Here is a 57,671-nt window from a genome sequence, read left to right as displayed (position 1 = left end):
CCAATTATTAGCATTGGAAGGGCAAGAAAAATTGAGTAGGTTTTATGACATTTGGACTTTGAAGGAAAGCTACATAAAAGCTATGGGAAAAGGACTAAGTATTCCATTAGATTCGTTTTTTATTCAAATACTACCCGAAAAAATTAAATTATTTTTGTTTTTAAGTGAGATGCAAGAGTTCATAGAGGATCAATCATGGTATTTTCAGCAGTATTCTCTTGATAAAGCATATAGATTTTCGGTCTGTGCTGCTCACAACAATTTTGCAGATACAGTAATGATTAGATCTGTTGAAGAGTTCTTAAATGGTTTAATGAAGTAGTTTAACAAGCCTTGCACATTGTGCTTTTTTTGTGGGATGGAGATGCGGCCTCGTTTTGCTTTGTCATTGTTCATCCTCGATTTGACTGGATCGGCCGAAATGTTCGCTGTCTTGCTGGCTGTCTCCACGATACCGACCATACTTCTTTCTGTAAATTCTCGTATGTAAGGTCAAAAGCGTTGGTAAAACGTACTCACCATAGCCAGTATCGTCATGACAACTCCTATGACCCCAATGACGTGATTTTCGCCCATATAGAGAAACGCAAGCTGCCTGCAGATAACGACAAAGCTGATATCATCGAATGACACAATCAAATTTTTACGATTCGCGCGGTCTGCGATAACGCCTCCGATGTAAAAATCAATTTCGTACAACAAATGAAATTTAAGTCAACACTTTCGAAGAGTCCCTGGTGATCTATTATCGCCTCTATTGAACGCATATTTTTCAACAATTCGTCCTCTCCCCGTACCAATAAAAAAATAAATTGCAAATAGCTCTTTATCGGAGAGATTAGCCTTTTTTCCGTCGTAGTGATATAATGAGTCTTCTCTGGCTCCGGATCAAGGAAATAGCGGATGGCGGGCGTTTCGACTGCCCTGCGGTTGACCGGCGGAGTACATCAATCTTAGGAGGTAACTGAAAGTGGAACATTTTCAAAGTGCCTATCAAGAAGAAAAGGCGCGGCTCGATCGCACCCTGGAAGAGATCGAAAGGCAGCTGAAAGAGCTGCGCAGCATCCCGGTGTACACGGGGCATGATTTTACGGAGCAATTGCTTGAGGCAAACCGTGAGTCGCAAAGAAAGCAGCTGGAGCAGTCGGTGCACGAACCGTATTTCGGCCGGCTCGATTTTGCGGAACGGGGCAGGAGCCGAACACCGATCTATATCGGCAAAGTAGGCGTCGGCGATCCGGAAGTGGGGCATCCGCTCGTCATCGATTGGCGCGCGCCGATCGCCAGTTTGTTTTATTCTTTTACCGGCGGGGATGAGGCTTCATATATCGCTCCCGAAGGTTTGATTGACGGACTGGTGTACTTAAAACGCAACATTGTGATTCGCAAAGGCATTCTCGACCGGGTGGTGGATACGTACGACAAGGACAGTGACGGGCCGGCCGTAAGCGACGAGTTTCTCGTGTACCGCCTCGGCGAAAACAAGGATAACCGGCTTCGCGACATCGTGTCGACGATTCAAGCTGAGCAGGATCAAATTATCCGCGCGGCCAAAAATACGGCATTGATCATCCAGGGGGTCGCCGGCAGCGGGAAAACGACCGTGGCGCTGCATCGGCTGGCCTTTTTGCTGTACCAGTACAAAGAGCAGATTTCTGCGGAACGGCTGGTGATTTTTGCGCCCAATCATATGTTTATCGACTACATTTCCGAAGTGTTGCCCGAACTGGGGGTCGGGGATATCCAGCAAAACACGTTCAGCGATTGGGCGGCTCGAGTGCTTGATTTGAATGAAGTGCCGTCCGACGGTACGGAAGCGCTGTCGCGCTGGTTCGACGGAGGCTCGCCGGGACAGACGGTAGGACAGGCGCAGGAGCAAAGGTTGGGACGGAAGCAGGGGCAGGTGCAGGATCAGGCGGAAGAGCAGGTGTTGGCGCAAGGTCTGGGACGGAAGCGGATGCAAGGGATAGCGCAGATTCAGGGCTGCCCGGACGATACCAGGCTGTCCGACCGCTTTAAAGGCTCAATGCATTTTAAAACGTTAATTGACGTCTATCTGGAAAATTTGGAGTCCGTCTGCGTGCCTGAAGGGGATTTTGAGCCCTGGGACGGAGCGCGCTTATCCCGGAAGGAGATCATCGGCTGGTTTGAAGGCGAATACCGCCATTATCCGGTCGCCCGGCGCAAGGAACGGGTGCTGGCGCGGATTCATCGCTGGATCGAAATGGAACTGAAAAAGTCGCCTTCTACAGCGGCGCTGAAGGAACGCAAGAAGAAGGCGCAGCAGCGGGAAAAAGCGTACGCCAAAAAGTGGCCCGAGCTCGCCCCACTTAGCCTGTACCGGGAGCTGTTTGGCATTCGGAGGAGCGGCGGAGCCGCAGGCCTTGCGGATATGTCGGCGCGGATTCCGCGGGAGATTTGGCGGGAAACGCAGGGCTATTTGAAGAAAAACGCCCTCAAAGAAGAGGATCTGCCCGCACTGTTGTATCTGTACTCCGTGGTCAATGAAATCGACGGAAAAATGACCTTCGACCATGTGGTGATCGACGAGGCGCAGGATTTTTCGCCATTTCAGGTGTATGTGCTGGACCGGTTCGTCAAAGGACATTCGTTTACGATCCTCGGTGACTTGTCGCAGGGCATCCACTATTACAAGGGCGTACGAAGCTGGGAGGAAATGCAAAGCCTGTTCCGGCCCGAGGAAACGGCTTATTTTGCGCTGACCCGAAGCTACCGCTCGACGATGGAGATCATTGAGTTCGCCAACGAAATTTTGCAGCGGGGCGTGGGTACGGATTTGCTTGCTGTGCCGGTGTTCCGCAGCGGGGAGCCGGTGCGGCTGCTGCCGGCGGCCGGAGAGCGGCGCTTTGGCGCAATCCGGCACGCCTTGGACAAGGCGCTGTCGGGCTCGTACCGGACGGCGGCGATTTTAACGCGGACGATGCGGGAAGCGGAAGAGCTTCATGAGGAGCTGACGAAGGCGGGCGCCGATATTCACCTGATCAACGGGGAACTCAAGGAGTATGCCGGCGGGGTGTCGGTACTGCCCGTTTATTTGTCCAAAGGGCTGGAATTTGACGCGGTGATCGTGACGGACGTCGACCCGCTTCACTACGGGCCGGAGGACGCCAAGCTGCTGTACGTCGGCTGCACCCGCGCGCTGCATGAGCTGTGGCTGCTGCATGGCGACGAGCTGCCGGACTACGTACCCGAAGAAAACTCCGAGTTCGCCGCCCGCGCGTCTGTGGAGGGATAACGTCCGGTGGTTGCGGAGGGATAACGATCTGCGGCTGCGTAGGTTTCGAGACCCGAGGTTAGCGATCAGCGGCCAGGGCGATTAAATGATTGGGCGAGTTGATTAGGCAGTCTACATCCAGCGTGTGGTGCGTAACGGACCGTAGAGACATCTACCAATCGCCGCCCCCAAAATTGTAACGGACCGAGATGACCTTATTTGCATGAAGTCACCCAAAGTAGCCTCATTTGGAGCCGAATAGCTCCTACTGAGTCCGTTACGTTAGGAAAATACCCGGGAAATGTACGGATAACGTCATTCAGGTCCGTTACACTTTACCGATCGAACTCTTGTCTCCGCATCCCTATGTGGAGGAACAACCGCTAAACCGGATGAAATGCAAAAGTGCATCTGTTTTGCGGCCATTCGATCAAAAAGTATCTATTGACCGGATATGAACTGCACTTTTGCATTTGAACCGCCTATTTCGAGGAATTTCTACGAAAATCGCATGCACTTTTACATTTCGTGCGGTAGATGGCCTCTGATTGGGCACCTTGTGACCAAGTGCAGGTGTATAAATACGGACCTGGCCGCTGGTCAGGATTTTTCATCGGGCTCGGCCCTCGATAAAATCCTCCAGGTCTTGGTCCGCTTTGCTTTGATTGCACAAATTGCAGGCGCAAACGCAATTCACCGGAGTGGTATGGCCGCCTTTCGCTTTGGGCAGCAGATGATCGATCGTGTCTCCGTATTCCCCGCAAAAAAAGCAGGTATGATTGTCGCGGGTGAGAATATAATTGCGGAACGCTTTGTTGGTGTAAAGTCGCCGGATCGTGTACGGATTAACGACCACGGCGGCATGCTCGCGGACGAGCGTCACGGCCAGCTCGAGGTCGACCTCCTGCTGCCAGCGGCGGCCTTTGTCGGTGCGCCCGCGCATGCGGATCATGCCGTTGCGGTTCGGGCGCAATGTCCGCACGTCCAGGCCCTCCGCCCGCGGCGGAGGTGCGGGCAGCGCCCGCTTGATCCGGCGCTTTGGCGTCGCTTCGTGAGGCGGCAGGGAGGAAGCAGCTTTGGCGTCCAGCCTAGCCGAAGAGGCTCCCGCAACGTCTCCGCCTGCTTTGGCAACGATTGCATCCTCCTTGCGGCTCTGCCTGGCAGCTTTGTTCATGGCAGACCTTCCTCTGCGCCGTCCAGTCTTGCTTGCCTCAGGATTACCGCTTTGCCATGCGGCCTTGCCTGCCTCAGGATTACCGCTTTGCCGTGCGGCCTTGCCTGCCTCAGGATTACCGCTTTGCCATGCAGTCTTGTCTGCCTCAGGTTTATCGGTCTGCCGTGCAGCCTTGCTTGCCTCAGGTTTTCCACTCTGCCGTACAGTCCTGTTTACATCAGGCTTCCTGCTTTCTCCGCCCGCCTTGACCGTATCCGCCTTGCCGTTTCGCCCGGCAGGTTTGCCGGCAACCGGGTGAGCAACCGGCTGACCGCCCGGCTCGGCCAATTTGCCTGCATCGGCCGTACCGCTCTGCCGCGTAGCCTGGGCAGCGCCGGCGTCCACCGTCCCGGCAAGTCCTACAGCGGGGAATTCCGCGTTCCCCGGCTCTTGGACCCTGCGGGCCTGCTGCTTCCGAAGCGCCCGGCAGCTTCGGCAGGCCCCGCGGCGCGAGCCTTTGCCGGAGCGCTTGCCGGTGCGCCGGAGGAACTCGGAAACCGGTTTTGCCTCACCGCAGTGGGCGCAGGTTTTCGTCGCCGGATTCGGCGCGTCCCGGCGTATATCTGGTTTTTGCTCTTCCATGTTGTCCCGGCGGAAAGACGGGGCGTGCTGCTGCGTCAAAGATGTCACCTCGGTTTCGGATAAGCGGCGTATTCTGCGTTAGTTATATTTTCTATTATACCTGATCAAATATATAAATATAGCCAAGACCGCGGGTCTTGGCTTCGCATATGGTTGATTTATCGTAGAACCAAGCTGCCGGCCTTTCCGCCTCGGCTGCGGGGCGGACTTGTGTGCCCGCGTTTACTCCGTTACCGCTGCCTGGGGTCTGAGCGCCCGCATTTTGGTCAAAATTTTTCGGATGCTTTCATCGGATAAATGGTATTTGGCGGCTAAATCCCGTACGGAACACCCTGTACGGTGAAGCAGGAAAATCTCTTCGTTTCGTTTGGCGATGGACGTTCGCGATCCGCTCAATTCGCCCCATAACGCTCTCGCCCGTTCCGGTTTCGGGATGTACAGCAGCTCGCCCTGAATATAGTTCTGGAGCTCCTGCAGCAGCCTAGGGGGAAGAACATCCTTCCCATTTTTGTAGTTCACGATCATGTACCTCCTTATTTCGTGGTCCGTTTTCCATAGTTGTTACGATATAAGTCAACATGGCCGTAAATCCCCCTTTCGGCTTGGAATAATATGCAAATATAGCTTAAGATCTATCATAACACAGTCATCATCTAAACGGAAATAAGGGGAGCTGTTCCCAGCCCCCCGTTTTTTTGCGGATTCCGCTTACGCGGAAGCCACCTCACTCACTGAAATCACTTCGATCAGCCCCCTTTCCCGTGATTCGTCGGCCCGACATCTATATTAACTCATATTTTGCGGCGCGGGAAAAGTGAAAGAACAACTATAAGTGTTTTTTACGTATAAGCGCTTTTTTCCGCATCGGCTGCGGGTGTGCTAGAATAGAGTAGACAATGCCTACGATCAAGGAAGTGAGCATATGGATTTGTTCTCCTACCAACAGGAGCAAAACCCGGCGGGGCGGCTTTTAGCCGATCGGATGCGGCCCGTCATGCTGGATGAATATATCGGACAGGAGCATATCGTCGGCCCAGGAAAGCTGCTGCGGCGGGCGATCGAAGCGGACCAGGTGTCCTCGATTTTGCTGTACGGCCCTCCCGGATGCGGCAAAACGACGTTGGCCCACATTATTTCCAACCATACGAAAGCCGAATTTGTCCGGCTGAACGCGGTCGACGCTTCGGTCAAAGACGTTCGGGAAGTGATTGAAAAGGCGCAAAACGACAAATCTTTTTACGGGACTAAAACGATTCTGTTCCTGGACGAGGTGCACCGCTTCAACAGCTCGCGTCAGGATGCGCTGCTGCCGGCGGTGGAGAAAGGAACGATTATTTTTATCGGCGCGACGACGGAAAACCCGTTTCATTACGTCAACGGCGCTTTGATGAGCCGCTCCACCCTGTTTCAGCTTGAGCCGCTGACGAAGGAGCATTCGCTCATCGCCATGCGCCGGGCGTTGGGCGATAAGGAAAAAGGGCTCGGCTTCATGAAGCTGAATGCCGATGAGAAGGCGCTCCTGCACATCGCCTCCATGGCGAACGGCGACATCCGCCGCGCGCTGAACGCGCTGGAGCTGGCCGCGATGACCACGCCGCCGCAGCAGGACGGCACGGTGCATCTGACGCTCGAAGTCGCCGAGGAGTCGATCCGCCGCCCGCTGGTCAAGGCGGACGAATCGACGCAATATGACGTGCTGTCGGCGTTCCACAAGTGTGTTCGCGGCTCCAGCGACGCCGCCGTGTTCTGGTTTCTGTATGCGGTGGAAAAGCTGGGGATGGACCCGATGACGTTCATCCGGCGTTTGATCGCCGCCAGCAGCGAGGACATCGGGCTGGCCAATCCGCAGGCGATGGTGCAGGCGGTCAGCGCTCTGGAGGCCTACCGCAACAACGGCTGGCCGGAAGCCAAGCTCAATGTCGTCCAGGCGATTTTGTTCGCGGTGGAAAGCCCGAAATCGAACGGGGTGGTTGAGGCGATCGGGAACGCCATGGCGGCGATCGATGAGGTCGTCTCGGCCGAGGTGCCGCTGCATCTGCGGGATACTCATTACAAGGGTGCCGTGAAGCTGGGGCATGAAGGGTACAAATATCCTCACAATTATCCGGGGCATTATGTGGAGCAGGAGTATTTACCGCCGAGGTTGTCCGGCCGCACATTCTACAATGCGACGGAGCAGGGCAACGAGGCAAAAATCAAGCACAACCAGGAGCTTCGGCGCAGGGGGAAACGGTAGGGGCGGGCATCCGGGTGTGTACGCCTGCCCTTTTTTTACTGGATCCTTATCGGTCACTACCGGATAAACACCTGAAATATTGGTATTTATGAGTCTGCGGCTCCGGAGTCGGGACAATAGGAAGTTATTTGGACTCAACCTTAAAATCGGCGCTCGACAGCCGGCCCAATGGAACGACCTTTTGTCTTTATTTTTTTCGCTGGAGTTTCTCAGGCTGCCTGGTTCTAGCTTGGTTTTCTTGGCACACCATAAAAGAGCCCTGCCGGCTTATCGGCGGGCTCCTGTTTTGATGTTCAGCGGCGTCCCGCTCCCCTAAGGCACTGGTCTAAGTACCATCACATTGGAAGGCTGAGCCCTTTTGTTCCTTTATTTCGATTAGAGGACCGCGAGAAGGAGAAGGGAAGGGGAACTCATCGCCCCGCTTTACCCCAGCGCACTCTCCGCCTCACGCGCCTCTAGCTTCACCGGCGACTCGATCGTGCCGCCGCCAAGGCATTCATCGCCTTGGTAAAATACGACAGCCTGCCCTGGCGTGATCGCTTTTTGCGGCTCGTCAAACTCTACATACACCGTGCCATCCGGCTGCTTCGTCAAGGTTACCCCTTGATCCGCCTGGCGGTAACGGAACTTCGCCGTGCAGTGGAACGGTCCCTCCGGCAGCTTGTCCGCGCCGGCGATCCAATTGACGCCCGAAGCGGTCAGCGCCGTCGAATACAGGCGCGGATGCTTGTCGCCCTGAACGACATATAAAATGTTGCGTTCCAGGTCTTTATCCGCGACGAACCACGGTTCGCCGGTGCCCGATCCGCCGATGCCCAAGCCCTGCCGCTGGCCCAGCGTATAATACATCAGCCCGTCATGGCGGCCCTTGACTTCGCCGGTTACGATGTCGACCATATCGCCGGACTGGGCCGGCAAATAATTGCTTAGAAACTCCTTGAAATTGCGTTCCCCGATAAAGCAAACGCCGGTGCTGTCTTTTTTCTTCGCCGTATACAGGCCGGCTTCTTCCGCGATGCGGCGGACTTCCGGCTTCGGAAGGTGGCCGATCGGGAACATCGCCTTGGACAACTGCTCCTGATTCAAGGCATTCAGGAAATACGTTTGATCTTTGTTGCCGTCAACGCCGCGCAGCAGCTTGTACACACCGTCTTCTTCGACAACGCGGGCATAATGGCCAGTGGCGACGTAATCCGCGCCAAGATCAAGCGCTTTGTTCAAAAATTCGCCGAATTTGATCTCGCGATTGCACATCACGTCGGGATTGGGTGTCCGGCCGCGCTTATATTCATCGAGAAAATAGGCAAAAACTTTATCGTAATACTGTTTCTCGAAATTGACGGTATAGTACGGGATATCGATTTGCTCGCACACGCGGCGGACATCCTCGGCATCCGCTTCGGCGGTGCAGTAGCCGAATTCGTCGGTATCGTCCCAGTTTTTCATAAATATGCCGATAACGTCGTATCCTTGCTGTTTCAGCAGGAGCGCCGTTACCGAAGAATCGACGCCGCCGGACATGCCGACGACAACGCGGGTTTCGTTATTCGGTTTCTTCATTTCTATCACTCCTTTGGGCGCTATAGCCCTACCGTTATTTTACCATAGGCATGCAACCCTATACGATGGGTATTCCCTATATTAAAGTAAGTAAAACAAATTGCAACCCAAAAAGGTTGATTTATTTTTCAAAACACATATGATATGTTACGATAAGCAGAGGTTAAAGATAGGAATAGGGAGGTATTCTTTAAATAACTGGACTTCATCGGCGGTTTTGGGCCGTAGGCGCCGTCAATCGCCATTTAATGGATCGGAGTCCAATTGTATAAAGTTTGCCTGAAAATTGAAAGAGGTGGCTTCTTTGAAGATTTCTACAAAAGGGCGCTATGGATTGACGATTATGATGGAGTTGGCCGCAAAATTCGGCGAGGGCCCGACTTCCCTGAAAAGCATCGCCGAAAAAAACCAGCTGTCCGAGCATTATCTGGAGCAGCTCATTGCACCGCTCCGCAACGCCGGTCTGGTTAAAAGCGTACGCGGCGCTTACGGCGGGTACATCCTGTCGCGCGACGCGAGCGAAATTACCGCGGGGGACATTATCCGCGTCCTGGAAGGCCCGATTTCTCCGGTCGATTTTACCGAGGAAGACGATCCGGCCAAACGCGATTTGTGGCTGCGCATTCGCGACAGCATTGCGGAGGTGCTCGATTTGACAACGCTGGAAAATTTAGTTAACTATGAAGAGCATGGCGCGAAAGAGAACTACATGTTTTACATTTGACAGGGATTGAGAAATCCGCATGTTCAAAGGGATTGAAGGCTGTTTTAACAAAATCCTTTACCCGCACACTACCCGCATTAGTTATTGATGACCCATTCGAAGTCATCTCCCAATTGCTGTAGCGGCTTTGGGTGACCTGTAGATAAATGAATATTTACAACAGTGTATATCAGCAAACAAAAAGCCTGCGAATTCGCAGGCTTTTTGTTTGGCACATCATAGAAATCGGCGCTTGACGGCCGGTGGCTGGAACAACGAAAAGGCGTCTACTGAAACCGCTAATCGTTGGCCTTCAAAATAGCGGAACTTTATGTTCTTAATATCCGGAGCCCGGCCTGTTCATCCCCGTTAGCGGCATTTTTTGTCCTTATTTCCCCAGGAATGACCCAGAACGCGGGTATCTCCTTGCGATTCGAGTAAATAGCGACATAAATCGCCTCTATTTCTCTCAAGGAGACGGACATCGCTTGAATAACGCCCTTTTTTGCCCTTATGTTTTCGCTGGAGTTTCTCAGGCTGCCTCCTCAAGTACAAAGCCACTGCTTGTCATGTCGGATCCTGTTGATCTTGAAACCGCAGGTGACCTTCCTAAATCTAAACCAGCCCTTTATCCATGGCTTTGCAGATCAATGTGGCAAACAGGCTGTTGGACCAGGCGAACCATTCCCGCGAGAAATCGGCCGGGTTGTCCGGGTGAAAGCCTTCGTGCATATACCCTGTGTCCGCGTCCGTAGCGATCAGCGTGTCGATCAGCGCTTTGACTTCCTCGTCGTCCGTGGCCGTCAGCGCCTGCATCGACAGCGCCATATGCCATACGTAACCGCCCGGCGTGTGCGGACTGCCGATGCCTTTGGCGAATTTGCCTTCGAAATAAAACGGGTTGTCGAAGCTCAAGGCAAAACGCCGGGTATTTTGGTAAACCGGATCCTCCGCCGATACGTAGCCGATATAAGGAATCGACAGCAGTCCGGGCGTGCCGGCGTCATCCATCAGGCAGTAGTTGCCGAACCCGTCGGTTTCGTAAGCGTAGATTTTGCCGTAGACCGGGTGATTGACGATCCCGTAGGCGCGGATGCCGAAGTCAATCTCTTTGCGCAGCTTTTCCGCTCTGTCGGCCAGCCGCTCATCGCGGTAAATCTCCAGCGCAATATCGCGGATATGCCCCAGGATGACGACGGCGAACATGTTGGACGGAATGTTGTAGCCGAACAGGCAGGCGTCGTCGCTCGGCCGGAAACCCGACCAGGTCATCCCCGTATAGTTGACCGGCAGCCCGAGTCCGCCGTTTTGCAGCGTTTCCGTTTCCTGCTTGGTTTGGCGGACAAAACGGTACGGGGATTGCTCCATATGCCGTTGTTCCGTTTTCAGCACTTGAACGATGGTGCTCAGCGCCCGGTAACAGGCGTCGTCGAAAATCGAATCAACGCCGGTCTCCCGCCAGTAGGAATAGGCGAGCTGGACGGGGAAACACAAGGAGTCGAGCTCGTATTTCCGCTCCCACATCCACGGGTTTAAGCCGCATTCGTCGGTAGCCCGGTAGTGCTTGTCGCTGGCCGTTTCGTTGAACGCGTTGGTGTAGGGATCAATGTTGATATAGAACATTTGCCGGGCGATTAGACCGCCGATGATACCCTGCAATTCCTGATCTTCCTTGGCGAAAGGGATGTAATGGCGGACCTGCTCGGTGGAATCGCGCAGCCACATGGCCGGGATGTCGCCGGTAAACACGAAGGTTGTGCCGTCGTCCAGCAGCTTGGTCGTCGTTTCCAGCGTATTCGGAAAACAGTTGCGGAACAACTGCTTCAGCTTCGGATTATCGGCGAGGCGAGCGTCGGCTTCGTCCAGAAATCGTTCGATGGATGCGGGTAATTTCATAATCGGTTCCTCCCAAGATTAGGTTCATATCGGTTTCATTTGGCCTGGGCTAAACGGAAATGGCAACGGTCACGATTTCGGCCTTGCCGGCCTCGATCCGAAGGTTACCGTCCTCAAGCTCCAGTCCGGCATGCCTGCGCTCCAGAATATCGCTTCGGTACGCGGCCCGGGCCGGGAAGTGCAGCTCGACACCGAGTTCGGCAGCGTGGCGGCGGTCCAGATTGTACCAGCGGAGCACCAGATCGCCTTGCTCGGACAGCTTGCAGGCCGACAGCGCCAGCGTTTGTCCTTCCCAGGTGATCGGCGCGTACGTCGTCGGCAAGGTGCCGTGCCGCAACTCCGTCTGCACATGGAACCAGGGAACCTGGAAGGCGTAGGCCTCGGCATATGCCCCGGATTCGATGGCATCCCCGGCATGCGGGAAAACCGCGTACTCCACGGTATGCTCCCCAAGGCACTGCGCCTCCGGCGTCGGAAATACGCCCCAGTCCCCAAGCTCGCCCACGGAACGAAGCAGCGTGACCGCGATTGTATTCCTGCCGTCGCGCAGCACCTCGTACTCGTTTAATCCTTTATTGGCCACGGTCATCCCGGCATGTCCGTCCGATACGCTGACGAAAGCTTGCTGATGCTGGGCGTTGCTCGGATTGATCCACTCCGGAGCGGGCTCGGTGTCGCGTTCCGCCGCTTCGAATACGGAGTCCGCCAGATGCTTGCCGGCTTGAAGGCCGGTCGGAAACAGGACGCGCAGACGATGGTCCTTGGCAAGGTTTTCGAACGAGGTCGATGCAAGCAGCCCTTTTCCGGACTTCTCCAGGCTAACCCTAGACGTGAGGCGAAGCGGGACCGTCTGCTCGCTCCGCCCTGCTTGCCGCCGGCGGAAAGGCGCCATTTTGCGCCGTTCTTCCTCAAGCGTTTCGTCCGCTCCCGCAGGGATGACCCAATCATGGACAATCTCGTAAGTGATCCGGTAAGGCTCCGCTTCAACCAGCGTAAGCGTTGCCGGAACTCCCCGGGTGGTCAAGGCAACATCGCCGTCCGGCTGCCTGAACACGTATTCGTTGCCGATATCCCCGCAATCCTCAAATACGCCCAGTCCCCGAAACGTGCGGCCGGTTCTCCGGTCGGTCAGGTCGTAAGAGCCGTCTTCCCGGAACTGCACGGCGAGAAATTCGTTGGCCATTCCGTTCTCCAACGTGACCAGCGGCGAATCCGCCGGCGGCCGTACGGGATTGTCAGCGCCCGGATGCCAAGCGAAACTTTTGAAGCCAAGGGCTGGTACCGCTTCCGCTTCAAAAGTCAGGCGGATCTTGCGCGCCATGTACGGTTGGCGGAAACGGTCTTTCGGCAGCTCGTAGCCGAACCCGGCGCCCAGATCCTCGGTTTTGGCGGCGACCGCTTGGCCGCGGTCATCCAGTAGCCGGCCATCCTCCAGGGCTAGCGGCAGCCGCTCCAACTGCTCGGCGATCGCCGCCGGATTCGGTCCTTCCTTGAAATAGCGTTTCGCCACGATCAGCTCCACGCTGACTGTCCCGCTCCGCTCCCGGCCGGCCGTGTTGAATACGGTGACGGGGACGGCGTCCTCATTCCAGGCCTCAACCTGGGCCGTGCCGATACTCCCCGCGACGGCTTCGAGGCTTTCGCGGATCATCGCCTCCGCGGTATGCCGGCTTTTATCAAACCGGCCGATCATTTCCCGGTGCACTTCGTCCACGCTGCAGCCGCAAATGCTGTCATGCGGATGGTTTTGCATCAGCGTTTTCCAGGCGTACGTGAGCAGACGATGCGGATAGGCCTTAGCACCGGTCAGCGCGGCAAGCGCGGCGAGCGGTTCGGCTCCTCTTTCCAGCAGCGTCTGCCCGCGCTGGTTCATCTGCTTCAGGTAAACCCGCGCCGACGCCGTGTTGACGAGCGTCCCCCAGCCGTCGGTATGCTGGCTGCGCAGCTCCCCGGTGATCGTGACGAGACGATCCGGAAGTTGACGTTTTAGGGCTTCCAAGTACTGCGCGAAGCTGGAATGCATGAAATCGACCTGCGGATAAAGCGCCCGCGCGGTCTCCAACGCGTCCGGCAGGCCGGTCTGCACCGGCTGATGGTCGCAGCCGTTCATAAACAGAAGCTCCGTTGTGGAGGCGTATTTTTCGGCATCCACCAGTTTTTTGCTCCAATAAATAGCGGCTTCTTCCGCATCGACCGGCACTTCGTTCCCGTTGCTGTACCAGTTGGCGAACAGCAGCCCAAGCACGGACGAACCGTCGGGCGCGGCCCAATGCATTTCGGAAAACGGCGATTCGTACCCGGAGCCGGCGAATTCGTCCACCTTATTGTCGAAGCCGGTCGGTTTGACGCCGCGTCCGAACACGGCAACATCAATGCCGGCCTGCTGCAGCAGCTGGGGCGCCTGGCCGATGTTGCCGAAGGAGTCCGGAAAATAGCCCAATTTGCATACGGCTCCGAACTCCGCGGCATCCTGGTGGCCGATGAGCAGGTTGCGGACGTTGGCCTCGGAACTGGTGAGAAATTCGTCCTGAAGCACATACCACGGTCCGACGGCGATGCGTCCTTCACGGATATGCTTCTTTAGCAGCTCTCTTTTTTCGGGATGCACCTGCAAATAATCCTCCAGGACGACCGTTTGCCCATCCAGATGAAAATGGCGGAACCGGCTGTCCCGCTCCAAGGTCTCCAGCAGGCGGTTCATCAGTTCGATCAATAGGTAGTGATGAGCTTCATAAGGCATGTACCATTCCCGGTCCCAATGCGTGTGGGAAATCAGGTGCGCGGTTTTGCGGGTCATCATCATTCCTCCTAGAATGGCGGAGATTTGAGCCAAGACACACTCGTAAGCAGGTTTACACATCCGGCCGGAAATCACAATATGTATGATTTGCTGCCCCCCTAAAGAACACATGATTGACACATCGCAAAGGCCGGTAACCATCGGTGTCGGGCGGATTGTAAAATCGCATAAATGCCGGTGCGCCGCGGTTTAACGCCATTTTAAACATGACAATTCATATTCGACATATTTACGGTGTCAGATTCGATTCCCTACAATTTTGATTGTAAGCGTTAGCAAGGGACGGTCTGAACCGGGAAAAAGAAAAACGGGCAAGGCGGAAACGGAAGTTAACGGACTGGATATGAGAAAGGAGAGAAGACGATATGAAGAAAAACGGCCGGCAAGTATCCGGCACCGCAATGAGAACATCGGGCGAAGCCTCCCTCGGCCGTAGAATGCTGAAAAACTGGGAGTTGTACTTGTTCGTGGCCCCCGCCTTTTTATACTTCCTTATTTTTCATTACGGGCCGATGTACGGAATCCAAATCGCGTTCAAAAATTTTACGCCGGTCAAGGGCATTACGGCCAGCCCATGGGTAGGATTTGATCATTTCGTGCGTTTCTTTAATTCCTACTATTTTTGGGATCTGCTGTGGAACACGCTCAGCCTGAGTTTTTACGAATTGGCGATCGGATTCCCGCTCCCGATCATTTTGGCGCTTGCCTTTAACGAAATCAGGAACGGTGCGTTCAAAAAGACGGTGCAAACCGTCACCTATGCCCCGCATTTTATTTCCATGGTTGTCATGGCGGGGATGATCATTACGTTCCTGTCGCCTTCATCAGGCATGATCGTGCGTATGATCGAGGCGTTTGGCATGGAGGCGCCCGCGTTTTTGACCGATCCGCGCTGGTTTAAAACGATTTATGTGCTGTCCGGGGTGTGGCAAAGCACGGGCTGGGGGACGATTATATATCTCGCGGCTTTGGCCGGAGTGGACCCGCAGTTGCATGAGGCGGCGATCGTGGATGGGGCCAGCCGCTTCAAACGCGTGCTGCATATCAACCTGCCGACGATCGTTCCGACCATTACGATCCTGCTTATCCTGAACATGGGCAATATTCTCGGGGTTGGATACGAAAAGGTGCTGCTGCTGCAAAATCCGCTTAACATGGAATCTTCGGACGTTATTTCCACGTTCGTGTACCGCTCGGGCCTGGTCAGCGCGCAGTACAGCTTCTCCACCGCCGTCGGTTTGTTCAATTCCATCGTTAACGCGATGCTGCTCATCACCGTGAACAAAATCGCCAAGCGGACAAGCGAAACAAGCCTATGGTAGAAGGAAGGAGGACAAACGAATGGTCACGACAATCAAAGAGTCCAAATCGGACAAGCTGTTTCTGGTCTTGAATTACGTGTATCTGCTTATTGCTTTGGTGGTGGTGCTGTATCCGCTCGTTTATATCGTCAGCGCTTCCGTCAGCAGTCCCAAATACGTCAGTTCGGGGGAAATGTGGCTGTTTCCCAAAGGGCTGACTTTTGACGGGTACAGGCTTGTATTCGAAAATCCGAAAATCTGGCTCGGTTACCGCAATACGATTGTTTACACCTTGATCGGCACGCTGCTGAACCTGGCGGTGACCTTGCCGGCCGCCTACGCGCTGAGCCGCTCTGATTTCGTGGGGCGCCACTTTTTTATGGGGATGTTCCTGGTCACGATGTTTTTCAGCGGCGGCCTGGTGCCCACTTATTTGATGGTCAAAAACCTCGGGCTGATTAATACGGTCGGCGCGCTGATCCTGCCGGTGTCGGCTTCGGTATGGAACATCATCGTTGCCAGAACTTTTTTCCAATCGACCATCCCGAAGGAACTGCAGGAAGCCGCCCACGTGGACGGATGTACGAACCTTAGGCTTTTCCTGCGGATTGTGCTTCCTTTGTCCGCCCCCATCGTGGCCGTCATGGCGCTGTTTTACGGGGTTGGCCACTGGAACAGCTACTTTCCGGCTTTAATTTATTTGAACGATGACACGAAATATCCGCTGCAAATGGTACTGCGTCAAATCCTGGTGCTTCAGGAGATGTCCGCGGAGACGACAGGAGCGGCGATCAGCGGCGATATCGCCCAGGCCATGGCCAACAAGGCGGAAATCGCCTCGCTGGTGAAATATGCCGTGATCATCGTCTCGACGCTGCCGGTCATCGTCGTGTATCCTTTCCTGCAGCGTTATTTCGTGCAGGGGGTCATGATCGGATCGGTCAAAGGCTAGTCAAAACGGGCTGAAACCCGAACCAACGCGGCGAGCCCGTGGACACACCGGTAATAACGGAGATCTTGTCTTCGATTATTATAATTTTTGATCATAGTTCAAAAGGGAGGAATACCGATGCAGAAAAAAAGAAAAGGCTGGCTCCTGCTGTTGCTCGCAGCTATGTTTGTCAGCTTGCTGTCCGGTTGCGGCGGCTCCGGCAATGCCAAAAAAGAAGAGGGCAGCGGCAATGCGGAGAATAGCGTCAGCAAAGACGGATTCCCGATCGTTCAGGAGCCCATCACGCTGACGATGATGGCGCCGGACGTAGGTTTGCAAAACTGGAAGGACATGGCCGTTTTGCAGGAAATGGAGAAGCTGACGAACATTCATTTCGTGTATAACAACGCGCCGAAAGACAGCTTCGACACGAAGAAGAACCTCGTGTTCGCCAGCGGGGAATATCCTGATGTATTTTATGCGGCAGGGCTTACCCCGGCCGAGCAAATGAACTACGGCGAGCAAGGCATCCTGATTCCGCTGGAAGGCCTCATCGACGAGTACGCCCCGAACTTCAAGAAGGTGCTGGAGGAGTATCCGGACGTGCGCAAATCGATCACGGCCCCGGACGGGCATATTTACTCGCTGCCGGTCATCGAGTTCAACCAGCCTTGGTACCGGAACCCGATGTGGTACAACGGCGATTTTCTTAAAAAGCTGGATATCGGCAAGCTTCCGGAAACGACGGAAGAACTGTATACCTACCTGAAGCGCGTAAAAGAGGAGGATCCCAACGGCAACGGCAAGGCCGACGAAATTCCGCTGTCCTCCGTGAACCTGCGCGATATCCGCACCTGGCTGCTTGGCGCTTACGGCATTTATGAAGAAGAAATCTACGTGGACGACCAGGACGTGATTCATTACACCCCGATGGAAGAGGGCTACAAGGAATATCTCGCTTTCCTGAACCGGCTGTGGGCGGAGGATCTCCTCGATCATGAGACGTTTTCGCAAACGGCGGAACAGAAAAAAGCGAAGGCGCAAAATGGCCAAGTCGCCTTGTTCTCCGAATGGCACGCTTATATGACGCTCGGGGGCGAGCCGGGCACGGACGATCCGATGTTCACGCCGGTGAAAAGCGATATGGTGGACAAACCGGCCATCGCCAAAAACAAAGGGATAACAACGGGGGCTTTTGCGATCACCAACACCAACCCTGCTCCGGAAGCTTCCCTGCGCTGGATTGACTACCTGTACTCTTACGACGGCGCCTTGCTGTTCAATAAAGGCCCGGAAGGCGTGCTTTGGGAATACACGGACAAAGCGAACCGGGTCAAGCAATATCTGCCGGTTCCTGGCGGCGGCGACCGCGAGGAATACCGCGCGACGCTGACGCCGAACTACGGAATTCCGGCGCCGACGATTTCTTTTGACGATGTTTACAAAGGTTTGAAAACCGATTTTGAGATTTGGGTGGACAGCGAATCCAAAACAAAGCTGCTGGATCAAGGCGCGAGAATTCCGTTCCCAACCCTCTTCCTGACCTCCGAACAGCAGGCGGAAGTGACGACGCTCAGCTCGGACTTAAATACTTACGTTCGGCAGATGGAAGCGAAATTCGTAACCGGCGCCGAGCCGCTGGCGGGCTGGGACAGCTATGTGGATACCGTTAAAAAAATGGGCGGAGACCGGATGCGGCAGATTTACCAAGAAGCCTACGACAGCTGGAAGTCCAACTAATTGGAAATACGCATAAACGGCCGGCTCTCCGAGATCCCTATCTCAGGGGGCTGGTTTCCCTTCGGAAGGCGGTTAATACGCGAGTTCTGCTTTCAATTTAGCGGAGAAAGGTGCGAAAGATGGATTACAAAAACAAACTTCTGTCTGCTGGGAGGAGAGCGGACGATCTCCTCGGACGCATGACGTTGGATGAAAAAATCGGCCAACTGGTGCAGCCTTTCGGCTGGAAATGCTTCGAGAAAACCGCGGACGGATCGGTCGAAATCACCGATTCCTTCAAGGAGCATATCGCCCGGGGCGGAGTCGGATCGCTTTACGGGACGCTCCGCGCCGATCCGTGGACAGGGGTGACGCTGGCGGCCGGACTGTCTCCCGAGGAGGGCGCGGAAGCCCTGGGTAAGCTGCAGCGGTACGCCCTTGAGCACAGCCGGCTCGGCATCCCGATTCTGTTCGGCGAGGAGTGCTCGCACGGACATATGGCGATCGGCGCGACCGTCTTCCCGGTCCCGCTCGCCATCGGCAGCACATGGAACCCGGAGCTCTACCGGAGCATGTGCCGGGCGGTGGCGGCGGAAACGCGCAGCCAGGGAGCGGCGGCCACTTATTCGCCCGTGCTTGACGTCGTCCGCGATCCGCGCTGGGGCCGGACGGAGGAATGCTACGGCGAAGATCCGTACCTGGTGGCCGAACTGGGCGCGGCCGCGATCGCAGGGCTACAGGGCGAACGGTTGGACGCTGCGGACAGCCTGCTGGCCACGCCGAAGCATTTCGCCGCTTACGGCAGCAGCGAAGGGGGGCGCAACGCTCAGACCGTGCATATGGGACCGAGGGAGCTGCACGAGGTGGACCTGCTGCCGTTCCGCAAGGCGGTGGCGGCCGGAGCCCGCTCGGTGATGACGGCCTATAACGAAATTGACGGCGTTCCTTGCACAACTAGCCGTTATCTGCTTCAGGACGTTTTGCGGGACGAGTGGGGGTTTGACGGTTTTGTGATCACCGATTGCGGGGCGCTCGGCATGCTGGCAAGCGGGCACAACACGGCCGAAAGCGGTGAAGACGCCGTTGCCCAAGCCATCCGGGCCGGCATCGACATGGAGATGTCCGGAGAAATGTTCCGGGAACATCTGCGCTCGGCTTTGTCGGCGGGATGGTTGTCCGAAGCGGAGCTGGACAAGGCGGTGCTGCGGGTGCTGAAGCTGAAGTTCGAGCTTGGGCTGTTTGAACGCCCATACGGAGATCCGGCGCGCGCGGGCGAAGTCATCGGCAGCGCCGCGCACCGGGAACTGGCCCGCCAAATCGCCGGGGAAAGCATCGTACTGCTCAAGAACGAGCGGGGCACGCTGCCGCTGCGCAAGGATATCCGCAAGCTTGCGGTGATCGGGCCGAATGCCAACGCGGCCTACAATCAGCTTGGCGACTACACCTCCCCCCAGCCGCCGGGCCGGATCGTCACCGTGCTGGACGGCATCTGCAGCGCGCTCGGCGACGAAGGAGAGCGCGTGCTGTACGCTCCGGGCTGCCGCATCCGCGACGATTCCCGCGCAGGATTTCCGCGCGCTCTGGAATGCGCCGCCGCAGCCGATGCCATCGTCGTGGCGGTGGGCGGGTCCAGCGCCAGGGATTTCGGCGAAGGCACGATCGATTTGCTGACCGGCGCGTCCGTCGTGACGGAACATGCCTGGAGCGAGATGGAGTGCGGGGAAGGGATCGACCGTGCCACGCTGAATCTGCTCGGCGCCCAACTTCCGCTGATCCAGGAGCTTCGCAAGCTCGGTAAACCGCTGATCGTCGTGTACATCAACGGACGCCCGATCGTCGAGCCGTGGATCTCGGAGCATGCCGACGCCATCCTGGAAGCCTGGTATCCCGGCCAGGAAGGCGGCCATGCCATCGCCGGCGTGCTGTTCGGTGACGTGAATCCGTCCGGCCGCCTGACGGTCAGCGTGCCGAAGCAGGTCGGTCAGCTTCCGGTTTATTACTACCATCGGAGAACGAGAGGCAAGCGGTACCTGGAGACCGATTTCAAGGCCGAATATCCGTTTGGGTTCGGACTTAGCTACACGAAGTTTGAATACGGGAATCTCCGGGTGGAACCGGCGGTCATCGGCCCGGGCGGGCAAGCACGGGTTTATGCGGAGGTTACTAACGCAGGAGATTCAGCCGGTATGGAGGTCGTCCAGCTGTACATTTCCGACCTGGCGGCGTCGGTAACAAGACCGGAGAAAATGCTGAAGGGCTTTCAAAAGATCTCCCTGGCTCCCGGGGAAACCCAAACCGTAGTCTTTAACGTCGGGCGGGAGCAGTTGGAGTTCGTCGGGGCGGATCTTTCCCGTATCGTGGAGGACGGCGAGTTTAACGTGATGGTCGGGCCGAACTCCGCGGAATATTTGACGGCCGGTTTAACGGTCAGGACAGAGCGTGGTTCGTCATGAAGCGGATCGAGCGTTTTATCGCGGTTCTCGGCAAAAGCCAGTGGCGCAGGCGGCAGCCTCTGCGGGAGTGGTCGATCCGCCGCTCGCGGTATTTAGCGCCGGGCGTGTACGAGCATGGACCGGAGCCAGCGAAGGCTAGCGCTCCCGACGTGCTGGACGGCGGATACGGGACGACATATTTTCTGAGCGGCGAATTCGCCCTTCCGCAAGGCTGGGAGGGCGAAGATATCGGCCTGGTCTACGAGGGCGGCGGCGAAGGGCTGCTGCGCCTGGACGGGGCTCCTTACCACGGGCTGGACCGCAACCACGGTTTCGTGCCTTTGCCGGCCGCAGCCCCAGGACAGCGGCTGCGGATCGACATCGAACTGTACGATCCTATTCCCGAGCCCAAGGATCCGCTGAACCGCCAGGCCGTCATTCGCCCCTCTGTGACCGGCGCCGCCTTGTCCCTGGTATGGGTCAACCGGCCGGTGTATGCCTTGCTCCATACCGTAAAGACGATTTTCGAGGCGGCGCGGCTGCTGCCGCCTCAGGATATGCGGCAGATCCGGCTGATCAGGGCGTTGGAGCAGGCGATGGACGAGCTGGAGCAGGGGGAAGCAAGGGCGCTGGCGGATGAAGGCAGGGTGAGCGTCGTTGATCAACGTCTGAGGGACCTGGCGGCGGCGGAAGCTTCGCCCGGGTTACGGGACGGGCTCATGCACCTGGTCGGCCAATCACATATTGATCTGGCCTGGCTGTGGCCGTTGAAGGAGACGGTCAGAAAAGCGGGACGTACGTTTTCCACCGTACTCACGCTGATGGAGCGTTATCCCGATTTTCGCTATTCGCAGAGCCAGCCGCAGCTTTACGCCTTCGTCAAGCGGCATTATCCCGAACTGTTCGCCCGCATCAAAGAGAGGGTAGGCGAAGGGCGCTGGGAACTGGTCGGCAGCATGTGGGTCGAACCGGACCTGAACATTCCGAACGGGGAATCGCTTGCCCGGCAGATTTTGTACGGGCAGCAATTTTACGAGCGGGAATTCGGCAAGCGGACGGCGATTGAATGGCTGCCTGACACATTCGGATATTGCGCTTCCTTGCCTCAGTTGCTGAAGCAGGCGGGCGTCGAGTATTTTCTAACGACGAAGCTCGGCTGGAACGATACGAACAAGTTTCCGTACACCTTGTTCGAATGGGTCGGCATCGACGGCACATCCGTGCTTGCTTACCAGAATCACGGCGTGAACGAATCCACCAGCCCCAAGGATATCGGGGAGCATTGGCAGGCGTTTGAGGAAAAGGATCGGCATGACGAATTGATGCTGCTTTACGGCCACGGCGACGGCGGCGGGGGCGTGACCCACGAGATGCTGGAGTACGCCGAGCGCGCCAAGCTGATGGCCGGACTTCCGGCCAGCCGGTATTCCACCGCGGAGGCTTTTTTCGCGAAGCTGGCGGAGCGTCGCCCCGAATTGCCGGCATGGCATGGCGATTTGTACCTGGAGCTGCATCGCGGGACCTATACGACGCAGGCTTTCAACAAGCGGTGCAACCGGAAGGCGGAGGCGCTGTACCGGGAAGCGGAGATTTGGGGCGAATTCGCGGCATGGCATGGCACAGGCCGCGAAACGGCCACCCTGCGGGAGGGCTGGGAGCTTCTGCTGCTAAACCAGTTCCACGACATCGTTCCCGGCAGTTCGATTCCCGAAGTGTATGAAACATCCCGGGAGCAATACAGTCAGGTATTCCGGTTGGGCCGTCAGGCGCTGGACGCTTCGCTGCAAGCGCTGGCGGAACAACTGCGGCATCAGGCGCACCGGGGCGGGCGGGACGCCGAGCATGCAGATGTCACTGCTTCCGGGGAAGGCCGGCCGTATCTGGTATTCAACAGTTTAGGCTGGGAGCAGGGCGGCATCGTGCTGTTGGAAGGGGACCGGAGCTTGCTTGGACTGCGGGCATTTGACGGGGGGGGAGCCGCTGGAAAGCGATGCCTGGCTCTCCGATCCGGAGCGGGGAAAGGCGACGCTGGCCGTCCGAGTACCGGCGATACCGGGGTTCGGCTGTAAGGCGATATGGCTGCGTGAAGCGCAGGGATTAGCGGCGGAAGAGGCGTCCGCTCCGGCGTTGGCCGGTTCGTCCGTTTCCGGTGATTTCCCCGAGGTTTGGGAGAGCGAGCATTACCTGCTGCGGTTTAACGAGCAAGGCGAAATCGTGCGCTGGTACGATAAAGACAACGGAAGGGAGCTGTTGGCCGAGAGGCAAAAAGGCAACCAGCTACAGCTTTTTCACGACAGGCCTTCGCTTTGGGACGCCTGGGACCTGGACCCGCGTTATGAGCAGCAGCCGGCGGGCAGCCCGCTGCTAACCCGGCGCGAAGCCGTCCTTCGGGGCCGCGTGCTCGATATTTTGCAGTTCCGGTGGGAGTACGGGCGTTCCGTGATCGAGCAAACAGTACTGCTTCCCAAGCGCGGCCGCCGCGTCGATTTCCAAACGAAGGTGTTATGGCAGGAAGACCATAAGCTGTTGAAGGTGGCTTTTCCGGTGGACGTTTTGGCCGGCAAAGCGACCTACGAGATTCCGTTCGGTGCGCTGGAGCGGCCCACCCATCGAAATACGAGCTGGGACCAGGCTCAATACGAAGTCTGCGGCCACCGTTTCGCCGATTTGTCGGAGCACGGGTATGGGGTTAGTCTGCTGAACGACTGCAAATACGGCTACGACATTCACGGCAATGTGCTGCGCCTATCGCTGCTGCGTGCTCCAAGCTGGCCGGATCGCCATGCGGATCGCGGGGAGCATGAGTTCACCTATTCGCTGTATCCCCATGCCGGCGATTGGCGGGAAGCGCAGGTCGTCCGCGAAGCGGCCGCGCTGAACGCTCCGTTGCGGCCAGTTGCGGCCCCTGCGGGCGGTGGGCAAGCGGCTTATCCGCCGCGGCAAAGCTGGCTGGATTTCCGCAGCGGCCATGTGATCCTGGAGACGGTCAAGGCGGCCGAGGACGGAAGCGGCAGAGTGCTGCGTCTGTATGAATCGTCCGGCGGCAGGGCCGAGGCCGTCATCGGCGGATTGCCGGAGCAGGCCCGCTTTTTTGCGGCCAACCTGCTTGAAGAGGAATCCGGGGAGCTTCACGCGGAAAACGGAACGCTGCGGCTGACCTTCAGGCCGTTCGAGGTCAAAACGATCAAAATCAGGCTAGGCCAAGATGATAAAGGGAGGCCCGACAGATGAAAATAACAAGGCACCCGGAGAACCCGATTGTGGTCCCGGGCGGATACGAATGGAGAAAAGTAACGGTTTTTAACCCGGCGGTGATTATCGATAACGGCAAGCTTTATATGATCGAGCGGACGGCGGGATCGCTGACCCCGTGCAAAAACTTTCTGGGGCTGTTGGAAAGCGAGGACGGCGTGCACTTCACCCATGTGAAGGACGAGCCGATCGTCACGCCGGACATGCTCGGATTCCCTTACGGCAGCGTCCAGGACCCGCGGATCGTCAAAATCGACGATACGTTTTATATGAACTACGCGCTGCGTCCGTGCGCGATGAGCTACTACCCGACCGGCCGGGGCGTGCCGGAGCGCTCGATTCCCGAATATCCGGACGGCTGGGGCGAGCAGGAGGGGCATTGGCTGACGCGCTCGTCGATCCTCGCCTCCAAAAACCTGATCGACTGGGAGTTTGTGTCCGACACGACGCCGCTGGACATTAACGACCGCGACAACATTTTGTTCCCGGAGAAAATAAACGGCAAGTTCGTGCTGCTGCGCCGGCCGGAGGAATATGTGGGCGAAGCCTATGGCACGGAAAAAGCGGCGATGTGGATCACCTATTCGGACGATCTGCTCCATTGGGAGGAGCCGAAGCTGCTGGCGAAGGCGGAAAACCCGGCCTGGGAATCGCGCAAAATCGGCGGATCGACGCCGCCGGTGCGCACCGATCGCGGCTGGCTGGTGCTGTACCACGGAGTGGACGACGAGGTCGTATACCGGGTCGGCGCGATGCTGCTGGATCTCGAGAACCCGGAAAAAATCATCGCCCGCACAAAAAACTTCATCATGGAACCGGAAACGTATTACGAAAAATTCGGCTACCAAATTCCGAACGTCATCTTCCCGACGGGGAATGTCGTTAAGGACGGTCTGCTCTACATCTACTACGGGGTGACCGACACGGCGATCGCGCTGGCCACGGTACCGGTAGAAGAGCTCGTCGATTACCTCCTGGAGCAAGCGGAATAATTCATATCAAAAATAAGCGTCCCGGCCGGTCTTCATGCCCGGCGCGGGACGCTTTGCCGCGCTTTCAGGCGAGGAGCGGGGGCCCTGCGAGGACACGGGGCTCCCCTAACCATACATTCTAACGGTTGACACAAGCGCTATTTGTTCCAAAAACGTTGATTTCAAATTCTAACGGTTGCCATGCGCTTATTTCACTTAAACCCGGCTATTTTTGCCCAGATTAAGGCAAATAACGCCGCTCACAACCGTTAGAATTTAGAAAAGGGCTTTTTTCGTGCAATAGCAGCCGCTACAACCGTTAGATCTCCGGCGGACGATAGTTTCCATTCGAAAACCTGATAAATTCCGGAAATCTGGAAAGTATCAGGGCTGCAAATCATGCAAGAGTTTATGCAACGCTAGTGCCGCTAGTGTCATGGACCCTCGAACGCTTCGGGCACGGATGGCTCGGGCATGTGCGGCTTGACAGTTTGCGGCTTGACAGTTTGCGGCTTGACGGATTGCAGCTTAACAGCCTCCGGTTTGGCCGCGTGCAGCTTGCGGTATTGCCCCGGGGTATACCCGGTCTCTTTTTTGAACTTGCGGATAAAGTTTGGCGCATCCAGGTAGCCGACCTGTTCGATGATTTCTTTCAGCGGGGCATCGGTGTTTACGAGCAGCCGGATGACCTCCTTCATGCGGCATTGCCAGATATACTGCGAGAAATTGTAGCCTGTCTTTTCTTTGAAGCAGCGGCTCAGATAAGAAGTGGAAATCGAATATCTGAGGGCAACGTGCTCCAGGCTGAGCGTATAATCGGCGAATTGCTGGTCCACGTAGGCCACGATATCGTCCATTAGGGAATGCTGCCCGGTTTCCGCATTGCGCTCAACCTGAAGGCAGATCCGGGAAGCGAGTGAGCATAGTTTAACCTCAAGCTCCTCCAAGGATTCGAAGGAGGTAAAGCTCGATATGTTCTGAAACACCTCGTTCATCCCCAACTCGGAAGCTGTGCGGAGCAGCGAATTCAACAGGTCGAAACAGATGCAGCGGAGCAGGGAGACCGATAAGGACTCATCCTTCAGTTCATTGATGATCGAAGCGATCATCTGTCTTGCGACCAACTCATTGCCTTGTTTCAGCCCGTGCTCGAGCTTCAGTATCGTCTTGCGCGAAATCCAGAACGTTTCCGCCGAAGGGATAGAGAGCTCCGCGATCTGTTCAAAATAGGTGACGCGTCCGTTGCTGCCGATCATGCGGTATTCCAAGGCGGCTGACGCCTCTATGAATGACTGGTTCAGATTCGCCGGATCATCGTATAACGTTCCAACCCCGAAATAGGGGACAAGCCGGGAGTTTTCGATCACCCATACTTTAATCGCTTCAATGATAGGCAAGATACGGTCTTGCGCCTCCTTCCGGCTGCTCGCGGAGAGCGATACGATCAGCGCAAACTGCTCGGCCGCAGAAAATTCCATCCCGTAAACATGAGTCCCCAGCTCGGCAAATTCGAATTCGCTAAGCATTTCCTGCAAGTGCTGCTGTTCCTTCCAGTTTTTCTCCCCCTCGGCCGTCTCGTCCCACGCCAAAATCACGGAAAAATAAAAGCCTTGGCCCTGCGGAAGCATCAACCCTGCCCCGTCAATCATCCGTTCGATTTCCGGATCGTCGGGTTTCCCGTATTTCAGCAGTAAAAGCAGGCATTGATTCCGTACATAAGGCTGCTGCATATCGATTCTGGCATTGTAATCATGGATGGTTTGCTTGATCCAATCCCATTCGTTTCGGGTTTTGAGATTGTCCGCAGAATGGTTTTTGATTTTGGCGAACTCAAGCAGGTCTTTGATCGGGTGATATTGCCGCTTCGCCAGCAGCATGGCCGCGATGATCCCGGTTAACACGGCGATGCAGAAGATTAGAAAGACAAGCTCCTTAATATGGGCAACGCGGCTGAAAAATTGGTAGCTGGGCATTGCCGTTACATAAAGCCATCCATTAGCTTCAGACTTGACGACAACAACGGAATACTGCTCACCGTCAAAAGAAAGGCTATGAATGCCCGGTTTAAGGGTAGGTAACACCTTTAGGTCTTCAGCCTGCGGACTTGCGCCGTGATTGTTGACCGTCAAGGCGTTGCCTTTCTGGTCGAAGATGTAGCTGCTGCCCGAAAAATCGCTCAATATGGAATCCATAACCCCGGTCAGCTTGGATTCTTTCATTAAATAAACCACCGTGCCGTAAGGGTATTGATCGTTGGGTTTAATCGGCACCAAAAAGGTCAGCATGGGGTCGTTGCGCGAATAGACGCTGACCTTCTCCGCGGGCCGCATCATCGGCTGCTTCAACTCGTTTAAATCGCGCAACAGCTGCTCGCTTGTCCAATTTTCAAACTTGTACATTCGTTCAAACACCACGTTGACGTAGGTTAGGCCCGTGGAGGAGTAGATGATTGAGTCATGGTGAAAATACAAAAAAAGATCCTCCAGGATGCTGCTGTTTGCTTTATAGCTGGCCAATGTACGGATCGCGTCGGCGCTGTATAAAGGATGGCGCACCATGTATGGTGTCAAATGCTCGTCGTACGAAATTTTACTGGCGATTTCCTGCAGCTCGGCCATCCGCTCGTCGATCGTCGTTTTGACCTGGTTCAACTGATTCACATTGGATTGCTCGATCTCTGTACGCAGGCTTCTGACTGCGCTTTCATAAACCAGTGCCGTGACCAGCGTCAGCGGGATGAGGAACATTAAAATATAGGATAACGTGTATTTGAGCAGAAGTTTGGATTTGAAATGGTTCCACCTGGCCGGGATGCCGAACATCGGCTTTGAATGGTTTGCTGTTTTGGGCATGAATAACCTCCCCCCTTTACCCGTCTGTTTTATCATTATAACGTTATAATTATTATGCTATAAATTTACGGTTAAAGGAAGGAAATATGTTGAATCGTGCCCATTTCATTTAAAGAGGAGGTTTTCGATAAAACATGCAGTAAACGGGCAAAGGGCCGATTTGCGTTTCTTGGCTTAAAGAAAATCCGAATTGGGCGGATTGGTACAGATGATGGAAAGGTATAGCGAGCAGAAGGTGATGGACTTTTTTATGAAATTTGTTGCGCTGGGAAAGCAAGAAGGATATATTCATAAAGACCGGACGGATGAGACGGCCTTGCTCTACTTTGCGATGTACCGAAATGAGCTGGGGCGATATCGGCGGAAGCTTCCCGCGAGGAAGGCGCAATCAGGAATATGGACGGGTGGATGGAATTGTTTTTCTACGGCTTGTCCGGGCAGCCTGAGAAAATCTCACGTTGACTTAAGAAATAACGGTTTGATTGCGAATTTTTCCGGAATAAATATATAATATGCATGATTAAAAGTATACCGGATAAGGTGATAATTCATGAAAATATATCTGGACCATGCCGCATCCACTCCGGTCCATCCGCAGGTTGCGGAAACGATGCTGAACGTGATGCGGGAGCAGTTCGGCAACGCCTCGAGCGTGCATTTTTACGGCCGCGCCGCCAAGCGGCTCGTCAACGGGGCGCGGGATGCGATCTCCTCGCGCATCGGCTGCCGTCCGGATGAGCTGGTGTTTACGAGCGGCGGCACGGAAAGCGACAACCTGGCGCTGTTCGGCACGGCGGCTGCCCTTAAAGATAAGGGGCGCCACATCATTACGACGTCCATCGAGCATCATGCCGTTTTGCATGCCTGCGAGCGTTTGGAAAAGGATGGCTTCGAGGTGACGTATCTGCCGGCCGACCGGTACGGCCTGGTGCATCCGGAGCAGGTGCGGGAGGCGATTCGGCCGGATACGATCCTGATCAGCGTAATGTACGGCAATAACGAGGTTGGGACGATTCAGCCGATTGAGGAGATCGGACAAGTTGCCAGGGAGCAGGGGATCGTGTTTCACGTCGATGCCGTGCAAGCGCTCGGTTCGATTCCGATTTCCGTAAGCGAGCTTCCGGTCGATCTGATGAGCTTCTCCTCCCACAAAATCAATGGCCCGCAAGGAGTCGGGGCTTTGTATGTGCGGAAGGACCTGCTGATCGAGCCGATTCTGCACGGCGGACTTCAGGAAAGAAAACGCCGGGCGGGCACGGAAAACATGGCGGGGATCGCCGGCTTCGCCAAGGCGGTGGAACTGGTTGCGTCTGAGCGGGAGGAGCGGACCGCCCATGAGGCGGAGCTGCGCCGGGAATTGCTCAACGCGCTGGAGGAGCGCATTACGCGCGAAAGATTCCACGTCAACGGCCATCCTACCGAGCATTTGCCGCATATCGTCAATATCAGTTTTCCCGAGTGTGATTCGGAGACGATGCTGATGAACCTGGATATGGAAGGGATCGCCGCTTCAAGCGGATCGGCCTGCACCTCGGGGTCGCTGGAACCGTCGCATGTGCTTGAGGCGATGCACGTATCTGAGGCTTTTTTACGTTCGGCGATTCGTTTTAGCTTTGGATGGGGTAATACTAAAGAAGAAGTTGTGCAAACCGCAGAAAAAATTGCAACCATTTTGGAACGTCTTCGTAAAAGAAATCATGGGCACTCGTAACAGGGGTTGTCCAGCTTTTGCGAAGGGAGGTTGAATTCGGCTAAGCAATCAAGGGAAATGCCAGCAGGGAGTGTCGTCGATTCATGAGAATGCAGGAGATGATCGGCCTGGCTGTCTTTGATGTAGAACAAGGCAAGCGGGTCGGGAAAGTCCTTGATGTTTTGCTGGGGGGCGATTGGTCGATCACGGGCATTCAGCTGGAGAACAGATCTCTGTTTTCTTCCAGCGTTAAGGTGGTGCTCTGGGACGATATCGCCGCTTACGGCGAAGATGCTGTGATGATACGCAATCAACAGGCTGTCTGCAAATGGGAAGCCGAGCATATACAAAATACGTTTTTGTCCGGACCCGGCAAATTAAAGGATCTGTCCGTACTTACGGAGGACGGGATTCGGATCGGATACGTCACGGATGTTTATTTTGAACACGAATTGGGAAACACAATTACTGGAATTGAAATAAGCGACGGGTTTTTCACCGATCTGATGGAAGGGCGGAAAATGCTCCCCTTTGTCCCGGAAATGACCCGAGGGGAAAATGCGATCATGGTGCCCCGAAGCAGCGAGCAGTTGCTTGAAAAGCCATGAATTTTTACGAACGGTAGGTGGTCGGTCAATGATGAAATGTCCAAATTGCAATTCCAAGGATATCGGCAAAATCGGTTCCCATCAGTTTTACTGCTGGGGATGCTTTATCGAACTGACGGTAAACGGCGACAAGATGTCGGTTTATCAAGTGGAGGAAGACGGGACGCTGAGCTCCCTGGATGACTTGTTTTTCGGCGAGGAAATCGTGCAGGAATTCCCGCAGATCCAAGCTTCTTCTTAAAAGATATATATTCGCTTCCGCCCGCGGAAATGCTGAAAGCTGTCCATCTATTATATCGGAATAGAGCGGGCGGCTTTTTTTTGTGCTCCTAAAAAATTGTCAACAATGATCATGACGAAACCGTGTTTTGATTTCATTGAGAAGGAAAGCGCTTTGAATTAGGATGAGATTAGGAACACGGTAAATGATAAAGTTTGTGGTGGTCCGCACAATTTTTGAAGGAGGTTTCTCTTTATGGCTATAGCACAAACCAAAACACAACCAAAGGGAACCGGCGGAGCCCGGGTAAAGGTGCAGCAGTTCGGCCGTGCGCTTAGCGGTATGGTCATGCCGAACATCGGCGCTTTTATCGCCTGGGGCTTGATTACCGCCTTGTTTATTCCGACCGGTTGGATTCCAAACGAATATTTGGCCAAACTGGTCGACCCGATGATCAAATATTTGCTGCCGCTGCTGATCGGCTACACCGGCGGGCAAATGATTCACGGCAAACGCGGGGCCGTCACCGGCGCCATCGTGACGATGGGGGTTATCGTCGGCAGCGACATTCCGATGTTCCTTGGTGCCATGATCGTAGGTCCTTTGTCGGCTTGGGTGATCAAACAGTTCGACAAAGCGATCGAAGGCAAAATCCGCTCCGGCTTCGAGATGCTGGTCAACAACTTCTCGATCGGGATTTTGGGCGGCGCGATGGCGCTGGGAGCTTACTCCGGCGTAGGCCCGTTCGTTCAAGCGATCAGCCAGGTTTTGTCTGCCGGGGTGAACTTCCTGGTGAATGCCCAATTGCTTCCGCTGGTCAATATCATTATCGAACCGGGCAAGGTGTTGTTCCTGAACAATGCCATCAACCATGGCGTTATTACGCCAATCGCGGCTGAAGAAGTCTCGCGGGTAGGTAAATCCATGTTGTTCATGCTCGAATCCAACCCCGGCCCCGGCCTTGGTATCCTGCTTGCTTACTGGCTGGTCGGACGCGGTTCGGCGAAGCAATCCGCTCCGGGTGCGGTCGTCATCCACTTCCTCGGCGGGATTCACGAGATTTACTTCCCGTACATCCTGATGAAGCCGGTGCTGATTCTTGCCGCGATCGCCGGAGGCGTAGCCGGTACGTTTACGTTCCAGTTGACCGGTGCCGCTCTTTCCGGGGCGCCTTCTCCAGGCAGTATTATCACTTACATTATGATGACGCCAAAAGGCGGGTTCCTGCCGATGTTCAGCGGGGTCATCGTAGCCGCGGTTGTTTCCTTCCTGGTTGCGGCTTTGCTGCTGAAAACGGGTAAGCAAAACGATGAAGAACTGGATTTGGAAGAAGCTTCGGCAAAAATGAAAGAGATGAAATCCGCCGGCATCAATACGCAAGCGGCGGCTGAAGCAGTGACAAGCGTTCGTAAGGATACGGTCGACAAAATCGTGTTCGCCTGCGATGCCGGTATGGGCTCGAGCGCCATGGGCGCTTCGGTGCTGCGCAAAAAAATGCAGGATGCCGGGGTTAAGGTGACGGTCGTCAATTCGGCGGTCAGCGAGATTCCGGAAGACGCGGATATCGTCATTACGCAAAAAACGCTCACAGAGCGCGCAAAGGCGAACCGGCCGAACGCGGAGCATATCTCCATCGACAATTTCCTGAAGAGTCCGAAATACGACGAGCTGGTTGAACGTCTGAAAGACTAAGCTCGCGGGGACGATACTAGGGCAAAACACTGGCGGTCCGATCCGCCGGTGTTTTGTGTCTGTTTTTCTGAGGGGGGGAGTTCTAGTGAGGAAAATGACCGCCCGGCAAAAGCAGATCTTTTTGCTCCTGCTCGGGCGGAAAACGGGCATGACCGCCGCCGAGATCGCCGCCGATATCGGGGTAAGCGTCAGGACGGTGCACCGGGAATTGGACGAAATCGAGAAAAGCCTCGCCTATTTCGGCCTGATACTGTACCGCAAATCCGGCACGGGCATTTCCGTTTGGAGCGATACCCCGGGTGAAGACGAACAGGAACGCCTGAAGGAAGCGCGCCGGCTGCTGCTTGAGGGCAGCCCCGGCGATTATTCCGGCGAAGAGCGGAAGATTATGCTGATCTGCCGTCTGCTGGATGAACTTGAGCCATGTAAGCTGTTTACGCTGGCTCATGAGCTGAAAGTGACGGCGGCTACCGTAAGCAGCGATCTCGATGAGGTCGAGCCGTGGATTCGCCGCTTCGGACTGGAACTGGTTCGCCGGAGAGGGTATGGGGTGGAAATCGTCGGAGAGGAGATCGGCAAAAGGGCCGCCATTTGCCAATTGGCTTCCGATCATCTGGACTACTCCGATCTGATCGGCGGTTCATCCGAACGAAGGTGGTCGGCGGCTATCGGCCATTTGCTGGACGCGGCGGGCTCGCAGCATCTGATGACCGTGGAAAATACGCTGTGGCAAATGAATTGGGACTGGACCGAGCGTTTGTCCGAAAAGGCCTACACACAGCTATTGATCAACCTGGCCGTAACCGTAAACCGCATTAGGGCGGGACAGTGCGTGTCCGGTGCGGATCAGGGAATGTCGTCCCTGGGAGGAAGCGATGAACGGCCGGGGGAAGGCGAAACGGAACGTTTTGCCACACTTTTGGGCGAAAAGCTGGATCTGCGGTTTCCGCCGGACGAGGCCGAATATATGTGCCGCCTGTTCCATCAGGCCAAGGATGCTTCGCCGGAACTGGTACAGGCGGACATGGAGCTTGTGGACACCGTATCCCGGCTGACGGACAACGTCGTGAAGCGGACCGGCATCCCGTTTCAGGAGGACCGGCTGCTCCGCAGCGGCTTGCTCGAGCATATGGGACCGGCGTTCAAACGGATCCGCGAAGGGGCAAGAATCCGCAACCCGCTGCTCGGCGCGATCCGCAAAGATTACGAGGATCTGTACTACATCGTGCGGGAAGCGATGAACGAAAGCGGCGTGAACTTGGAGATTCCCGACGAAGAAATCGGTTTTCTGGTCATGCACTTCGGCGCGTCGGTAGAACGCCTGAATCAGCTGGGCCGTAACGTCCGGGCCATTCTCGTCTGCTCCAGCGGGCTCAGCTCCTCCAAGCTGCTGGCTACGCGGCTGGCCAAGGAAATGCCGCAGATCGAAGTGATGGGGAACGTGTCCTGGTATGAAGCCAAACGGCTGCCGGAGGAAGATTACGATTTGATCATCTCCACGATCGATCTGCCGCTTCCGTCCGATCGGTACGTTAGGCTTAGTCCTTTGCTGACGGACGAGGACAGCGACCGGCTGCTCCATTTTGTGCAAAATACGACGCTTAAAACGAGAAAAACCGCTCCGAACAAAGATTCGGCCAAAACGAGAGCGTATGACCGGCTGCGAACCTTAAGCTCCATGCTGGATGAAATCGTCCTTTTGCTGGATCAGTTCGTGGTGGGAGAAATGGATAACGCCGGTTATTCCCTGCGTGAGACGGTTTTGGCGGCGCTCCAAGAGATAAACGCTACCTTTCCAGGGAGCGCCGCCGTCTCTCCCGGAACCGGAGCGTTCCGGGAGAGGCCGGAAAGCGTCAGCGCGATGTCCGATATTGAGGCCGTCGCCGACCGCCTGCTGGAACGCGAAAAAATGGCCAGCCAAGTCATTCCCGGCACCTCGCTTGCATTATTCCATACTCGTACCCGGTTTGTGAACTATCGTTCGCTGGCTTTGTTCCGGATGACGGAGCCCGTGGTGCTGGACGGGGATACGCGGATAAGCGCCATCCTGTTTATGCTGGCCCCGCGAGAGCTGCCGAAGGAAACCCTGGAGGTGCTTAGCGAAATCAGCGCCCTGCTGCTCAAGCCGGAGCTGATCGAGCTGCTGGAAACCGGGGAGCGCGCGGATATCCGCGATTTTTTGGCGGCGGAACTGCTGCAGTATGTTGAGAACTATTGATAGGAATTGGTAGGATATTAGTGGAAAAGGAGAGAAAATAAATATGAGAATGCTGTCTAAAGAAAAAATTACCCTGAACGGAAAGGCCAAAGACAAATACGAAGCCATCCGCATGGCCGGCAAGCTGCTGGTCGACGCCGGCCACGTCGCGCCGGAATACGTCGACAAAATGCTGGAGCGCGAAGAGATCGTTTCGACTTACATGGGCGGCGGCCTGGCCATCCCGCACGGAACCAAGGAAGCGAAAAACCTGATTTTCTCCACAGGGCTGTCGGTCGTCCGTTTTCCGGAAGGCGTCGATTTCGGCGGCGATGAGCCGGCGTTTATCGTGATCGGCATCGCCGCGGCCGGCGGCGACCATATGGAGGTGTTGACCAACGTGGCCATGATCTTCACCGAGGAATCGAACTTGGAACGCATCATGAACGCCGCGACCGAAGAAGAAATCGCCGATATCCTCGAAGGGGGCATGCAATGATGAAGGCGGTCCATTTTGGCGCAGGCAATATCGGGAGAGGTTTTATCGGGCTGCTGCTGTCCCGTTCGGGTTACGAGGTTTGCTTTGTTGACGTAAACGACCGCGTCGTTTCCGAATTGAAACGGCGCGGGGAATACCCCGTCATCCTCGCCAGCGAACAACGCGAAACGCTGACGGTTACGGGCGTTACCGCGCTGAACAGCATGAGCGAGCCGGAGGCAGCCGCGCGGGCGGTCGCGGACTCGGATCTGGTGACGACGGCGGTGGGCGTTTCGATCCTGAAGCATATCGCCGGAACGATTGCCGAAGGCCTCAAGCTGCGCAAACAGGGCAACGCGGAGGCGAAGCTTCACATCATCGCCTGCGAAAACGCCATCGGCGGCAGCTCCCAGCTAAAAGAGCACGTGTATGCGCTGCTTGATGAAGAGATGCGCCGCTGGGCGGATCAAACGGTGGCCTTTCCTGACGCGGCGGTGGACCGGATCGTTCCGCTGCAGCAGCACGAAGATCCGCTTCAGGTCGTCGTGGAGCCTTTTTACGAATGGGCGGTGGATCAATCGCAAATGTTCGCAGGCTTCCACAAAGTTGAGGGTGTGCATTACGTGGACCGGCTGGAGCCGTATATCGAACGCAAGCTGTTTACCGTTAACACGGGGCACTGCTCGGCAGCCTACATCGGCCAATTGCAAGGTTACGCAACCATACAGGAAGCGATGAAAGATGAAAAAGTAGCCGGGCATGTCCGTTTGGTGCTGGCCGAGTCGGGAGCGGTGCTTATAGCCAAACATGGCTTCAAGGAAGCGGAGCATCAGGCCTACATAGAAACGACGCTTCAGCGCTTCGCCAACCCGGCGCTGACCGATGAAGTGTCGCGCGTTGGCCGCTCGCCGCTCCGCAAGCTGTCCCCCGGCGACCGGCTCGTCTCCCCGGCGACGCAAGCTTATGAGCGCGGGCTCGGATACGATTACCTGGCGCGGACGATGGCGGCGGCGTTGTTCTTCACCGCGGCGGACGACGTGGAAGTAGAGGAGCTTCAGGCTCATCTGCGGGGGGCCGGGCCGGAGAGCACCCTTGCGAAGTACACGGGGCTTGGGGCGGACCACCCGATTGTTCAAGCCGCGCTGCGTCATTACGAAGAGCTGAGTAAGGCGCGCTAATTAATGGGGCTAAAGGGACCGCCGGAACAAATTCCTCCGGCGGTCTTTTAATAAAATTTCGGGCATGGTAGAAGGCGAAACGCAGGTAGAGAGGGGAGAAGAAGAGGAGAACCTGGGGGCTAAGGGACACCAGAGCCGTTATTTGAGGAAAAACGGAGGTTTGCAAAATGTAACGGACACAGAAGACCTTATTTACCTCAAATCGGCCTGGATGAACGGGTTTAGAGCGAAATAGGGTCGCCTGTGTCCGTTAGACTGGGAAATACCCGGGAAATGGGCGGATAAGGTCGCTGGTGTCCGTTAGAGCAGCGTCCAAAGTTTAGGAAGAGCCTCCAATCGCTCCAAAGTAGAAGTCAGAGTCATCATTAAAGGATACCGTCCGGCATTTTTCTTAAATTGAGTGCAGATTGCACCCTCTACTGGATTAAATGCAAAAATGCATTTCAACTCACTGTAAATTTCCATTTTAGAGCGATTGAAATGCAAAAATACATCTGATTTGGGGCTTTTCGATAAAAAAGACGTTTTCAACCGGAGATGAACTGCATGTTTGCATTTGGTGAGCTTTATTCGGGGCATTTGGGCGGAAACGGACTGCACTTTTGCATTTCGCTGGATTTGGCATAGGTGGCATAGGTGGCATAGGTGGCGTAGTTGGTCGTACCTGGCATAGGTGCATAGTTGGCCGTACGTGGCATAGTTGGTATAGTTGGCTTAGCCTTGGCATAGCCATGGTTTAGCCATGGATTAGCCATGGCCCAAAACGCATGCGATTATTTTTCCCTCCATTGGCAAATAATGAACTGTAGCCAATCCGTGGCCAAGGAGGAATCGCGCATGAATCCGATCTTCAACAGCAAGGCATTCCGGTATGGGGTTTGGCTGCTGCTCGGGCTGTTGATTTTATACTTCATTTGGCTGCTTCGCCCGATGTTTGCGCTGGTCTACGGTTTTCTCAAAGCGGTGCTCGCCCCGTTCGTGATCGCCATCATCATCTCCTATGTCCTGAATCCGGTCGTCCGCATGCTCGGCGGGCGCAAAGTGCCGCGAACGATTGCGGTGCTGCTCATTTATGCGGTGTTTCTGACCGCGCTATCGGTTATTTTGATGAACGTCATCCCGATGTTCGTGGAGCAGTTGGAAGAACTGGGGGAGCATTTGCCGGAGTTAACCATCCATACGCAGCAAATGATGAGCCGCTGGGATAACGGCCTTTTGCCGGGCAGCGTCCGCATGGGGATGAACAACTGGTTTTTTCAATTCGAGAACCGGCTGGCGAGCGCGATTTCCCGTTTTCTGGACAATATCGGGGCTACGATCGGGGTCGTTTTTAACGCGTTTATCATCCCTTTTCTCATTTTCTACATGCTGAAGGACATTGAGCTGATCGAACGGCTCGTACTTCGATATCTTCCGCGTTCGCGCCGCAAATCGATCATCACGCTGCTGAGGGAAATCGACCAGGCGCTCGGCAATTACATTCGGGGGCAATTGCTCGTCTGCGTCATTATCGGCGTGCTGGCTTATATCGGGTACATGCTGATCGGGATGCCGTTTGCTCTGCTGCTTGCCGGGGTTGTCGCCGTCTGCAATATCATTCCTTATCTGGGGCCTTTTCTCGGGGCCGCCCCGGCGCTTGTCATGGCTTCCACGATTTCCTGGAAAATGGTGCTGTTCGTGCTGCTCGTCAACATGCTTTGCCAGACGGTCGAAAGCAACGTCATTTCCCCGCAGGTGGTCGGCCGCAGCCTGCATTTGCATCCGATGCTGATCATTTTCGCGCTGCTGGTCGGCGGAGAGATCGCCGGGGTTCCGGGGCTCATTTTAGCCGTGCCGTTTTTCGCCGTGATGAAGGTGATCATTCAGCATTTTTTCAGCTATTATGTGCGGCGCAAGGCGATGTGAAGGGATTCAGGAGCCGGCGGGGAGTTGGCAAGGATTCCGCACAATGCCGCCCAGTGTAAGCGGGCTGGTGCCATCCAGTGTAAAGGTGCATTGACAGCGCGTTTTTCGCCTTATATACTAAAAATATTATGTTTGAAATAAGATGAAAATGTTGATGAAATGGAGTACGTTCGATTGGCGGATTTATCAGAGAAGGGTTCCTTCGCTTCAGGCCGGGCACTAACGCCCCCTTGAACAAGCGTCGGCTGAGAGAACCCGAAATATCGCGCGGACGGAAAGCTGATTTCGGAGTGTGAACCCAAATTCACCGGCGTAGGTCCCCGTTACCGGACCAATGAGGCGATCGCTATACGGTGTGCCGGTCTTCGGACGGCGCGGAAGCGATAACCAGGGTGGTACCGCGATTTAATCGTCCCTGAATTTCAGGGGCGTTTTTTTGTTGTTCCGCGAGGGGGTTATGAGCGTGGGCTAAATAGTGGAAAAAAAGGGCCTTATTTCACGGATTCCCCGGCCAAGCCGTAAATAGTGGACTTTTTTGGCGTTATTTTCGAGCGAGAGCAGCAAATGGGCACGTTTCCTTAAGGCGCTTACGGAATAACGCCTAAAATTACCGCTATCTACCGCAAAACTGGCCAAGTTCCCGAAATAACGCCCCCAAAAGCCGTTATTTTTGCCGGTGATCGAAACAGGGCTGCGCACTTTATTTGTATACGAACTCTAGGAGGTTAAAAACTATGAAAGCAAGTGAAATCCGTTCCAAATGGCTGGAGTTTTTCGCCGGCAAAGGCCACAAAATCGAACCAAGCGCCTCGCTCGTTCCGCATAACGACCCGTCGCTGCTGTGGATCAACGCCGGCATGGCGCCGCTCAAGCCGTATTTTGACGGCCGGGTGAAGCCGGAGAATCCGCGCCTGGCCAACTCGCAAAAGTGCATCCGTACGAACGATATCGAAAACGTCGGCAAAACGCGGCGGCACCATACGTTTTTTGAGATGCTGGGCAACTTCTCCATCGGCGACTACTTCAAGGAAGAGGCGATCACCTGGGCCTGGGAATTCCTGACGGACCCCAAGTGGATCGGCTTCGATCCGGAGCGTCTGTCGGTAACCGTCTATCCCGAGGATGAAGAAGCGTACAAGCTGTGGAACGAGAAGATCGGCATCCCGGCGGAGCGGATCGTCAAGCTGGAAGACAACTTCTGGGATATCGGCGAAGGCCCTTGCGGACCGTGTACCGAAATTTTCTACGATCGGGGGGATGCTTACGGCGATTTGTCCGATCCGGAAATGTATCCCGGCGGCGAAAACGAACGCTTCCTGGAGGTATGGAACCTCGTCTTCTCGCAATTCAATCATAACAAAGACGGCAGCTACACGCCGCTGCCCAACAAAAACATCGATACCGGCGCCGGTTTGGAGCGCTTTGCGTCGATTCTGCAAAACGTGGACTCCAACTTTGACACCGATCTGTTCCAGCCGATTATCGCCAAGACGGCGGCAATGGCCGGAATCCAGTACAAGGCTTCCGAAGACAGCGACGTCGCGCTCAAAGTGATCGCCGACCACATCCGTACGGTGGCCTTCGCCGTGGCCGACGGCGTGTTGCCGTCCAATGAAGGGCGCGGCTACGTCATCCGCCGCTTGCTGCGCCGGGCCGTACGCTACGGCAAGCTGATCGGGATGGACAAACCGTTTATGTTCGGCCTGGTGGAAACCGTTGGGGAAATTATGGGCAGCTATTATCCGGACATCGTGACGAAACGGGAGTTTATCGAGAAAGTCATTCATAACGAAGAGGAGCGCTTCCACGAAACGCTCAGCGACGGGCTGGCAATTTTGGCCGAAATCAGCGCCGAAGCGAAAGCGGCCGGCCGCACGCTCATCGGCGGGGCGGATGCGTTTAAGCTGTACGATACCTTCGGCTTCCCGCTTGATTTGACCGAAGACTTCGCGGCGGAGCAAGGCCTTGGCGTGGATCGTGAAGGTTTTGAAGCCGCGATGGAGGAGCAGCGCGAGCGCGCCCGGGCGGCCCGGCACGATAGCGGCAGCATGAAAGTGCAGGGCGGGGTATTGGCGGATTTTACGACTAAAACGGAGTTCGTTGGATATAATGAGCTTGAAGTAAATACTACTATTGTAGCTATTATCGCGGACGATGCATTTGTCGACGCGCTCGCCTCCGGCAGTACGGGGCAGATCATCCTGGAAGTTACGCCTTTTTACGCGGAAAGCGGCGGCCAGGTGAGCGACCAGGGGATCATCCGCGGCGAGTCGGGCAGTGCCAAAGTGGACGGTTTGTTCAAAGCGCCGCACGGCCAGCATGTGCATCAGGTGACGGTGGAATCCGGGGAGCTGCGGGTCGGCATGAGCGTATCCGCGGCGGTCGACAAGGAGCAGCGGGCCCATACGATCAAAAACCATACGGCCACCCACCTGCTCCACAAGGCCCTGAAGGAAACGCTGGGCGAACACGTCAATCAAGCGGGCTCGCTCGTCGAGCCGCAGCGTCTGCGCTTTGACTTCTCGCATCTCGGCAGCATTTCGACGGAGGAACTGGCTGAAATCGAACGCCGCGTCAACGAGCAGATCTGGAAGGCGCTGCCGGTCAGCACGCTGCTCAAACCGATCGACGAAGCGAAAGCGATGGGCGCCATGGCGCTGTTCGGCGAGAAATACGGCGATATCGTCCGCGTCGTGGTGATCGGCGATTACAGCCTGGAGCTGTGCGGCGGCTGCCATGTGAACAACTCGGCTGAAATCGGCCTGTTCAAGATCGTCAGCGAAAGCGGCATCGGTTCCGGTGTGCGCCGGATCGAGGCGGTGACCGGACGCGGCGCTTACTTGTTCCTGGACAGCCAGCTGGACCTGCTGAATCAAGCGGCCGGCCTGCTTAAAGCGAACGTAAGCGACGTGCCGAAGCGGATCGAGGGTCTGTATCAGCAATTGAAGGAGTTAAGCCGGGAAAACGAGTCGCTGCAGAGCAAACTTAGCGTCATCGAAGCCGGTGAACTGACCAGCAAAGTCGTCAGCGTAGGCGATACCCGCCTGCTCGCTGCCAAGGTGCAAGCCGGCAGCATGGAGGCGCTGCGCGGTCTGGCCGACGAGCTGAAGGCCAAGCTCCCCGACGCCGTTCTCGTGCTGGGCGCGCCGATGGAAGACAAGGTGAATTTTGTCGTAGCCGTGCCGAAGGAAGCGGTGGAACGCGGACTTCACGCCGGCAAACTCGTCAAGGAAATCGCGGCGGTTTGCGGCGGCGGCGGAGGCGGCCGGCCGGATATGGCCCAAGCCGGAGGGAAGGATGCCGGCAAGCTGGACGAAGCCTTGAAGCTGGCTGAGCAACTGATCGCATCTCAAGGCTGAATCCGGCGATAAAAATTTGACGGGGACTGCCGAAAATTTCCTTAAGGAACCCATGATATGGTATAGTATGATTAGGCTAAGAGGAAGCCGGCTGCGATCATATAGGGATGTCTGAAGAAGCGAGGTGTCATCATGGACTCCATGGATAAAACCGTCAAGTTTAACGTCAAGGGCGATGAGCACGAGGCGTCAGCCAAGGAAATTCTTTTAACGGTATACGAAGCCCTGCAGGAGAAAGAATACAACCCGGTCAACCAGATCGTCGGTTACTTGCTGTCGGGGGATCCTGCGTATATACCGCGGCATAACAACGCGCGAAGTTTAGTGCGCAAGAAAGAGCGCGATGAATTGATTGAAGAGTTGGTTCGGTATTACATGGCCGGCCACCGTTAAAGTTCAAAAAGCGACTTTTGATCACGAAGCAGGACAAGAAGCGGATTCGGCGTCGAATCTTGAATTCAGCCGGGCCTAGCATATGCTTCCGAAGTATGTTTCCTTCGGAAACATTTCAGTTGCTCACGTAGGCTCACCTACGCTCCGCTACTCAGTCCCTAACTTCATCCAACCTTCTCGGTGCTGAAAAGTCGACTTTTTTGAACACGTATTTTAAAGGAGCAACGCATGAGAATTATGGGTCTGGATTACGGGGATCGCCGTATCGGGGTAGCCGTCAGCGATGCGTTTGGTTGGACCGCCCAAGGCGTGGAAGTGATCGAACGCCGCAAGGAAGGCGGAGAATTCGAGCGGATCGCGGAGCTGGCGAAGCAGCATGAAGTGGAAGAGTTCGTAGTTGGACTTCCCAAGAACATGAACGGCTCGATCGGTCCCCGTGGAGAAATATGCAAGGCTTTTGCCGACAACCTGCGGAGCAGGCTGAATCTGCCCGTTCATCTTTGGGATGAGCGGCTAACGACCGTCTCGGCGCAGCGGACGCTGCTCGAGGCGGACGTCAGCAGAAAGAAGCGCAAAGGGGTCGTGGACAAAATGGCCGCCAGTTTGATTTTGCAAAATTATTTAGACTCTAAGAGTAAATTGTGAGGAGGACCCGCTCATGTCTAAAGATCGTATCGGTAATGAAGAAGAACCGGAAATTATTTATATTCCCGATGAAGAGGGAAATGAAGAAGAGTTCGAAGTGATTATGAAATTCGAAGTTGACGGTTCCGACAATAAGTATATGATGGTCGTTCCTTTGGATTCCGATCAAAACGAGGATGAAGAGGGCGAAGAGGTATACGCATTCCGTTACGAGGAAGACGGCGATGATCTGAAGCTGTTCACGATTGAAAGCGACGAAGAATGGGAGATCGTGGAAGAGACGTTCAACACGCTGATCGACGAGTTCGACGGAGAAGATGATCATGACTGAGTACACGGCGGATCAAGTCGTTTGGTCTTCGCGCGTGCGCGACGCCTACGGCCCGGTTGTGGAACTGGAGGAAGAGTCCGGCAAAGCGGCCTACTACAAGGTCGAACGGGAGTTTGACGTGGCCGGGGCGGCCTACGCCGTTCTGCTGCCGGAACAAGCCGGCCGGGACGATGAACCGGAGATTTTTAAAATCGTGGAAGCGGCGGACGGATCTTTGGAGCTCATTACCATCGATGACGACGATGAGTGGGAGAACGTATCCGAGCTTTATGACGAATTGACGTTCCCGGAATGAAACGTAAAACCAGGTTCTAAGCACTAAGCGGATAAGAACGGTCTGGGAAGGGCGGGTTAACAACCGCTCTTTTTGGCTGTAAAGGGGTTGAGCAATTGAAAAAGGCGCTAAAATGGCTGAGCATATTGATCGTGCTCGTGATTGCCGCGGCAGGTGCTGCGGGGGCTTACGTATATACGGGCATGCAGCCTGTCAAGGCGTCGGAACTGGCCGTAAAAATAACAATCGAGCCCGGAACGGGCACCGGCGAAATTGCGGATTCGCTGGAGGAACAGGGACTTATTAAAAATTCATTATTATTCCGCTTTTACTTGAAATGGAAGTCAGAAGGCGGCCGTTTTCAAGCCGGGGTCTATGAATTCAAGCCGGGAGCGACGTACGACGAAATTATTGCCAGGCTGAACAGCGGCGATGTCGTAAAAGCGGAAATGGTCCGGTTTACGATCCCCGAAGGGTTTACGGTCAAGCAAATGGCCGATAAGCTGAGCGAAGAAGGCGCCGTCGACAAGGACGCTTTTTTAAAGGTGGCGGGGGAGGCTTCCGGGCTGAACAGTGAACTGCTGAAGGATATTCCGCAAAACGCCAAATTAACTTATCGGCTGGAAGGATATCTGTTCCCGGAAACCTATGAGCTGAAAAAAGGCAGCACCGAGCGGGATATCGCTGAGCGTATGCTTCAGGAAACGGAGAAAAGGTTAAACGAAATTCCGGACTTCGGAAAAAAACTGGAACAGCGCGGGCTGAGCTTGAACGAGCTGATGACGGTAGCCTCGCTGGTGGAGCGGGAAGTCGTCGTTGACGGGGAGCGGAGCATCGTGGCCGGCGTCATCTACAATCGGCTTGCGCAGCATATGAAGCTGGAGATTGACGCGACGGTGCAGTACGTGCTGGACAAACCGAAGGAGCGGCTGCTGAATTCCGATTTGCGAAGCGTGGACAGCCCTTATAACACTTATCTTTACGAAGGTCTGCCGCCCGGCCCGATCGCGGCGCCGAGCCTTAAGTCGATCGAGGCGGCGCTGGCGCCGACGGCTTCGGAATATCTTTTTTACGTGACGAAAAAAGACGGAAGCGGCGAGCATCTGTTTGCCAAGACGTACGCGGAGCATTTGAAAAACATCGAGACTAGCAAGGCTATGGCCGAAAAATAAGGGTGGTAACTGTATGACGAAAAAACCGGAGCTGCTCGTTCCCGCAGGATCGCTGGAGGAGCTGGAGCGTTATTTGGCGGCTGGAGCGGACGCGGCTATTATTGGCGAAGCCAAATACGGCATGCGGCTTCCCGGCGATTTTTCGCCTGACGAAATTGCCGAGGCCGTTCGCCTTGGACATGGGCGGGGAGCCAAAATCTACGTAAGCGTGAATAACCTGATGTCAAACGAACTGCTGGAGGATCTGCCCGATTATGTGAAGCGGCTGGCCGATTGCGGCGTCGACGCGGTGGAGTTTGGCGATCCGGCGGTGCTGCAGACGGTGCGCGAAGTTGCGCCCGAGCTGGGGCTGCACTGGAACGCGGAAATGACTTCGACGAATTACGCGACCGCCAATTATTGGGGGTCCAAAGGCGCGTCCCGCGTCGTTTTGGCGCGCGAGCTGAATATGGACGAGATTACGGGCATGTCCCCTTCGCTGCAGATTGAAGCGGAGGTGCAGGTGCACGGGATGACGAACATTTACCATTCCAAACGCCGGCTGGTCCAGAGCTATATGAATCATCAGGGGCGGCCGGTGGAGCCCGGCAGCGACCTGGGCCCGCGGCGCGGCTTGTTCCTGATCGAAGCCGAACGCCCCGAGGAGAAGTTCCCGATCTATGAAGACCGGAACGGAACGCATATCATGAGCTCGGACGATATTTGCATTTTGGAGGACCTGCATGTGCTGATGGCGGCGGACATCGACAGCTTTAAGATCGAAACGCTGCTGAAGCCGGCGGCTTATAACGAGGTGGTCATCTCCGCGTATCGCCAGGCGATCGAGGCTTATTTCCGCGATCCGGACGGCTACGAATTGGACGAATCCTGGATCGAGGCCATCCGCCGCGTGCAGGACCCCGAGCGCGAGCTGTCCTTTGGTTTCTTTTACAAAGAGCAGGTGTATTGAATAAAACAAACGAAGAGGTGAACGAAGATGCGGACAGCGGAGAAACACATCCCGAAATATGCGGGGAAACGTTACCGGCTGGCGAAACCCGAGCTGCTCGCCCCGGCGGGCAATCTCGAGAAGCTGAAATTCGCCGTTCATTACGGAGCGGATGCCGTGTATATCGGTGGGCAAAAATACGGCCTTCGTTCCAATGCGGATAATTTCAGTTTTGAAGAAATGCGCGAAGGCGTGGAGTTCGCGGGGAAATACGGGGCCAAAGTGTTCGTGGCCACCAATATTTATGCCCATAATGAGGACCTGGAGGGCATTGAAGAGTATTTGCGGAATTTGTACGAGGCCGGTATCGCCGCCATCATCGTGGCCGATCCGGTCATTATCGAAACGGCGCGGCGGGTCGTTCCCGGCCTGGAGGTCCACCTGAGCACCCAGCAGTCTACGGTCAACTGGCAGGCGGTCAAGTTCTGGAAGGAACAAGGCCTGCCCCGGGTCGTGCTTGGCCGGGAGACCGGTTTGCACGAAATCGAGGAGATCAAAAAGCATGTCGACATCGAGCTGGAGGCTTTTATTCACGGGGCGATGTGTTCCTCCTACTCCGGCCGCTGCGTGCTGTCGAACCATTTTACCGACCGCGACTCCAACCGCGGGGGCTGCTGCCAGTCGTGCCGCTGGAAATACGATTTGTTTGAGGACGGCCGTCCGGAAGCCGCCTGGGTTTCCGAGGAGGAGGCACGGGACAGCCAGGTGCTGCAGCAGTTCCGTCTGGGCGTGACCCAATTGCCTTTGTTCGAAGAAAACGACAACGCGTTTACGATGGGATCGAAAGATTTGTGCATGATCGGGCATATCCCGGATTTGATCGATGCCGGGGTGGACAGCTTTAAAATCGAAGGACGGATGAAATCGATCCACTATGTAGCCACGGTCGTGAACGTTTACCGCCAGGCGATCGACGCTTATATGGCCGATCCCGATAACTATGAGCTGAAGCCGGAGTGGGTGGAGGAGATTAACAAAGCGGCGAATCGCCCGCTGAATACGGGGTTCTTCTACGATACGCCGGACCATGAAGATCATATTTACGAACCGGAAGAAAAAGCGGCGCCTTACGATTTTGCCGGTTTGGTGATGGAATATGACGAACAGACCGGCATGGCGGTCATTCAGCAGCGCAACCACTTTAAACCCGGGCAGGAAGTCGAATTTTTCGGGCCGGGCGGGACGTTTTTCAAGCAGACGGTTGGGGCGATTTATGACGAGAACGGCAATGAATTGGATGCGGCAAGACATCCGCTGCAGCGGATCAAAATAAAAGTGGAGCATCCGGTATCCTACTTCGACATGATGCGCAAGAAGAAATAACAGAAAAATGCAATATGCTTTGGGGCCTGTTTTTGTCTAGGACAAAAGGCCTCTTTTTTGCGTTCCGGGACTTTTTTGTTAAGAAAATTTAAAATCCAGTCCATTTCCAGCCGATATTAAAGAGGAGAACGTCAGTTATTGTCGAACTAGTACTGACGGAAGTCATACATACCAGCAGTATTAAGGCATGACCTCAAGCCTATTTTTGCCTGAGGGTGCAACTATTATGAGTGGTGGGTGATCAACATGAGTCTGGTTCCAAAGAACGAGGATCAACAGGCCGACAGCAAGAAAAAGGCGAAAAGCAAGAAGGGGCAGCGGACGGAATCCAAAAAAGCGAACACCGGCAAGCCGGGATTTGACTGGAAAGCGATGGCGGTTTCGCTGAAGGATAAGCTGCCCAAAGAGGTTAATCCATCCAAGTCGGTTGGCATACGTTTGTTTTTGATTTTCTTCGTGGCGATTATGGTGTTCGTATTAACGATCGGCATTTTGTCTTCCCAGATGGCGAAGGCGACGATCCAGGACAACGCCGAACAGGCGAATTTGCAGACGATTGTGCAAACATCCCAAAAGCTCGATATCGTTTTGCAAAAATACGAAGAGAATCTGCAGCAAATGTTCCTGGACGACGAAATGCAGAGTGCGATTATGGACGCGTCGCTATCGGGGGTTTCCGAGTATGACCGGTTCACGGCAACGAATAAAATGAGAACTCGTTTGAATACGCTGACATTTTCCACTACGGGCGTTGCCGCCGTTTATATGCTCTCCCCGGACAAGGCCATTGACGATGTCACTTCCGGGAGCGCCGATACGGCTTTCCTGGGAACGGTACGGGAGCAGCCGTGGTTCGAGGACGTGACCAAAACGTCCAAAACGATGTGGATTAACGTGCCTGATCAAAAAGCGGGCTCCTCCGTGTTCCGTCTCGTGAGATCCGTGCAAAGCGTCAACAGCATGAAGCGGTTCATTTTGATCGCGGATATCAATCTGGAAGTGTTGAACGGTTACCTGCAGGAAGTGAATTTGGGCAAAAACTCCAAGCTTCAAATGGTGAACGACCAAAATATCGTCGTCGGTTCGTCGGTGGCCGGAGATGAAGGCAAGGAATCGGAATTTAAACTCGGCGAGGCCGCCGCGAAAGAGCCTTACGGCAGCTTCCGGACGGATGATGCAAACGGAAACACCGTTTTGGCGGTGTTCAACACGCAGCAATCCTCCGGTTGGAAATTGCTCGGTACCGTTGACGCGGGAGAATTGACCGAGAGCGCCAACGCCATTTTGATGGTTACGATTTTCTCGCTGATTGGCGTCGCTATTATTGCGATTTTGATTGGCGTCTGGATGGTGCGGATGATCGCGCATCCGCTGGGCAAATTGAAAAACCTGATGGAGGAAGGTTCGAAAGGGAATTTGAACGTCCGGTTGGAGCTCAAGGTTAAAGATGAAATCGGGCAATTGGCCGACAGCTTTAACGTGATGATGGAAAATATCACCTCGCTTGTGAAGCAAACGAACAGCTCGGCTCAGGATGTTCTTGATACCGCTACCGAACTGACGCACGCCTCCAACAAAACGGCGCTTTCCGCCAAGGAGATCGCTATCGCGACGGAGGAAATCGCCAACGGGGCAACCAGCCTGGCGAACGAAGCCGAGCGCGGCAACGAGTTGACGGAGAACATTTCCCGTCAAATGGAACGCGTGATTCAAACCAACAAAGAGATGGAAGTATCGGCGCGGCAAGTCGAGAAGTCCAGTCAATTGGGTACCGAATATTTGAACGGTCTTTTGGAAAAAACGAATATCACGGGAGAAATGGTTAATGCCTTGACCGACAAAGTCAATTCTTTGAAAGCAAGCACCAATTCCGTGATGAAGGTGCTTGACGTGATGCAAAACATTACGCAGCAAACGAACATTTTGTCCCTGAATGCGACGATTGAAGCGGCCCGGGCAGGCGCGGCAGGCAAAGGGTTCATGGTTGTCGCCGACGAAATCCGCCAGCTGGCCGAGCAGTCCCGTCAATCCATTACGATGGTCGGGGAGATTACCGATACGATCCAAAAGGAAATGAACGAAACGGTCAAAGCGTTGTCGGATGCAAGCCCCTTGTTCCAGGAGCAAGCCAACTCCGTTCAGGAAACCAGTCAGATTTTCGTTTCCGTACAAGAGCAAATGGAAGGTTTCGTGCGGCATCTTGATTCGGTAACGTCTTCGATCGACGAGCTGAACGAGGCGCAGACGGTGCTGTCGGAAGCGATGAGCAACGTCAGCGCCGTAGCGCAGCAATCGTCGGCCACCTCCGAAGAAGTGGCTTCGCTTAGCAGCGAGCAACAGACGGTTGGCGATCAATTGGTGCAACTGTCGAGCAAGCTGGAAAACGTATCGACCGGCTTGAAAGAATCGCTGTCCAAGTTTACGGTTTAAACGAGCATATTGAACCAAAGCACATACACAGCCCTGCAAATCGAAATGCGGATTTGCAGGGCTGTTTTGTTTTAAACATTATAGAGTTTATAAAAATTCCTGGGGTTAAGGACGATGCGCAGGTTGAGAGGGGAGGAGGAGAAGGATTTGGAGGCTAAAGGACCTCAGAGGCGTTATCTGCGGAAAAACTGAGGTGTGCAAAATGTAACGGACGGAGATGACGTTATTTACCTCGAATCGGCCCGGGTAAACTCGTTTAGAGCGGAATAGCGTCATCTGGATCCGTTTGGCTGGGAAATACCCGGGAAATGGACGGATAACGTCGCTGGAGTCCGTTAGAGCAGCGTCCACAGAATAGAAAGAGCCTGTTGCTTTGTTGAAATCTAGTTGTACATGTTTACAACTATCATCCCGAGCCAGATTTAACAAGCAATAAGCTGTTGAATCAGGTATTGGCACTGTCATTGGATATATACAATAGAATTGGAAAACTACTGGTAAATATAGTTGCTTGATTGGATATTTTCCAATAGACGAAGCTCAATGAAGTGCAAAACGGGCGGTTAGAGCAAATTCTATTGGATTTTTTCCAATGAGAGTTCAAAATGGTGTTCGATTTCCGGTAATCTATTGGATTATTTCCAATGAGAGCGCGAATGCGACTCCAAATCTGCAACCGCATGCGCAATTTCACACAGCGCCGATAGCCAACCTGCCCCCATATTATTTCCTCAAAACTGTCTTTTTCAATTTCAAGCGGCCGCCCCTGGGTGTGAACCTGCTTTTCCCAGGAAATAATATGGGACAAGGGGGGCGAAGCATGTCATTATTGCGCAAAAAACGCATTTTTTATATTTTGCTGTTATTTACTGTCGTGCTTGGCGTGTTTGCCTTGCGGATGGCCTGGATCCAAGCGGATTCCGCTTTCCGGGCGGCGACCGTAGGCGGCAAAACGATCAACGAACTGGCCGTCCGGCAGCGGGAGGAAAGCATCGAGTTGGACCCCGGCAGAGGCCGCTTCATCGATCGGAACGGTCTCCCTTTAACCGGCCGGATGGCCTGGTCTCCGATTCTTTTTCCCGTTAAAGACGTCCCGGACGGAGAAGCATTAAATAAGCTGGCGGCCTCGCTTGGGGTTTCCCCTGCGGAGCTTCGGTCAACGTGGGCGGAGTTACGGAAACCTTACGTTTGGCCCAAGGAGGGGGAGGAGCCGCTTCAACTGACTGAAGCGGAGGCAAGCCGGCTGCCCCGGCTTGAAGGGCTGGAAGTGTTGCCTTACGCAATGCGTTATGATCCGGGGAAACGCGGAAATCAATGGCTGGGTTATGTCGCTCAGCGCCCGGATGTGATCCGCCGGCTGCGCCGGGATCAGCCGAGAGCCCCTTTGCCGATGACGCTTCAGGTTGGAGCGGCCGGGCTGGAAAAGACGTTTGACCGCTATTTGCGGGGAATTGGCGGAGTGAGGGCGGCTTTTACGGTAGACGGGCAAAAACGGCCGCTGGATGGTTTGGGCACGCGGATCAATGCGAAAAACAGCCGGTACTATCCTTTGCAAATTAAGACGACGGTGGACGAAGGTTTGCAACGGGATATCGAGCAGCTTGCCGCCGGGATGAACGTACAGGAAGGCGCCGTCGTCGTTCTCGATGCGGCCAATGGGGACATCGTAGCGATGGTTTCTTTGCCGTTTTACGACCCGCGTCACGTGAACCCGAAGCAGCCGGACTGGGCCAACAATGCGGTAAAAGCGGCAGTTCCGGGGTCGATCTTCAAAACCGTGATCGCGGCTGCGGCGCTGGAGGAACATGTTTCCTCCCCGCATGAAACTTTCCATTGCAGCGGACACTATGGGAAATACGGGCTGTCCTGCTGGAAGGAAGGCGGTCACGGAACGATCACGCTGGAGGAGGGATATTCCCGCTCCTGCAACGTCGTATTTGCTGCGCTCGGTGAAAGGTTGGGTCCGGCAAGAATCGCGGAAACGGCATCCAAGCTGGGGCTTGCCCGCCAGGTAGGGTGGCAGACCGCTCGCTTTTTGGACGGGGACGATTTCAAACAGCTCGATCAGGAAGAAGCGGGGGCCGTTTTTAACGATATGTCGAAAGCGGACGGAGGCGTGCTTGCCCAGACGGCCATCGGCCAGCGCGATGTGCTTGTCTCCCCGCTCCAGGCGGCCAATCTGGTTGTTACGCTGCTGCACCAGGGCCAGGTGACGGCGCCGCGGCTGGTCAGTGAAATCCGTTTTAAGGACGGTTCGCTGCTGGCCGAATTCCCGGTACAAGCCGCGCCGTCTTCTGTCGGGCAAATTTCGCCCCGTATCGCGGACACGCTGCTGTCCTGGATGAGACAGGTAGTGACCGAAGGGACTGGGCGTTCGCTAAACCGGGCCAAATGGCCCTTGGCCGGAAAATCCGGTACGGCCCAGGTGCTGATAGACGGCGTGAAAAAAAACCATCAATGGTTTATCGGGTACGGGCCCATTGATCATCCCAAATACACCGTGGCGGTGCTGGTCCAAAACCGTCCTGCAGGTTCGGCGCATCAAGCGGCCGAGTTGTTCCGCAAGACGATGGACTTGCTGGCAGCACGCGGTTCGTAAAGTTTTTCGGCGCTGAAAACCTGACATTTTAAACTCGCACTTTAAGCCAAAGGCGCGAAAACTTCCCTATGCTTTCCCCAAAAAAATACGCCTAAACCTGCAGGGGATATGATAAAATAATGTAGATGCTATGCTAAAAAGCATGCCAAAGTCAGTGATCATAGAAAAGTGGGGAAAGCATATGGAGACTTTGCTGCTATGGTTGTTTTACATTTCGACGCTGTACGCTTTTATACCCGGATTAATTACCCGGATTTTCGGGTTTCGCGTATTCAAGCATGGAAGCAATGAGAAGCAATTCGCACTGACTTTCGATGACGGCCCTGATCCGAGATATACGCCGCAATTGCTTGACTTGTTGAAGCGTTTAGGAGCCAAGGCCACTTTTTTCGTCGTCGGTACGAACGCGGAGAAGTATCCCGAGCTGCTAAAACGGATGCATGAAGAGGGACATTTGATCGGGACCCACAATTACGTTCATAAAACCAATTGGCTGATGGGTCCTGCCGCCGTAAAAAAACAAATCCAAAAAACGAACAAAATCATTTACGATGCCACCGGTGTTCGTTCCCATTATTACCGTCCGCCGTGGGGTATCGTAAATTTGTTCGATTTCGCGGGCCGGGGCAATACGCAAATCGTATTGTGGTCGGCCATGTTTAGCGATTGGCGCGTCAAGGTCGGCGCGGATCGGTTAACGGAGCGAATGATGAGGAAGCTCCGCGGCGGAGAAATATTTCTGCTTCACGATTGCGGCGCTACGTTAGGAGCAAACAGCGATGCGCCGCGGGAAATGTTGGTAGCTCTGGAGCGGGTGCTGCAGGAAGCGAAACGGCGAGGCCTGCAAAGCATCCGGATCGATGAAATGATCCAAGAGACGGAGGCTGCACGCCAAATGAAAAAAGCCAAGCCAGCGAAAGGAACGGAAACCGGACGGAAAAAGCCGGCATCCATATCCGGATTCAAAAGATGCGTTGTCGCGTTGTGGCTTTTGTGGGAGAAATTGTTCCATTTCGTTTTTCAGCTTAAAACCGCCGACGAGCATAATCCGATCCTGCATTTTCGGGAAACGACCTATCATGGCAAACCGGTGGCCATGAGCGGCGGGACGTCTTTGCAGCAGGGGGACCGGATTTTGGAAATTCACTTGGATAATAAGACCTTGTTTCAGTACAGCACACGTGCCAGATCATCGGTTCAGCTTGCGATTCAAATGATCCGCGCCATGGAGAAATCGCTGCCCCGGTTAGCGGAATATGTAGCCGCTCATCCGGAGCTCAGCGGCGTTAAGGCATTGTACGGGGTAAGCATGATCAACCGGGGACCGGAGCAGTTCGGCTTTATCGTCACGGACTTGCCCAAAGGCTGGTTTGCCCGTTCCTCCCGGGTTTATCTGAAATTATTGATGAGCGTTATTCATCCGGAGGGGAGTTCGAGGTTAAAGCAGCAGGCTGAAGAGATGGTTCCCAAGCTGATCGTGATGCCGATTGAACATTTGATCGGATTTATGGATTCCGGGTCGCATCGCCACCGTTTGGTCAAAGAGCAGCACGCCGCGGCGGAGGAAGATGAGACGACGCTGCGGACAACGTTGCCCTGCAGTTAAAAACAAAGAAGAGCCGTCCCGAGTAGCTTAAAGCTGCTTCCGGGACGGCTCTTTAATTCGTGGAAGGAAGTACCGGGGGTAACGTTCGTTGTGCAGGCCGCGGAATAACGGTAAAAAAGGGTCAATTAGATCTTCATAACGCCGCCGGAGCTGGCGTTGGTGACGAGCTTGGAATAACGGGCCAGATAGCCGGTTTTCACCTTTGGCTCGAAGCCTTTCCAGTTTGCTTTGCGGCGGGTCATTTCTTCCTCGCTGACATGAAGTTCGATTTTGCGGTTGTTCAGATCCAGCTCGATAATATCGCCGTCTTCCACGAAAGCGATCGGACCGCCTTCAGCGGCTTCCGGCGAAATGTGGCCGATGCTGATGCCGCGGGAAGCGCCGGAGAAGCGGCCGTCGGTGATCAGGCCGACTTTGGCGCCAAGTCCCATCCCGACGATCTGCGACGTCGGAGCGAGCATTTCCGGCATGCCCGGGCCGCCTTTTGGCCCTTCGTAGCGGATGACGACAACAGAGCCTTCTTTGACTTTCCCGTTGGCGATGCCTTCCAAAGCTTCCTCTTGGGAATCGAAGCAAATCGCGGGGCCTTTATGATAACCGCCGACGGAAGGATCCACGGCGCCGACTTTAATAACCGAGCCTTCCGGAGCAAGGTTGCCGTACAGGATTGCCAGGCCGCCTTTTTCCGAATAAGGTTTGTCGATCGGATGGATAACACTTTGGTCGAGGATTTCGCATCCCTCAACGTTTTCCGCGATCGTTTTCCCGGTGACGGTGATTTGATCGCCGAAGATCGCTCCCGGTTTCTTGAGCAGTTCGTGGAGCACGGCGCTCACGCCGCCGGCGCGTTGCACGTCTTCGATAAAAATATCGGATGCCGGGGCCAGCTTGGCGATATGCGGTACGCGGTTGGCCACTTCGTTGATGCGCTCCAGCGGGTAATCGACTCCGGCTTCTTGCGCCAAAGCGAGCGTATGCAGGACGGTGTTCGTGGAACCGCCCATCGCCATATCCAGGGCGAACGCGTTGTCGATCGATTCCTTGGTGACGATATCGCGCGGTTTAAGGTCCAGCTTAATCAGTTCCATCAGCTGGGTCGCGGACTTTCGCACGAAATCGCGGCGTTCTTCGGAAACGGCCAGAATCGTCCCGTTGCCCGGAAGCGCCAGGCCAAGAGCTTCGGCCAGACAGTTCATCGAGTTGGCGGTGAACATGCCGGAGCAGGAGCCGCAGGTAGGACAGCCGTACTGTTCAAGTTCCAGCAGTTCGCTGTCGTCGATTTTTCCGGATTGGTAAGCCCCTACACCTTCGAAAACGGAGGTCAGGGAAAGCTTGCGGCCTTTGCTGTCCACACCGGCCTTCATCGGGCCGCCGCTGACGAAGATGGTCGGAATGTTGACGCGCAGCGCGCCCATCATCATGCCCGGCGTAATTTTGTCGCAGTTCGGAATGCAGACCATGCCGTCAAACCAGTGCGCCGAAACGACGGTTTCCAGGGAATCGGCGATGATTTCCCGGCTCGGCAAGGAGTAGCGCATCCCGATATGCCCCATCGCAATACCGTCATCAACGCCGATCGTGTTGAATTCAAACGGAACGCCGCCCGCCTCGCGGATGGCTTCTTTTACGATTTTGCCGAATTCCTGCAGATGCACGTGCCCCGGAACGATATCGATATAAGAGTTGCACACCGCGATAAACGGTTTGCCGAAATCTTCTTCCTTGACCCCCGCCGCTCGCAGCAAACTGCGGTGAGGCGCCCGGTCGAAGCCTTTTTTGATCATGTCAGAACGCATTTTCTTGGCTGTCATGATGCCTATCCCCCCCATGATGGTTTATTGTGATTTTGTAACTTTACACCGCTAAAGGTTTTCTCTAAAGTCTATCACAAGTAGTTATCTTTTTCTAGCGGAGATCATAGGGAGCAGCAGGAAGGAAAAGCCGGATTTGCCCCAGAAAAAACAAGAAATCCCCGAGTTTTTTCGGGGACTTCGGAGAATGGCAGCATTTAATAGCTTTTGCTGCGGGAAACGCCGCCTTTGCGGCCGATGTTACGGTAAAATTCTTTATCGTGCTTTTGAGAGGTGGCTTCGCCGCCTTTTTGGCCGATTTCCTGGTAGAATTCCTTGTTGTGCGATTTGGAGGTAGCCTCCCCTCCCTTTTGACCGATCTCCTGGTAAAATTGTTTGCCATGGGTTTTGGCGGTGGCGAGACCTCCCAAGCGTCCGGCTTCCTCACGAGTCATTTTCCTTCCATTCCTTGCCATGAAATCCCTCCTAATCTGGTTGGTAAATAAATGGTATGATTTATTTACCACAGATTTGCGTTTTGAAACGAATTTCGAAAGGAAATAAGGCCATGATCTCGGTTATGAGCAAAAAAACGGACTGTGGGCCTATAAATGTTTGCCCGTTGCGCCTATTTGGCGAGAGGCCCCGCGTTCCAGTTTCAGCAGCCAGGATACCGGCGGCTCGATGAGCGGGGAACTGCATATCCGCACCCAACGCCGGGTGAGCAGCCATGTCAGCGCCACGGCCCCGGCCACGACGCCGAGGGCGGCAGGCAGGCTCCGCACGCCGGCATAAAGCGGGGAAACCGCCGCCAGGCGGACGATAAAGCCGTGCAGCAGGAAAACGTAAAGGGTATGGCGTCCCATTTCGGTGACTTTGCTCTTTTTTGCCGGAACAAATCCCAAAAAAGCGATCCCCGCAAACAGCTGCAGAGGATAAAGCAGCAAGCGGAAAACGCCGGCATACCATTCCGGATGCCCGAGCTGACCGTAGGTCATGCTGCCGTACAGCCATCCGGGGGCGATATCCGCTCCGCCGAGGGCGATTGCGCCAAACCAGGCAAGCGACAAGGCGATGGCGGCAAGCCGGATTTTCAAGGTGAGCAGACGTTCAATCCGTTCAAACGAAAAATGATATCCCGCGATAAAAAAAGGCAGGTAGACAAACGTCCGCGACAGGCTCAGCCAGCTCCCGTCCACGGGCAGATAGCCGGCCAGCACGGCCAGCGCGATGGAGAAGGCCAACTGGTAAAGCGCGGACCATTTGCGCAGCATAAGCTGCATCAAACGCCAGCCCAAATGGCTGGCCAGGAACCAGAGCAGCAGATACGGGGCGAAAAAGGAGCGGTGAATGCCGTCTACGTGAAACACCGTAACATCCAGCAAGGAATAAAGGCTTTGGAAGATGACGTATTGCAGCCCGATCTGAAACAGGGCCTTGCGTCCGGCTTCGCCAAGCAAATTCGCTTTGGCAAAATACCCCGTAACGAACACGAACAAAGGCATATGAAAAGTAAAAATCCACGTGTAAAGCCAGGTCATGCCGCCGATCCGCCCCATCAGGGGTTCGATGGCATTGCCGACGAACACGCAGACGATCAGCAGAAAGCGCAGGTTTAGAAAAAACGTTTCGCCTCGAGGGGTTATGCCGGTTTCCGTCATGTCGTTTGCCTCCTCCTCATTCCCGCTAAAAACTCAAAATTTTAAATATATGACTCAAGTATTAAGGTACGATGTTTGCTTGCAAAACTTTGTGATTAAAATCACGACCGAAAGCGCTGTCACTTGCTGCAATTATGTCGAACTGATGAACCCCGGCGCCAAGATGGTATAATGGAATATATCACCATGGATTTCCGGAAAGGTTGGGGTGCGGATGGCGAACATACAGGCGGCGGGGCGCCTTGTCTCCTGCCGGGGCATATTGTTTGACAAGGACGGCACGCTGCTCGATTTCATGGCGCTGTGGGGAAGCTGGGCGGAGACGCTAACCGGGTTCGTAGAGCGGGAATTGGAGACCCTGGGGGCCGGAGCCCTGTTCAATAAAAGCGCGCTGCTCGGACTGCGGCTGGACGAGGCGAACCGCGTCATCGGGTACGACCGCACCGGTCCGGTCGCGATGGGCACGGAGGAGGAGGTCACCGCTCTTTTGGCCGGTCTGCTTTATGCCGCGGGGGTTCCTTGGAACGATGCGGTGAACCGGATTCGCGAGTTCAATGCGGCTGCGCTGGCGGAGCTCAAGCGGCGGCGGGAGGCGAGGCCGATGGCGGGCCTGCGCGAGTTCCTTGACGCTTGCCGGGAGGCGGGGCTCGCGCTGGCGGTGGTCACCTCCGATGTGACCGCTGAAGCGCTGGAACATCTGGAATGGATGGGCCTGCGCGAGCGGTTTGGCAGCGTGGTCGGCCGCGACCGGGTAGGGCGCGGGAAACCCGGACCGGACATGGCGCTCTTGGCCTGCCGCGAGCTTGGCATTTCCCCGGCGGAGGCCGTAGTCATCGGCGAAAGCAACGCCGACATGCAAATGGGCAAGCGGGCTGGCGTCAGGCTGACCGTCGGGCTGGCCGAGACGGAGGACGGGGCGCCGCCGGGGGCAACCTATTTGCGGGATGCGGACGTGGTTGTTTCCGGATACCGGGAGCTCTCGGTGCGCTAAGGCGGCGCGATCAAATTTAAGGAGGAATTCAATTCGATGAACAGTGAAACGCAAACGGAGCGGCTGGCGTCCTGGGTGAAGGAAAGCGGCCGTATCGTGTTTTTCGGCGGCGCCGGAATCTCTACGGAAAGCGGGATTCCCGATTTCCGTTCGGCGGCGGGCATCTACCAAACGGAGAAGGAATCGCCTTATTCCCCGGAGGAGATTTTGAGCCGCCGCTTTTTCGACCGGCACCCGGAGGTGTTTTTTGACTTTTACAAATCGAAAATGCTCCATCCCGAAGCCCGGCCGAACCCGGCGCATCTCCTTCTTGCCGATCTGGAGCGCGCGGGCAAGCTGGATGCGGTCATTACGCAAAACATCGACGGTTTGCATCAACTGGCGGGCAGCCGCAAGGTGCTGGAGCTGCATGGGTCCATTCATCGCAATACGTGCATGTCCTGCGGCCGCGGCTACAC

41 protein-coding genes and 1 pseudogene (2 of these 42 cut by a window edge) are annotated in these 57,671 nt (G+C 55.2%); 33 read left to right on the top strand and 9 right to left on the bottom strand.

All coding sequences use genetic code 11. From position 1 onward, the window contains the following. Together EHV15_RS32215 and EHV15_RS32205 are read left to right on the top strand one after the other, a co-directional pair. Positions 1–322, top strand: the 3' portion of a protein-coding gene (locus EHV15_RS32215) for a 4'-phosphopantetheinyl transferase family protein (protein ID WP_178076012.1). 386 nt of this gene lie to the left of the window's left edge; 322 of the gene's 708 nt are visible here — the last part of the coding sequence; its start codon lies beyond the left edge, outside the window; the stop codon is at positions 320–322. Between the two features lie 648 nt (positions 323–970). Then, entirely contained in the window at positions 971–3,256 is a 2,286-nt protein-coding gene (locus EHV15_RS32205) for a HelD family protein (protein WP_128634854.1), read from the top strand. Positions 3,257–3,845: 589 nt separating this feature from the next. Here the strand turns inward: EHV15_RS32205 and EHV15_RS38475 are convergent. Both EHV15_RS38475 and EHV15_RS32195 read right to left on the bottom strand, forming a co-directional pair. Beyond that, a pseudogene (locus EHV15_RS38475) lies at positions 3,846–4,220 on the bottom strand (HNH endonuclease); the annotation flags it as partial. Positions 4,221–5,252: 1,032 nt separating this feature from the next. Further along, the gene (locus tag EHV15_RS32195) at positions 5,253–5,549 is read right to left on the bottom strand and encodes a CD3324 family protein (RefSeq protein ID WP_128634853.1); all 297 of its coding nucleotides are present in this window, start codon (positions 5,547–5,549) and stop codon (positions 5,253–5,255) included. Positions 5,550–5,952: 403 nt separating this feature from the next. Between EHV15_RS32195 and EHV15_RS32190 the strand changes: the two genes are divergently transcribed. Then, complete coding sequence (locus EHV15_RS32190) at positions 5,953–7,266, top strand: replication-associated recombination protein A (protein ID WP_128634852.1); 1,314 nt, start codon at positions 5,953–5,955, stop codon at positions 7,264–7,266. 423 nt (positions 7,267–7,689) lie between these two features. Here the strand turns inward: EHV15_RS32190 and mnmA are convergent, their stop codons facing one another. Further along, positions 7,690–8,826, bottom strand: a complete 1,137-nt coding sequence (mnmA, locus tag EHV15_RS32185; RefSeq protein WP_128634851.1) for a tRNA 2-thiouridine(34) synthase MnmA — start codon at positions 8,824–8,826, stop codon at positions 7,690–7,692. 304 nt (positions 8,827–9,130) lie between these two features. On the opposite strand from mnmA, the gene cymR reads away from it, so the two are divergent. After that, complete coding sequence (gene cymR, locus EHV15_RS32180) at positions 9,131–9,550, top strand: cysteine metabolism transcriptional regulator CymR (RefSeq protein ID WP_128634850.1); 420 nt, start codon at positions 9,131–9,133, stop codon at positions 9,548–9,550. Positions 9,551–10,144: 594 nt separating this feature from the next. On the opposite strand, the gene EHV15_RS32175 is transcribed toward cymR, so the two are convergent. Together EHV15_RS32175 and EHV15_RS32170 are read right to left on the bottom strand one after the other, a co-directional pair. Further along, positions 10,145–11,425: a glycoside hydrolase family 125 protein gene (locus EHV15_RS32175; RefSeq protein ID WP_128634849.1), complete on the bottom strand. Its 1,281-nt coding sequence runs from the start codon at positions 11,423–11,425 to the stop codon at positions 10,145–10,147. Between the two features lie 49 nt (positions 11,426–11,474). Continuing rightward, positions 11,475–14,225, bottom strand: a complete 2,751-nt coding sequence (locus EHV15_RS32170; RefSeq protein ID WP_128635655.1) for an alpha-mannosidase — start codon at positions 14,223–14,225, stop codon at positions 11,475–11,477. A gap of 401 nt (positions 14,226–14,626) precedes the next feature. Between EHV15_RS32170 and EHV15_RS32165 the strand changes: the two genes are divergently transcribed. The 7 genes from EHV15_RS32165 to EHV15_RS32140 all read left to right on the top strand — a co-directional run bounded on the left by EHV15_RS32165 (position 14,627) and on the right by EHV15_RS32140 (position 24,852). Further along, the gene (locus EHV15_RS32165; RefSeq protein ID WP_246062022.1) at positions 14,627–15,547 is read left to right on the top strand and encodes an ABC transporter permease; all 921 of its coding nucleotides are present in this window, start codon (positions 14,627–14,629) and stop codon (positions 15,545–15,547) included. A 19-nt stretch (positions 15,548–15,566) separates the two neighbouring features. Continuing rightward, positions 15,567–16,478: a carbohydrate ABC transporter permease gene (locus EHV15_RS32160; protein ID WP_128634847.1), complete on the top strand. Its 912-nt coding sequence runs from the start codon at positions 15,567–15,569 to the stop codon at positions 16,476–16,478. A 117-nt stretch (positions 16,479–16,595) separates the two neighbouring features. Next, positions 16,596–18,197 carry a type 2 periplasmic-binding domain-containing protein gene (locus EHV15_RS32155; RefSeq protein ID WP_128634846.1) on the top strand — a complete coding sequence of 534 codons (1,602 nt, stop codon included), beginning with the start codon at positions 16,596–16,598 and terminating at the stop codon, positions 18,195–18,197. A gap of 119 nt (positions 18,198–18,316) precedes the next feature. Next, positions 18,317–20,629, top strand: a complete 2,313-nt coding sequence (locus EHV15_RS32150) for a glycoside hydrolase family 3 N-terminal domain-containing protein (protein ID WP_128634845.1) — start codon at positions 18,317–18,319, stop codon at positions 20,627–20,629. Further along, on the top strand, positions 20,626–22,677 hold the full coding sequence (locus EHV15_RS38140; protein WP_342774078.1) for an alpha-mannosidase: 2,052 nt from the start codon (positions 20,626–20,628) through the stop codon (positions 22,675–22,677). The genes EHV15_RS32150 and EHV15_RS38140 overlap by 4 nt, the downstream gene beginning before the upstream one ends. 145 nt (positions 22,678–22,822) lie before the next feature. Then, positions 22,823–23,839, top strand: coding sequence for a glycoside hydrolase family 38 C-terminal domain-containing protein (locus tag EHV15_RS38135; RefSeq protein WP_342774094.1), 1,017 nt, complete (start codon positions 22,823–22,825; stop codon positions 23,837–23,839). Then, positions 23,836–24,852: a glycoside hydrolase family 130 protein gene (locus EHV15_RS32140; protein ID WP_128634844.1), complete on the top strand. Its 1,017-nt coding sequence runs from the start codon at positions 23,836–23,838 to the stop codon at positions 24,850–24,852. Before EHV15_RS38135 ends, EHV15_RS32140 begins: the two co-directional genes overlap by 4 nt. A 413-nt stretch (positions 24,853–25,265) precedes the next feature. Here the strand turns inward: EHV15_RS32140 and EHV15_RS32135 are convergent, their stop codons facing one another. Further along, positions 25,266–27,683 (bottom strand): AraC family transcriptional regulator, encoded by a 2,418-nt coding sequence (locus EHV15_RS32135; protein WP_246061853.1) that lies wholly within the window; start codon positions 27,681–27,683, stop codon positions 25,266–25,268. Positions 27,684–27,891: 208 nt separating this feature from the next. Between EHV15_RS32135 and EHV15_RS36745 the strand changes: the two genes are divergently transcribed. From EHV15_RS36745 to EHV15_RS32040, 20 genes are all read left to right on the top strand, one after another. After that, positions 27,892–28,194: a hypothetical protein gene (locus EHV15_RS36745; protein WP_178076011.1), complete on the top strand. Its 303-nt coding sequence runs from the start codon at positions 27,892–27,894 to the stop codon at positions 28,192–28,194. Between the two features lie 39 nt (positions 28,195–28,233). Then, positions 28,234–29,394: a cysteine desulfurase family protein gene (locus EHV15_RS32130; RefSeq protein ID WP_128634843.1), complete on the top strand. Its 1,161-nt coding sequence runs from the start codon at positions 28,234–28,236 to the stop codon at positions 29,392–29,394. An 83-nt stretch (positions 29,395–29,477) separates the two neighbouring features. After that, entirely contained in the window at positions 29,478–29,981 is a 504-nt protein-coding gene (locus tag EHV15_RS32125) for a PRC-barrel domain-containing protein (protein WP_128634842.1), read from the top strand. Positions 29,982–30,012: 31 nt separating this feature from the next. Beyond that, positions 30,013–30,222 carry a hypothetical protein gene (locus tag EHV15_RS32120; protein ID WP_082208025.1) on the top strand — a complete coding sequence of 70 codons (210 nt, stop codon included), beginning with the start codon at positions 30,013–30,015 and terminating at the stop codon, positions 30,220–30,222. 234 nt (positions 30,223–30,456) lie between these two features. Continuing rightward, on the top strand, positions 30,457–31,893 hold the full coding sequence (locus EHV15_RS32115; RefSeq protein WP_128634841.1) for a PTS mannitol transporter subunit IIBC: 1,437 nt from the start codon (positions 30,457–30,459) through the stop codon (positions 31,891–31,893). A 94-nt stretch (positions 31,894–31,987) separates the two neighbouring features. Beyond that, positions 31,988–34,111: a BglG family transcription antiterminator gene (locus EHV15_RS32110; protein WP_246062021.1), complete on the top strand. Its 2,124-nt coding sequence runs from the start codon at positions 31,988–31,990 to the stop codon at positions 34,109–34,111. Between the two features lie 43 nt (positions 34,112–34,154). After that, positions 34,155–34,589, top strand: coding sequence for a PTS mannitol transporter subunit IIA (locus EHV15_RS32105; protein ID WP_128634839.1), 435 nt, complete (start codon positions 34,155–34,157; stop codon positions 34,587–34,589). Then, a complete protein-coding gene (locus EHV15_RS32100) occupies positions 34,589–35,746 on the top strand; it encodes a mannitol-1-phosphate 5-dehydrogenase (RefSeq protein WP_128635653.1) in 1,158 nt (385 codons plus the stop codon). The genes EHV15_RS32105 and EHV15_RS32100 overlap by 1 nt, the downstream gene beginning before the upstream one ends. Before the next feature lie 837 nt (positions 35,747–36,583). Further along, the gene (locus EHV15_RS32095; protein WP_128634838.1) at positions 36,584–37,651 is read left to right on the top strand and encodes an AI-2E family transporter; all 1,068 of its coding nucleotides are present in this window, start codon (positions 36,584–36,586) and stop codon (positions 37,649–37,651) included. A gap of 734 nt (positions 37,652–38,385) precedes the next feature. After that, complete coding sequence (alaS, locus tag EHV15_RS32090; protein ID WP_128634837.1) at positions 38,386–41,010, top strand: alanine--tRNA ligase; 2,625 nt, start codon at positions 38,386–38,388, stop codon at positions 41,008–41,010. A gap of 132 nt (positions 41,011–41,142) precedes the next feature. Further along, a complete protein-coding gene (locus EHV15_RS32085; RefSeq protein ID WP_128634836.1) occupies positions 41,143–41,403 on the top strand; it encodes an IreB family regulatory phosphoprotein in 261 nt (86 codons plus the stop codon). A 228-nt stretch (positions 41,404–41,631) separates the two neighbouring features. After that, on the top strand, positions 41,632–42,048 hold the full coding sequence (gene ruvX / locus EHV15_RS32080; RefSeq protein WP_128634835.1) for a Holliday junction resolvase RuvX: 417 nt from the start codon (positions 41,632–41,634) through the stop codon (positions 42,046–42,048). 13 nt (positions 42,049–42,061) lie between these two features. Next, positions 42,062–42,379 (top strand): DUF1292 domain-containing protein, encoded by a 318-nt coding sequence (locus EHV15_RS32075; protein WP_128634834.1) that lies wholly within the window; start codon positions 42,062–42,064, stop codon positions 42,377–42,379. Further along, positions 42,372–42,674: a DUF1292 domain-containing protein gene (locus EHV15_RS32070; protein WP_128634833.1), complete on the top strand. Its 303-nt coding sequence runs from the start codon at positions 42,372–42,374 to the stop codon at positions 42,672–42,674. The genes EHV15_RS32075 and EHV15_RS32070 overlap by 8 nt, the downstream gene beginning before the upstream one ends. Before the next feature lie 95 nt (positions 42,675–42,769). Further along, a complete protein-coding gene (mltG, locus tag EHV15_RS32065) occupies positions 42,770–43,825 on the top strand; it encodes an endolytic transglycosylase MltG (RefSeq protein WP_178076010.1) in 1,056 nt (351 codons plus the stop codon). Between the two features lie 13 nt (positions 43,826–43,838). Further along, entirely contained in the window at positions 43,839–44,774 is a 936-nt protein-coding gene (locus EHV15_RS32060) for a peptidase U32 family protein (RefSeq protein ID WP_128634832.1), read from the top strand. Positions 44,775–44,801: 27 nt separating this feature from the next. Further along, positions 44,802–46,136: a peptidase U32 family protein gene (locus EHV15_RS32055; RefSeq protein WP_128634831.1), complete on the top strand. Its 1,335-nt coding sequence runs from the start codon at positions 44,802–44,804 to the stop codon at positions 46,134–46,136. 246 nt (positions 46,137–46,382) lie between these two features. Next, entirely contained in the window at positions 46,383–48,566 is a 2,184-nt protein-coding gene (locus tag EHV15_RS32050) for a methyl-accepting chemotaxis protein (RefSeq protein ID WP_128634830.1), read from the top strand. An 820-nt stretch (positions 48,567–49,386) separates the two neighbouring features. Continuing rightward, positions 49,387–51,165 carry a peptidoglycan D,D-transpeptidase FtsI family protein gene (locus EHV15_RS32045; RefSeq protein WP_128634829.1) on the top strand — a complete coding sequence of 593 codons (1,779 nt, stop codon included), beginning with the start codon at positions 49,387–49,389 and terminating at the stop codon, positions 51,163–51,165. A 181-nt stretch (positions 51,166–51,346) separates the two neighbouring features. Next, positions 51,347–52,771 carry a polysaccharide deacetylase family protein gene (locus tag EHV15_RS32040; protein WP_128634828.1) on the top strand — a complete coding sequence of 475 codons (1,425 nt, stop codon included), beginning with the start codon at positions 51,347–51,349 and terminating at the stop codon, positions 52,769–52,771. A 125-nt stretch (positions 52,772–52,896) separates the two neighbouring features. Here the strand turns inward: EHV15_RS32040 and ilvD are convergent, their stop codons facing one another. From ilvD to EHV15_RS32025, 3 genes are all read right to left on the bottom strand, one after another. After that, a complete protein-coding gene (gene ilvD, locus EHV15_RS32035; RefSeq protein ID WP_128634827.1) occupies positions 52,897–54,582 on the bottom strand; it encodes a dihydroxy-acid dehydratase in 1,686 nt (561 codons plus the stop codon). A gap of 197 nt (positions 54,583–54,779) precedes the next feature. After that, the gene (locus tag EHV15_RS32030; RefSeq protein ID WP_128634826.1) at positions 54,780–55,037 is read right to left on the bottom strand and encodes a KGG domain-containing protein; all 258 of its coding nucleotides are present in this window, start codon (positions 55,035–55,037) and stop codon (positions 54,780–54,782) included. Between the two features lie 129 nt (positions 55,038–55,166). Further along, positions 55,167–56,222 (bottom strand): acyltransferase family protein, encoded by a 1,056-nt coding sequence (locus tag EHV15_RS32025; protein ID WP_128634825.1) that lies wholly within the window; start codon positions 56,220–56,222, stop codon positions 55,167–55,169. A gap of 214 nt (positions 56,223–56,436) precedes the next feature. On the opposite strand from EHV15_RS32025, the gene EHV15_RS32020 reads away from it, so the two are divergent. Next, the gene (locus EHV15_RS32020; protein ID WP_128634824.1) at positions 56,437–57,213 is read left to right on the top strand and encodes an HAD family hydrolase; all 777 of its coding nucleotides are present in this window, start codon (positions 56,437–56,439) and stop codon (positions 57,211–57,213) included. A gap of 36 nt (positions 57,214–57,249) precedes the next feature. Then, positions 57,250–57,671, top strand: the 5' portion of a protein-coding gene (locus EHV15_RS32015; protein ID WP_128634823.1) for an NAD-dependent protein deacylase. The gene runs 331 nt beyond the window's last position; the window shows 422 of its 753 coding nt (coding positions 1–422); the start codon lies at positions 57,250–57,252; its stop codon lies off the right edge, out of view.

This window comes from Paenibacillus oralis, from assembly GCF_003863965.1.
Taxonomy (GTDB): Bacteria; Bacillota; Bacilli; order Paenibacillales; family Paenibacillaceae; genus Fontibacillus; species Fontibacillus oralis.
This window is presented reverse-complemented; position numbering and strand designations above follow the sequence as displayed.

What these genes read in the sequence shown, in the direction of transcription:
- EHV15_RS32190 (WP_128634852.1), top strand. Translation starts at nt 5,953, where the DNA reads ATGGATTTGTTCTCCTACCAACAGGAGCAAAACCCGGCGGGGCGGCTT.
- mnmA (WP_128634851.1), bottom strand. Translation starts at nt 8,826, where the DNA reads ATGAAGAAACCGAATAACGAAACCCGCGTTGTCGTCGGCATGTCCGGC.
- EHV15_RS32175 (WP_128634849.1), bottom strand. Translation starts at nt 11,425, where the DNA reads ATGAAATTACCCGCATCCATCGAACGATTTCTGGACGAAGCCGACGCT.
- EHV15_RS32170 (WP_128635655.1), bottom strand. Translation starts at nt 14,225, where the DNA reads ATGATGACCCGCAAAACCGCGCACCTGATTTCCCACACGCATTGGGAC.
- EHV15_RS32165 (WP_246062022.1), top strand. Translation starts at nt 14,627, where the DNA reads ATGAGAACATCGGGCGAAGCCTCCCTCGGCCGTAGAATGCTGAAAAAC.
- EHV15_RS32160 (WP_128634847.1), top strand. Translation starts at nt 15,567, where the DNA reads ATGGTCACGACAATCAAAGAGTCCAAATCGGACAAGCTGTTTCTGGTC.
- EHV15_RS32155 (WP_128634846.1), top strand. Translation starts at nt 16,596, where the DNA reads ATGCAGAAAAAAAGAAAAGGCTGGCTCCTGCTGTTGCTCGCAGCTATG.
- EHV15_RS32150 (WP_128634845.1), top strand. Translation starts at nt 18,317, where the DNA reads ATGGATTACAAAAACAAACTTCTGTCTGCTGGGAGGAGAGCGGACGAT.
- EHV15_RS38140 (WP_342774078.1), top strand. Translation starts at nt 20,626, where the DNA reads ATGAAGCGGATCGAGCGTTTTATCGCGGTTCTCGGCAAAAGCCAGTGG.
- EHV15_RS32140 (WP_128634844.1), top strand. Translation starts at nt 23,836, where the DNA reads ATGAAAATAACAAGGCACCCGGAGAACCCGATTGTGGTCCCGGGCGGA.
- EHV15_RS32135 (WP_246061853.1), bottom strand. Translation starts at nt 27,683, where the DNA reads ATGCCCAAAACAGCAAACCATTCAAAGCCGATGTTCGGCATCCCGGCC.
- EHV15_RS36745 (WP_178076011.1), top strand. Translation starts at nt 27,892, where the DNA reads ATGATGGAAAGGTATAGCGAGCAGAAGGTGATGGACTTTTTTATGAAA.
- EHV15_RS32130 (WP_128634843.1), top strand. Translation starts at nt 28,234, where the DNA reads ATGAAAATATATCTGGACCATGCCGCATCCACTCCGGTCCATCCGCAG.
- EHV15_RS32125 (WP_128634842.1), top strand. Translation starts at nt 29,478, where the DNA reads ATGAGAATGCAGGAGATGATCGGCCTGGCTGTCTTTGATGTAGAACAA.
- EHV15_RS32120 (WP_082208025.1), top strand. Translation starts at nt 30,013, where the DNA reads ATGAAATGTCCAAATTGCAATTCCAAGGATATCGGCAAAATCGGTTCC.
- EHV15_RS32115 (WP_128634841.1), top strand. Translation starts at nt 30,457, where the DNA reads ATGGCTATAGCACAAACCAAAACACAACCAAAGGGAACCGGCGGAGCC.
- EHV15_RS32110 (WP_246062021.1), top strand. Translation starts at nt 31,988, where the DNA reads ATGACCGCCCGGCAAAAGCAGATCTTTTTGCTCCTGCTCGGGCGGAAA.
- EHV15_RS32105 (WP_128634839.1), top strand. Translation starts at nt 34,155, where the DNA reads ATGAGAATGCTGTCTAAAGAAAAAATTACCCTGAACGGAAAGGCCAAA.
- EHV15_RS32100 (WP_128635653.1), top strand. Translation starts at nt 34,589, where the DNA reads ATGAAGGCGGTCCATTTTGGCGCAGGCAATATCGGGAGAGGTTTTATC.
- EHV15_RS32095 (WP_128634838.1), top strand. Translation starts at nt 36,584, where the DNA reads ATGAATCCGATCTTCAACAGCAAGGCATTCCGGTATGGGGTTTGGCTG.
- alaS (WP_128634837.1), top strand. Translation starts at nt 38,386, where the DNA reads ATGAAAGCAAGTGAAATCCGTTCCAAATGGCTGGAGTTTTTCGCCGGC.
- EHV15_RS32085 (WP_128634836.1), top strand. Translation starts at nt 41,143, where the DNA reads ATGGACTCCATGGATAAAACCGTCAAGTTTAACGTCAAGGGCGATGAG.
- ruvX (WP_128634835.1), top strand. Translation starts at nt 41,632, where the DNA reads ATGAGAATTATGGGTCTGGATTACGGGGATCGCCGTATCGGGGTAGCC.
- EHV15_RS32075 (WP_128634834.1), top strand. Translation starts at nt 42,062, where the DNA reads ATGTCTAAAGATCGTATCGGTAATGAAGAAGAACCGGAAATTATTTAT.
- EHV15_RS32070 (WP_128634833.1), top strand. Translation starts at nt 42,372, where the DNA reads ATGACTGAGTACACGGCGGATCAAGTCGTTTGGTCTTCGCGCGTGCGC.
- EHV15_RS32060 (WP_128634832.1), top strand. Translation starts at nt 43,839, where the DNA reads ATGACGAAAAAACCGGAGCTGCTCGTTCCCGCAGGATCGCTGGAGGAG.
- EHV15_RS32055 (WP_128634831.1), top strand. Translation starts at nt 44,802, where the DNA reads ATGCGGACAGCGGAGAAACACATCCCGAAATATGCGGGGAAACGTTAC.
- EHV15_RS32050 (WP_128634830.1), top strand. Translation starts at nt 46,383, where the DNA reads ATGAGTCTGGTTCCAAAGAACGAGGATCAACAGGCCGACAGCAAGAAA.
- EHV15_RS32045 (WP_128634829.1), top strand. Translation starts at nt 49,387, where the DNA reads ATGTCATTATTGCGCAAAAAACGCATTTTTTATATTTTGCTGTTATTT.
- EHV15_RS32040 (WP_128634828.1), top strand. Translation starts at nt 51,347, where the DNA reads ATGGAGACTTTGCTGCTATGGTTGTTTTACATTTCGACGCTGTACGCT.
- ilvD (WP_128634827.1), bottom strand. Translation starts at nt 54,582, where the DNA reads ATGACAGCCAAGAAAATGCGTTCTGACATGATCAAAAAAGGCTTCGAC.
- EHV15_RS32030 (WP_128634826.1), bottom strand. Translation starts at nt 55,037, where the DNA reads ATGGCAAGGAATGGAAGGAAAATGACTCGTGAGGAAGCCGGACGCTTG.
- EHV15_RS32025 (WP_128634825.1), bottom strand. Translation starts at nt 56,222, where the DNA reads ATGACGGAAACCGGCATAACCCCTCGAGGCGAAACGTTTTTTCTAAAC.
- EHV15_RS32020 (WP_128634824.1), top strand. Translation starts at nt 56,437, where the DNA reads ATGGCGAACATACAGGCGGCGGGGCGCCTTGTCTCCTGCCGGGGCATA.